We start from the raw sequence: 56570 nt of genomic DNA, 5'->3' as shown, positions 1-56570 counted from the left end.
ACCCGTCATAGGCCTTACCGCTGGCCCGTTCGTCGACATAGGCGGCAACTTTCCACTGCCCCTCACCCATGCGACCCGGAATATCGACCAGAAGGCCAACATTGAGGCCCGACAGATCTTCGCCCTCGTAATGGCCCTCATCGATGACAATCCCCATCCAGGCATGACAATGACCCTCGGTCGGAGGATGCGCGCCAAGCGATACGACACAGGGGCAGAACAGATCGCACGAGCAGTTAAGGATCAGCTCTCCCTTGATCGCCCAATTCGTCGGGCTCATCTCACGCCGCTTGGGGTTGGGCATGCGGCTGTCGATACGTTGGCTGATCGGCAGGCGATCTGCCTCTGGTTTTTTGTTCTTAGCCAATAGCTTATCCTCCATAGATAAAGGGGTATACGAGCAAGGCACCGCCGCCCGCGATAAGAGCAAATCCCAGCGGCCGTGTAATCACGTGACCGATCTGGGGTAGTTTTTCGAGAACCATAAAAAAGGTCGCCAGACCCATCCACAGCAGACTCATGACGCCGCCCACAAAGCCGAGCGCCATAAAGCCCCAGCAGCATCCGACGCAGAACGCACCAAGGCCAAGCCCCATGCGAAAACCGCCTGAAAAACCGGTTTTCCAATGGCCGAGAAAATAGGTCATTGGGGCATGGCAGACCCCATGGCACAGCTCTTTGGCGCGGGTGAATTGAAAGGCGCCGACGGCGATCATCAACCCGCCCGCAACAAGCCCGGATTTCGCAATGCCCAGCATGTCGACAACGCCGCCAAACAGCAGAACCAGTTGCACCCCGGTAATGAGCGCGGCAAACCCGACCCAGACCACGAAGTAGCCAATCAAGACACCAATCCAGCCGGAGCGTGTGCCATTTGCACTGCGGATTAGATCGTCGTAGCTGCGCAGAGTTGGAATAATGGTCGGCAACATCATTGCGGCCATCATGATGGCCCACATCCAAAACAGCGGGCCGAACTCTGCCATGGGCATATACATGTCCATCCTGGGGTCCATGGCGCGCATCGCCTGCCCCATTGCTCCGGGACGGCCGATCCAATCCAGATCCATGGCGCGGTTCATCACGAACATCATCCACCACGCCCACAGGATCAGAGCGTAGAATCCCAGCCAAAACCCATTACGTAGAACTGCGCGACTCACTTGTTCCTCCCGACTCAGTCCTTGCAATTCAAATGTCAGACTTTTAAATGTCAGACAAATGAAAATTTGCCTGCGGCCCTGCTCAAAATGAAAATCGACCCCAAGAAACCTGCTGATCTTTCGGTTCAGATCGCCCAATCAATCCGAGATGCGATCATATCGGGTCGGTTGATTGTAGATGAACGCCTGCCTTCTGAGGCGGAACTGTCCGACCAGTTTCAGGTGTCCCGACCAACCGTGCGTGAGGCCCTTAAACGCCTTGCGGCACAGTCCCTGATCCGCACCCAACGTGGCGCGACGGGCGGAGCATTTGTCAACCGGCTGAGCTATCAGGATGCGTATTCCCAACAGATCACCACATCCACGTTGCTGCTGTCCATGAACGCGGTCAGTTTTGAAACGGCTTGCGAGGCTCGGTATTCGCTGGAACGCGCCTGCGCAACTTTGTCAGCCGAACGCAGGACGGCGGATCATCTGGCGACGATGCGTGCCGAGATATTTCGGCAGGCTCAACCCGGGCTGACAGACGAAGCCTTTTGCGCCTCGGATGTGACCTTTCACCGGGCATTGGTCGATGGGGCCGGCAATCCGGTGTTGTCCTATCAACTGGCCGGCGCCGTCGAGGCGATGCAGCCTTTGATGAACATGATCACGTTTACGGCGCGGTCCCGAGAAGAGATCATCGTGTTGCACAACCAGATTGCCGATGCTTTGGATCGGCGGGACGCTGCTGCGGTAGATTCAGCACTGGTGGATCTCGAAGCTTATACCCGTAAGCTTGCCCTGGACGTCGCCAAACAGCGGCGCAAACCAACCGAATGAGGGTACGATGACGTCGATTTTGAATATTGCCGCGGCGGTTCTGACAATCGGTTTCGGCCTCTTTGGGTTTCTAGCACCCGCTTGGACCGCGGCCTCGCTGGACCTGGCGCCGACGAACAGCACCATGGGGTTAAGCGAATTGCGCGCCTCGGTCGGTGGGCTTTTTGTTGTCACCGGAATTGCGGTCATTTGGCTGAACACTCCCATGGCCTATGCTATGTTGGGCGTTGTTTATGCCGGCGCAGCCCTGGGCCGGTTTGTTTCCGTCATTCTGGATCACCCCCCTTTGATCAAAGCGATGACATTTGGGGGAATCGAGCTGATATTGGCGCTGTGGCTGATCTTGGCAAACATTAACCGACCAAGCTAAGGCGTTATTATATAATCCGTCTTTTCGTTGAAGTATGGGGTTTGCTTTCCCCTTGTGGCTCACCTATATAGGGGATGTCCTTCGGGACTATGGACATAAACGCGCTCGTAATAAGCGGATCGGACCCGGGGGCGGTACCCGGCGGCTCCACCAACATCCTTCATTTGAGGATCGCGGGGCCGAAATAGGATCGACGAACGTCTAAAGGGGTTAGCTTTGTCTCGGCGGGGTGCCACCGTACCGGCCCAAACAGTACAATTGCAAATGACAATCGTGCTCCGGTTGCAGTTGCTGCGTAAGCAGTAGCAAGACCGAAACTTAAGCCCTTGCGCCTAGCAGCGTAAGGCGGGGTTCGCAGGTACCTGGCAACAGAAACCTGCATTTTCCCTTAAATGTCTGCTGTTTAACCCTGTCTGTGTTCACGTTCAGAGTTTGTTCACTCATTCGCGTCATGCTCGGCCCGTGAGGAAAAGGAGAGCTGGGATGTCACACGCAGATATACTCAGAGAATGGTATTCAGAGGTTTGGGAAAACGGAAATACCGATGCGATTGATCGGTATTTCGCGCCGGAAACGACAGCCGAAGGACTGATTCCGGAAATGCAGGTGGGGGCCGATGATTTTCGGGATCTGGTCATGGCGTTTCGCCACATTCTGGGCGATATCCATGTTGAGCTGCCCAAAATCATCGAAAATGGCGATTGGGTATCGGCGATATTGCAGGTCAGCACAACACGCGCCGATAACGGCGCACCACTGCAGGCCTCTGGCAGTATGATTGGCCGCATTAAAGAAGGTCGTATTGTCGAGGCGTATAACCAGTTTGACTTCATTTCCTTATTTGAACAGCTTGGTCAGTTTCCCAAGGACACCCTGCCCGTATGCATGACTGGTCAACGGCTGGACTGGGCCTAGGAAATGGGCTCGCAATCTTGACCCCGACCGGCCTGTCGCGGTAGCAAAGCCTATGGGGTAAGATTGCGAACGCCCCGTGAGGCGACAGCCCAAGTTTCGCATGTATCCGTCGATCACAGGAGACATGCCATGCCTGCGCCTAATGCTATCACACCGAAACAACTGTTACGTCTGATCGGAACGCCTCGGGCGCCTGTTCTGGTGGATATCTGCACCGATGCCGATTTTGAAATGGATCCCTTTCTGATACCGGGCTCGGTTCGTCATCCGGCGAAGGATCTGGATGGGCTGAAGGGGCTCATCGCTAACCGCCCCAGCATCATCATTTGCCAAAAGGGCAAAAAGCTGAGTCAGGCCGTTGTTTCCTGGCTGAGGAGTGAAGGCGTGGCCGCTGAGTATCTGGAAGGCGGCATATACGCATGGCGCGAAACACCCGATGCTCCGCGCATCCCATTTGCAGATATACCAGCGTCTCCTTCACTCTGGGTAACGCGCCATCGGCCTAAGATTGATCGCATCGCCTGCCCCTGGTTGATCCGCCGTTTCATCGACCCCAACGCACGTTTTCTGTTTGTTGCCCCATCCGAAGTGGCAAAGGTATCCGAAGTCTTTAACGCCACCCCGTTCGATGTTGAGGGCGTCCGCTGGAGCCATCGTGGGGATAACTGCACATTTGATGCTTTGGTAAAAGATTTCCAGCTTGCTACGCCCGCAATGAACAGGCTTGCGACAGTTGTTCGGGCCGCGGATACGAACAGGCATGATTTGGCGCCCGAAGCAGCCGGGCTTCTTGCGGTCTCGGTGGGGCTATCGCGCCTATATAAAGACGACCATCAGGCCATCGAGGCCGGGATGCATCTGTACGATGCCTTGTATCTCTGGGCCCGCGACGGGTTTGACGAGAAACACGATTGGCCGGCAGTCGAAAAATGACCACACCAACATTCCCTGAACTCATCCAAGTGTTCGGCCGCATTGGATTGCTGTCCTTCGGCGGACCCGCAGCTCAGATTTCATTGATGCATCAGGAACTCGTCGAAAAGCGCCCCTGGCTGGATGAGGAAACCTATCTTCGGGCGCTGTCGCTGTGCATGTTGCTGCCCGGCCCCGAGGCGATGCAGCTTGCAACCTATTCCGGCTGGCGTCTGCGCGGCGTCTCGGGCGGTATGATCGCAGGCAGCCTGTTTGTTCTGCCCGGTGCGATCATTATCTCAGCATTGGTGGCACTATACGCGGCCTATGGCGCGCTTCCTCTGGTGCAGGCCGCGTTTCTGGGCGTGAAAGCTACGGTGATCATCATCGTGCTACAGGCCCTGCGAAACCTGTCCCGCAAAGCGCTGTCGGACGTCTCACATCGTGCGATCTCGGGCCTCGCGTTTCTGGCAATCTTTCTGTTCGACCTCCCCTTCCCCGCGATCATCGCGGCGGCAGCCCTTTGGGGGTATCTGAGCTTCAACGGCGTCGCCGCCCGACCGGTCGACACTCCCACCCCGCGCCTAAGCGAAGTGCTGCGGAACGCGTCGATCTGGTTGGTTCTGTGGCTTGGCCCGTTGTGGCTGTTAAGTCTTTCTGGTCAGAAACTTCTCAGCGATCTTGGCTGGTTCTTTGCCCGCCTCGCAGTTGTGACATTTGGCGGAGCCTACGCTGTTCTAGCTTACATGACGCAGACCGTTGTAGATCAATATAACTGGATATCCACAGATCAGATGATCGACGCGCTTGGTCTGGCGGAAACGACACCGGGGCCTTTGATTTTGGTAACACAATTTGTCGCTATGCTGACCGGTCAGATCTCGGGCGGATCGATGCTGGCCATCGCCGCAGGTATCGTTGCACTTTGGGCAACATTCGTTCCCTGCTTTCTGTGGATATTCCTCACAGCCCCCTATCTTGACCACATCGCTGCGCGGCCCCGGTTATCGGCGGCCCTGCAAGGTATTACCTCTGCTGTAGTTGGGGTGATTCTCAACCTATCCGTGTGGTTTGCCCTGAATGTGCTGTTTTCAGAACTGCCAAATAAAACCTTTGGACCAATCAGCCTGCCCTGGCCTGAATTGACCTCATTGGATGTGAAAGCCGCTGTGCTGACTGTCTTCGCCGGAGCGTTGATTTTTAAACTTAAATTCGGCATGGCGCTTACGCTAATGGTTATGTTAGCTGCTGGCACCGGCCTGTTTTTTCTCTGAACAGTCAGCGTGTAACCGGCCTTTCGTTTCCAAAGGAATCCCTTATGCTGAGGGAAGCCACTTTTGAGGATGACACATGTCGCAAGACATCGACTATGGGAACCTGATGCACACCGCCATGCGCGGGCTGATCAAGACGGTTCTGACCAGCGTTTCAGAAACTGGCCTGCCGGGTGCGCACCACTTTTTCATTACGTTTGACACCAGGTGTGACGGCGTGGAAATTGCCGACTGGCTGCATGATCGTTATCCGGAAGAGATGACTGTTGTGATGCAGCATTGGTTCGAAAATCTTGAGGTCGGCGAAAGCGGATTTGCCATCACGCTCAACTTTGGCGACGCGCCGGAACCATTGTACATCCCCTATGCCTCGATCAAAACATTCGTCGACCCCTCTGTGGAATTTGGCCTGCGTTTTGAAAGCCCGGATGAAGAGGATGACTTTGATCCGATGGACGATGAGATAATCGAGGTCGAAGAAGAACCGCAACAGCATGACGCTGATGTCGTGTCGCTGGACAGCTTCAGAAAATAGTATATGCGCTGGAAAGCCTCGCGGTTTGCGGGGCTTACTCTTTCGTCAGGAACGTCTCTACGGAACGTGATTTGGTACCGTTGCGGAAACGGGAAAATGACAGGTTCAGACCGCCTTCTGCCAGCGTTCTGTCATATTGCTGCAGCTCATAGCCGCCATTTTCTGCAATGAACAACGAAAACACGGTCAGAGTTTGACCCTCAATCCGGCCCCAGACGAACGGTTCCCCCTGCATCGGGTCAAGCGGAACTTCATGGCCGAATACATTGCGCTTCATGGCCGCGGAAAAGATGTCCGATCTGTCCGAGGTCTGAAAATCAATCGAGAACGCCTGTTCCTTGACGCGGCCATTCAGTTTGTAAGTTGTCGTCTTCCAACTAACATTGAACCCGTTCTTCAATTCCTGGATTGACACACTCATATCACGAGGTGTTTCGGTCCCGTTTGCATCGACAACATTGGCAGACCCAACGTAGCTGCCAACAAAGGGCTCAATATCTGCCGCATGAAGCGGATTTACCGCCAAGGAGGCCCACAGAACGGTGGCAAAAGAATAGATAATGAATTTCAGGCAAGTGGTCGGGTGATTCAGACGCATTGCGGCCTCCGGCGTGCTCTGACTCTATAGTAGCTCACCCACCGGCGCGTACAATGGCGGTGATGGCGATTGCGACGAGAAAAATGACGCAGCTCTGCGCCTATACCTTTGTCAGGCATAAGTTTATGGTGCGCGCAACTGGCCGATTGCACCGCGACGCTGCTGACTGTAATTGGCATGCAATGGTATACATGACGGAGTGACCGATGTCTCAAACCCGCACCGAATCCGACAGCTTTGGCCCGTTGGAAGTTCCCGCAGACAAATATTGGGGTGCACAGACCCAGCGTTCGATTATGAACTTCCCGATCGGATGGGAAAAACAGCCTGTGGCCATCGTGCGGGCATTGGGTGTGATCAAAAAAGCCTGCGCCATGCGGAACAAATCCACCGGAAAACTGGACGCGCGGATTGCGGATGCGGTCATTCAGGCCGCTGGTGAGGTTTTCGAAGGCAAGTTTGACGACAACTTTCCGCTGGTCGTTTGGCAAACCGGATCCGGCACCCAGTCGAACATGAACTCTAACGAGGTTATTGCGAACCGGGCTATCGAAATCCTGGGTGGTACAATCGGCACAAAAGACCCGGTTCATCCGAACGATCATTGCAACATGGGCCAGTCCTCGAACGACACGTTCCCGACAGCCATGCATATCGCCACAGGTATGAGCGTTCGGGACGTTCTGCTGCCGGGTCTGGAAAAGCTGGCCTCGGGGCTGGAGCAGAAGGCCGAAGAATTCAAAGACATCATCAAGATCGGCCGGACGCATACGCAGGATGCCACGCCGCTGACACTGGGTCAGGAATTTGGCGGCTACGCCCATCAAATTCGTCAGGGTATCGCACGGGTCAACGCCGCGATGCCTGGAATTTACGAGCTTGCCCAGGGCGGAACTGCTGTTGGTACTGGCCTAAACACTCAATCCGGGTGGAGCGAAGCGGTCGCTGCGAATATGGCAGATATCACCGGCCTGCCCTTTGTTACCGCTCCGAATAAGTTCGAGGCGCTCGCCGCCCATGATGCGATGGTTTTCCTATCGGGTGCTTTGGCGACCATTGCTGGCAGCTGTTATAAAATTGCAAATGATATCAGACTTTTGGGATCTGGACCGCGTTCCGGTCTGGGCGAATTGATCCTGCCTGAGAATGAGCCCGGATCGTCCATCATGCCAGGCAAGGTAAACCCAACACAAGCCGAAGCACTGACACAGGTCGCAGCACACGTCATGGGCAACGATGCCGCCATAAAATTCGCCGGCAGCCAGGGGCATTTCGAACTGAACGTCTATAACCCTATGATGTCCTACAATCTTTTGCAGTCGATCCAGTTGCTTGGTGATGCCACAGACAGCTTTACCGAGCGGATGTTGCTAGGCATTCAGGCCAACGAACCACGCATCGAAAAACTGATGAAGGAATCGCTGATGCTGGTCACCGCGCTGGCGCCAACCATTGGGTACGACAACGCAACGACTGTTGCCAAGACCGCGCATAAAAACGGCACCACCCTTAAGGAAGAGGCCATCGCGCTTGGCTTTGTCGACGCCGAAACCTTTGACGCGGTTGTGCGCCCCGAACAAATGATTGGACCCAAGGACTGATGGCAAAGCCGGTCAATCTGAACCGGTACAGAAAAGACAAGGCGCGGGCCGAGAAAAAGGCCCGCGCGGACCAAAACGCCGTGTCATTCGGGCGCAACAAAGCCGAGAAAGACGCCAGCAAAAAGCATCTGGATAAGTCGCGGCGCGATCTGGACGGACATAAGATCGACAAATGAGCGGACGTCCCATCAAACGCTCATTGACGCTTAAGGGCCATCGAACCTCGGTATCTCTTGAGGACGAGTTTTGGAAAGCCTTTCGTGCCATTGCAGCTGATAAGGATATGGCAATCAATGCCTTAGCTGCGGAAATTGATTTTAACCGTGACCCTGAGGTCGGATTGGCTTCGGCAATACGCGTTTATATTCTGAACTGGTATCGCGGCTGACTTTCCGTTCTTGATTTGGCCTCTGGAAAATGCCTATGCTCATACCAGAACAAAAAGGGAACTTAGTGATGAGCGAAACAGTTACCGGCCCAGACGGTCAACCGCGTTGTGCATGGTGTCAGTCTGCGCCAGAGTTTTTCGACTATCACGACAATGAATGGGGCTATCCGGTCAGCGACGATCAGCGTTTGTTTGAGAAGCTGTGCCTTGAAAGCTTTCAGTCCGGCCTCAGCTGGCGCACCATTCTTTCCAAACGCGAGAACTTTCGAAAAGCATTTAAACATTTTGATTACAACGCAATAGCGAAGTTTGATGAGGCCGATGTCACCCGTCTTTTGCTGGATGCAGGCATTGTCAGGCATCGCGGAAAGATCGAAGCAGTCATCAACAACGCCCGGCGCGCCCAGGAGCTGGTGGCAGCTGAGGGGTCGATTGCAGCTTATGTCTGGCGCTATGAGGCCAGTTCACCGCCAGCGCCACAAACAGCCTCAACTTCGGCTGAATCTATTGCCATGTCCAAAGACCTTAAAAAGCGGGGATGGAAGTTTGTGGGCCCGACCACGGTTTTTGCATTCATGCAGGCCATGGGTCTTGTAAACGATCATGCGACCGAGTGCTCTATGCGGGCAAAAGCGGCGCAGATGCGCCGCGATTTCACTAAACCGGAATAGCGCAGCTTAGGCAGAGGCGCGAGAAATCTTATCGATATTGCTGCCTAGGGCCGTGTTGAATTCGGCATCTGACTGCTTTTTCGACAGTCCTTCGGTCAGCGCACGAGAGAAAGACGCAATCATCTTGCTATTCTGCGCCAGCAGATCACAGGCTTGTTCGGTCGAATATCCGCCGGACAGGGCTACGACCCGCAAAACTCTGGGGTGGTCAGCCAGATCGTCATACAGATTAGCCTGGCTGGGGATGGTAAGCTTAAGCATGACATCCTGACCATCATCCAACTGATCTAGGTTCTGCAAGATTTCCGATTTTAGAATTGCTTCAGCTTCGGCTTTGGTGGTCGAGTTGATGTTCACCTCGGGCTCGACAATCGGAACCAACCCGGCGGCAACGACTTCACGCGCCACATCGAACTGCTGCGCGACAACGTTTGCGATGCCTTTGGCGTTGGCCTCATGGATCACGGAACGTTCCTTAGTGCCGAAAACGCCTTCGGCTTTAGCCAAAGTATCGGCCAGACCGGGGATCGGTTTCATGACCTGAACGCCATCGGCCTCATCCTCGAGGCCCTTGTCGATCTTCAGAAACGGAACAATGCCTTTTACGTTCCAAAGAAAATCTGCGACTTTACGGCCATCAATCTCTTCACTGAGCGTGCGTTCGAACAGGATCGCGCCGATGACTTTGTCGTTTGTGAAGCCATCCGCCAGAATGATACGCGCGCGCATCTTCTGGATTTCGCCGAACATCTCTGCGTCCGAGCCGTATTCTGACGCGTCTACCCCATAAAGCGCCAGCGCCTTGGGGGTCGAGCCGCCACTTTGGTCCAGTGCAGCAATAAAACCGGCACCGTTGGACATCTGCTCGCGCTGTTGTGTTTTGGACATATGACTTTCCCGTTCGAAATGATTCCGCGTTTTTCAACCGCATACAGCATGGAGCATGCCGATGGTAGTTTGTTAGCGCTCAACCAGGCGCAACCAAATTCCATCTTTGGATCTGACGGTCAGATGAGCCACCGGAACCGGCTCTGGCGTGTCCGAGATTTCGAACCTGAACTTCCGCAGTAGTGACGACAGCAATAACGGACCTTCGACCATTGCAAATCCGGCACCGATGCAAATGCGCGACCCGGCAGAGAATGGGATGAAAGCCTCTCTGGGACAGCTTTCCTCATTGCCCTTGGCCCAGCGAGACGGGTCGAACCCGTCGGGGTCTGCCCACAGACGTTCGTGCCGATGCAGGTGCCACGGGCTGATGACTATCTGCGAGCCCGGTTTAATCGCTCGGCCCCTGAAGTTTTCGCGGCATGTGGCCTCTCGCACCATCATCGGGACCGGAGGGTACAGGCGCAGCGTTTCGCGAAACACGTCGCGGCTGAGCTTCAACAGCGATACGGAGGTAAAATCGGATAGGTCCAGCCCTTGCGCCTCGGCCGCCAGCTTGTCCTGCCAATCCGGGTGGGTCGCCAAAAGGTACAATGCCCAAGCCAACGCAGAAGCGCTGGTCTCGTGGCCTGCCAGAAAGAAGATCGCCACCTGATCAACCATCTCCTGCGTGTCAAAACACTTGCCGGTCTTGGGATCAGCCGTTGTCATGATCTTTGTTGCCAGATCATGCGGCGCCTGCCCGGCCTCAATCATCCTCGCGCGTTGAGCGGTCATTTCGGTGATCAGCGTCCTGATTTCACGCGCGGTCTTGCGAGTTTTTCTGGAATGTAGCCGCGGCATCCATTTGGGCAGAGGCAGAAACGCCGCCAAATTCAACAGCGGTTGCTCTCTTTGATAGGTTCCGAATTTCTCAAAAACCTGAGTCGCAACGCGGTCTTCAATCGGTACAGAAAAAAGCGTTCGAAAGATCACATCCGCGGCGACGTGACTGGTAACCTCTTCGCACTCGATGACAGAACCGGCCTGCCCGCGCAGACGCGCGACGCAGGCCTCTGCCGCCTGAACCATGGCCGGATAGGTATCTTTCAGGCGCCCGCCCTCAAACGCCGGGTCGATAACCCGGCGCTGGCGTTTCCAGTTTTCACCATTGGTCAGAAAGACCGAATTCCCCAGCAACGGCCGCAGACCCTCGCCAATACGGTCTGATTTCGGAAAATCATCGGGGCGTTTTTTCAGAACGGTTTCAACAAGCTCTGGTTGGTTCGTCAAATATGATCGAAAGAACGGCGTCTTAAACTCGGCCATCCATGCGCGGTACAATCGCTGCGGCTGTGCCGAGAGGATGTCCTTGCGAAACAACCTGAAATAGCGCCACAGCGAAACCCTGTCTGGCCGCGATGTGGGCTTTGGCGGGGTCATGGCTGCACCGATACATATTTGGAAACGGATTGCGCAATCCGTGATCCCGAGGGTTTACGCCCTGCGAACCGATGCCCAAGCGACAGAGGCCCGGCAGTCACGCGGAAATAATCGTACCTGTCCGGGTGATCAAAGGCGCAGAGATATTGGAAGTGCAGTCTGAAAAACCGCCACCTCAGGGCGCGCCACCGTTCTGCTGACAGCGTTTGCGTAAACGCGGCAGATAACACCAAAGGCCAGCGCTGATCGGCATCGGCTACCCCGCTTACAGCGACAGGATCACACAGAGCAAATGCGCAGCCGTCCCCAGGTGCAGAAATGTCGACCCAAGCCAAGTCTTCGCGTTTCGAAAGAAACCCCAGGTCCGCGCGCAGATCATATGCGTTGGGCAGGAACGAGACCATGGGAACCACCTGCCCCAATGTCAGAAAGGACAGCTCAGGCCCGTCTGTGCCCACCCGTCCGGATCGGATCAGATCGGCCAGAACCGTGACACCCAGATGAGCGCCGGAACTGTGGCCGACGATCAGAACCTCATCCGTCTCATCGGTAAGAGCTGCGGCAATCGCATTTGTGAACTCCGATAGGCGTCCGGCCAATTCAGGAGGTGTTTTACCGCCTGAAGCCGCTGAATAGGCGTAATCGTGCATCAGGTAATAGACGAACAGCCTGTTGTCGATTTTCCGGAACCACAGCATCAGCACATAGGCAACACCAATAGACAGAACCAACGCCACCAAAGACAGGACCGGCGCAAGCAGAACCGTCAATCCGATGACCACAGCCATTGCGACCAAAAGCTGTGCGATCAGCATCACGATCGGGTAAAGCGCGGCTATCACCGGACCTTTGCGCAATCGCATCAGGCGCCATAACACGCCCGTCGAGATATAGATCCATGCCGTACGCAGCATCTGCAGATAGGTGGCCACAATCGAGTTCGACATGCTGGAGCGTACGATGTCGGACCAGACCAGCACCTCGACATCTGTGTGAACTTCAGCCCCGTCCTGAACCGATTGGACGTGCCATCCATACAAGCCCTCTCCGGTTTTGGGCGAGACCGAGATTTCATACCCTGAAATAGCCGCCTGTCTTGCGCTTTCACTGCGGTAAAGCTCGCGATAGCGCCGTGGCGGGATCGGGTCATATCCGGGAATATAGAATACCCTACGCCGTTTCACCCGAGGCTGATTTGTCTGACTGCTCATGGTCTTACCTTCTGCGACGCAGGTTAGCGCAGCATTACAGCCAAAGTAAGTCAGATAAGAGGGTTACCCAAAGTTTGCCAGCGCCGGGAAGGCTTCCAACAGCCACCAACTGAACTCAGTGAACAGGCCGGTGATCAGCATGATACCAACAAACAGCAACAGGCCACCCATGATCCTCTCGATCAGTGCCATATGGGGCTTTATTCGGTTCATTACCGACATGGATCGGTTCAGGAACATCGCGGCGAGCAGGAAAGGTATGCCTAGACCCGCTGCATAGACGCCCAGCAACAATGTCCCACGTGCGACGGATGCCTCGGAGGCAGCCAGCGACAGGATCGCACCCAGTTGCGGGCCGATACAGGGCGTCCAGCCAAAGGCGAAGGCCAGACCCAGAATATAGGCCCCAAAGACCGACCCGCCGCTGTCGCCGGCTTCGATCCGGGCCTCACGGTCAAGGAATGGGATGCGGAAAACGTTCAGGAAATGCAGGCCAAATACTATGACAACCGCGCCTGAAATCTTGGCGAACAGCACCTGGTTCTGCAGCACGAACGCCCCAAAAGCAGAGGCTGTGAAGCCAAGCAACAGAAACACCGTGGACAGCCCCATAACAAAGAACAGCGCCGAAAGTGTCGCCTTTCTGCGTGCACGGGCCTCATCCTGCATCTCGTTTATCGTGACGCCACTCATATAGGCGAGATAGGGCGGCACAATCGGTAGCACGCAGGGCGATAAAAAGCTGATCAACCCACCGAGCAATGCGATGAACATGGCGGGCAACAGCCCTGCGTCAATGATATCAATTCCGAACATGTTTCAGCACATATGTCATGAAGTCGCCCGCGTCACGGGGCCATTCGGTCACATCCTCGTGGTTGCACGCTGGACACCGTTTGAAAGTGGAAATATCTCAGGTACATGTCAAACCAAACCGAGACACTGGACGCGTTGGGGCTGCTGTGCCCTCTGCCCGTCCTGAAGGCCCGTAAACGGCTCAAGTCAATGCCCGCGGGAGCGGTCTTGAAAGTGCTGGCGGATGATCCCGCTGCAGTCATTGATGTTCCACATTTCTGCATGGAAAGTGGACATCGCTTGCTGTCACAGGAAGAATCTGACGGGCATCAGGTCTACACCATCCAGAAGTCCGTTTGAGACCCGTCAAATAAAAAGGCGGGCTCTGAGGCCCGCCTTTTCAAGTTACTGGCCCAACGACCACCAACCGCGCCGTTTTGGCTTGGCAGGCTCCGATGGCGTTTCCGGTTCATCCGCAACTACTTCCAGCACAGGCTCTGTGACTTCTACTGTTGGTTCCTCAGTGGCTTCAACCGCAACAACCTCTTGAACAGGCTCTGCCGCTTCCGGCGTTTCTCCTGTCGGCACGGCAGTTTCCGAAACCGTTTCCTGTTTCGGTGCTGCTTCGGCTTCGACAGTTTCGATTTCTGCCGGAGCTTCCGTTTCAGATTCGACCTTGGCCTCTGGTTCAGCTTTGACGACCTGTTCGGTTATCGTCTCGGCATCTTCGGCGTCCTTCTTCTTGCGACGCGGAGCCCGGCGGCGTTTAGGCTTGGCAGGCGCTTCTTCCTGCGTCTCTTCCACCGCTTCTACGGCATCTGTTGCAGGCTCTTCCACAGCTTCCTCGGACGCTTCAGCTGTATCTTCATCAGCCTCCTGCCCGTTAGAATCCTGCCCCTCGGCACCACCATTGCCCTTCTTGCGACGACGCCGACGGCGCTTGCGCTTGGGTTTGGTTTCATCTTCAGCCTGCGGCGTTTCTTCCTCGACGGTCTCTTCTTCAGAGGCGTCGACCATTTCCATCAGCGTGGCATCAACCGATACAACCGGCGCACTGGCTTCGGGAACAATCCGGCTGGCGGTCTTGAACTTCTCCATCGAGAAATCAGGGCTTACCAGATGCACATCCCCTTCGATGCGAACCGACAGACCATAGCGCGCCTCAATCTGTGCGATATGCTCGCGCTTTTGGTTCATCAGGAAGTTGGCGATGCTGACCGGGCAGCGCACCAGCACCTCGCGTGAGCGACGGCGCGTGCCTTCTTCCTCGATCTGGCGCAGAATGCTCAGCGCCATGTTGTCATCCGAACGGATCAGGCCGGTGCCATGGCAGGCCGGACAAGGCTGTGTCGTTGCCTCCAACATACCGGGACGCAGGCGCTGTCGGCTCATTTCCATCAGACCAAAACCAGATATGCGACCAACCTGGATGCGCGCACGGTCTGTTTTCAGTTTTTCTTTCAGGCGTTTTTCGACAGCGGCGTTGTTCTTCCGCTCGTCCATATCGATAAAGTCGATGACGATCAGACCGGCCAGATCACGCAGGCGCAACTGGCGAGCCACCTCTTCGGCGGCCTCAAGGTTGGTCTTCAGTGCCGTTTCCTCGATCGAACCCTCTTTGGTTGCCCGACCCGAGTTCACATCGACCGCGACAAGCGCTTCGGTTACGCCGATCACGATATAGCCACCCGATCTCAGCTGTACCGTCGGGTTGAACATCCCCGCCAGATAGCTTTCCACCTGATAGCGCGCGAACAATGGCAGCGCGTCTTCGTACCGCTGCACATTCTTGGCGTGCGACGGCATGATCATTTTCATGAAGTCCTTGGCGATGCGATATCCGCCCTCGCCTTCGACAAGTACCTCGTCGATGTCACGATTATAGAGATCACGGATCGACCGTTTGATCAGGTCGCCTTCTTCATAGATCTTCGCAGGCGCGATGGATTTCAACGTCAGCTCGCGGATCTGCTCCCACATACGTTGCAGATATTCGTAATCGCGCTTGATTTCGGATTTGGTGCGTTTCGCCCCGGCGGTCCGAATGATAAGACCCGCCCCTGTCGGGACGTCAATCTCAGCCGCAATTTCCTTAAGCTTTTTGCGATCAGGCGCGTTGGTAATCTTTCGGCTGATGCCGCCGCCCCGCGCGGTGTTCGGCATCAAAACACAATATCGGCCAGCAAGTGACAAATAAGTGGTCAGAGCTGCTCCTTTGTTGCCACGCTCTTCCTTGACGACCTGCACAAGCAGAACCTGGCGTACTTTGACGACTTCTTGAATCTTGTACCGGCGCGCGCGCGGTTTGCGCGGAGGACGGATGTCTTCGCTGTCATCTTCGTCGGCAACCGACTCAATAGTCTCGTCTTTTGCGGTGGCGTCCGTACGGGTGTTTTCTTCTTCGTCGTCGCCAACCTCGTCAGAGGCGTCCTCGGCGTTGGCTTCAGCGCTTGTCGCGTCATCCGCGTCCGTCTCAGTCGCGGCGCTTTCCTGCGCACCGGCCTCTTCGTCCGTGCCGACTTGATCAGCGCTAGCATCTGATTGGTCGACTTCTTCCGCAGGCGCGTCTTCAGTCTCTGCGGTTGCTTCTTCCGCCTCCGGTTCGTCCGTCGGCTCTTCTACCGGAGTTTCTGCCACATGGTCGGCCGGAGATGTTCCTTCTTCTACAGAAGGATCATTGGCCTCATCGCTCTCATCCAGGTCAATCGTTTCCATGCCTGTGGGTTCGGACGAGACCTCGACCGATTCCACTGCATCATCCGATTTGATATCGGCGGCCTTGGCCCGCGAGCGCGAACGGCGTCTTTTGGGCTTGGTTTCCTCAGCCTCATCACGCGCACGCATTGCCTCGGCATAGGCGCGCTCTTCTTCCATCAGAGCTTCGCGATCAGCGACGGGAATCTGATAATAGTCGGGATGAATTTCGGAGAACGCCAGGAATCCGTGGCGATTTCCGCCATAGTCAACAAAAGCTGCCTGCAGCGAGGGTTCGACCCGTGTAACTTTTGCTAGATATATGTTGCCAGCAAGCTGACGTTTGTTTTCGGATTCAAAATCAAATTCCTCGACCTTGTTTCCATCAACCACCACGACGCGGGTTTCTTCCGCGTGGGTGGCATCGATAAGCATTTTCTTAGCCATGTTTCCTTGGTGCACCGCGCCAAACGCGTTGTCCTAACCCGTCCAGGAGGACAGGTGCTTTTGGGGTGGTGTCTTGTCAGGGCGATTTCAGACGGCGCGCTGCAGGGTCTGGCACTGTGGCCCCCTGCCCGTACACTCAGTCGTTGCGCGCGCGTCATCGCGGTTCTTCTCCGACAGGCGCGAACGACCGCTGCCTGCCCATTATTCCTTTCGCCCGCTTTTCTGCGGGCTCAGGCGTTCAATCACCCCGTTAAGGGGCACAATCGGTCTGCTTGGCCAGTGTGGGACCTGGTCTCCACCAGTGGCGTTGCAGCGAATCTCAAAGATCGGGACTTTTCGGCGTCAAATCCGCCCGGCCCGTCTGGTTACAATAAAAGCAGTCCTGTGGAAAAGACAATGGGCAAACTGCATTGAAGACCCCGACCACCGGTCGGGATCTCGTTATCCAGCTAAAAACATTACTTGGTATCACCCAAAGGGCGACAAAGGCATCGCCTCAAGCCCGTCACAGGTAATCGGAACGTTGCAGGCCATATTTGGCCATCTTCTCATTCAATGTCCGACGCGGCAGGCACAGCTCGTCCATGACCGAGGCAATCGACCCCTTATGCCGCCGCATGGTATTGTCGATCAGCATCCGCTCGAATGCCTCGACATATTCCTTGAGCGGCTTGCCTTCGGTCGTCATCACGGGCTGCATTTCTTCGTGATCAGACATCAACAGAGACGCGATCGTCCCCGATCCGCGACGAGATTGCAGCACGGCACGTTCCGCGATGTTTATCAGCTGCCGTACGTTTCCGGGCCACGGCGCTTGCAAAAGCTGAGCCGCCTCTTGCGCACTGACCTGAGGTGCATCGCAGCCGTATTCTTCGGCGAATTGCTCGCTCAGCCGTGTGAACAGGGTCAGAATGTCTTCGCCGCGCTGACGCAGCGGCGGCATTGTGATCCGCAACGCTGCAAGCCGGTAGAAGAGATCGGGGCGCAGAACGTCCTCGCTGGTCTTTCCGGCTTCCTGAAGGTTGGAAATTGCCACGATGCGGGTTTCGGCAGGTGTGCCCTGATCGTTCATGACACTCAGAAGTTTTGCCTGAAGCGTATCGCTGAGCGCCTCGACATCCTCCAGAACCAGGGTTCCACCCCGGGCTTCCTCAATCGCGGGCAACTGGCTGTCTTCTGGCATCATCGGGCCGAACAGACGCTTTCCCAAGGCCTCTTCTTCGAGGGCAGCACACGAAACCAGAACAAATTTTTTGCCTGCGCGACTGCCAACAGCGTGCAACGCATGTGCAACCAGGGTTTTCCCGGTGCCGGTTTCTCCGTCGATCAGAACATGACCGTCAGCCTGCCCCAGATCCAGAATATCCTCGCGCAAGCGCTCCATCACGGGGCTGGCACCGATGAGCTTGTTCATGATCTGAGTGCCACCGGACAGCTCGCGGCGCAGGGCCCGATTGTCCAGCGTCAACCGGCGGGCATTGCTGGCACGTTTGGCCAGTTCGGACATCCGATCCGGGTTAAACGGCTTTTCGAGGAAATCAAACGCACCCACGCGCATGGCCTCAACCGCCATTGGCACGTCACCGTGGCCGGTAATCATGATGACCGGCAAGGTGCTGTCCGCGCCCATCAGCTTTTTCAACAGCTGGATCCCGTCCATACCAGGCATCTTGATGTCCGATATGACGATACCCGGATAATCCGGACCCAGAACTTTCAGTGCATCCTCGGCACTGGAAAAGGTTTCAGTGTCATATCCCGACAGTGCCAGCCATTGGCTGATCGACTGGCGCATGTCCTGTTCGTCATCAACAATGGCGATTTTCATGGCCTGTGCCATATTCATTCCTCGTTATTCAGCGGCCTCAAGGCCATCGCTTCCAAGTATCGGCAGTTGCATCTCAAACACCGCGCCACCGTGCTGGCTGTTGCGCGCGGTCAGCCGTCCCCCATGGTCGTTCACGATACCGGATGAGATGGCAAGCCCCAGACCGACTCCATCGCCGGGTTGTTTGGTCGTGTAGAACGGTTCAAACAGGTTTTCGATGTCTTCAATCCCATAGCCATTATCGCGTACAGTCAGCACCGCCTGGTCACCCGCGGCCAGTATGATTTCAACATCCGGTTCCGATACAGACTTGGTGGCGTCCAAGGCATTACGCAAGAGGTTCACCATAACCTGTTCGATCCGCATGCGGTCGCCCATGACTAGTACCGTTTCTTCCGGCAGTATCTGCGTAATCTTGACGTGCCTCTGACGCAGTTGCGGCTCCATCATTGACAGCGACGAAGCCAGCGCTTCGCCAAGGTTAACTGGTGAAAACGCATCCGCACCCTTGCGGGCGTAGGACTTGAGCTGGCGTGTTATTGCGCCCATCCGTTCAATCAGGCCGTCGATGCGGCCAAAGCTGGCCAGCGCCTCTTCGGGGCGGTTCCGCCGCAGCAGCAATCGCGCGCCGGCAAGATAGGTCTTCATTGCAGCCAAAGGTTGATTCAGCTCGTGGCTGACGGCCGCAGACATCTCGCCTAGGGCCGCGAGTTTCGAGCTTTGGGCCAGCGTCTGCTCGGCTACTTCCAGCGTCTTTTCAACCCGTTCCCTCTCAGCGATTTCCCGCTGTAGCCTTGCGTTCAATGCGCGAAGCTCTGCCGACTCGCGCTGGAACAAGGCCATTCTGAACGTCGCCCTACGGCTGAGCGCATAGAAGGCAAGCGCCAACAGAATCGCAAAACCCATGATTTCCAATGCAAGAACGCTGTTTACCTTCTCACGGATCGAGGCGTAGGTCGTGAACGAGGTCATGGTCCAGCCGCGGAATGGAATGCGTGTCTCCATGCGGATCACCGCCTCGCCCTGTAAATAGGCGTCGGGGGGCAGAGCCGTCCAATCGGTCGTGGCCCTGATAGCGCGCTGGATGGCACTTTGCGGCGGCTGCCGCAGCATGGCGGCCCCCTCCTCTACTCCGCGCCATTGCGGTTCGGTTGACAGAATAATGGTGCCCGTACTGTCAGCGACCAGAACAGCATCGGAGATACCTGCCCAGGCGCGCTCAAATTTTTGCAGATCAACCTCGACGACTATGACCCCAAGGATGTCCGACGAGGCCTCCATCCGGCGCGAATAGATAAAGCTGTAACCACCAGATTCCTTTTCAATCACGGTGAAGATGGTCGAGTTTGACCGAATGGAATCTACAAAATACGGCGCGTTCCGGTGCGTCTCGCCCAAACGATTGCGATCGGTTGCGGCCACAGACCGGCCATCCCGATCCAACAGCATCAATGACGCGGCGCCGATTTCCTCGACGAAGGAAATAAGCCGCTGCGTAGACAGGGTAAAATCACTGGATTGCAGCGCCGAGATCAGCGTCGGGTCGCGTGCCAATAGCTGCGGTACAATCGCATTTCTGCGCAGCTCGCTCAGCAGGTTCCCGGAATACAGAGCAAGGCGCAGCTCGGCCCGGTTTCGCGTGGATTCAGTAAACCGATCCGTCAGCAGACTGTTGGTTATCCATATCGTCGCAACCGTTGCCAGCAAAAGCACCAGAACAGCCGCGCGCAAAGGCCAGCCAAGAGGCGCAGCGCGGAGCGGTTTGAACAGTGCAGACCAGGTAGAGCGTGTGTCGGAACTCATCCCCGAAAGTTACGCGGGCTAAGATGCAAGCTCAAGTCACGCAGGTGCGACGATGCCCGACAATGCGCGAAACAATGCCGTTCCATCGGTGCCACCATGCCCTTCGTCTGCCGCTCGTTCGGGATGCGGCATCATACCAAGAACACGGCGGTTTTCAGACAGAATGCCCGCAATGTCGCCAACCGAGCCGTTCGGATTCTCGGTATAGGTGAATGCGATCCGGTCGTGATCCCTGAGCGTGGACAATGTAGCCTCATCCGCGAAATAGTTTCCATCATGATGCGCAATCGGAATGCCGATCACATCGCCAGCGTTATAGCCTTGGGTAAAGGCGCTGTCGCTGGTTGCGACCTTCAGGCCTACGGTACGACAGATATATTTCAGGTTCGCATTGCGCAGCAGAGCGCCGGGCAGAATGCCCGTTTCGGTCAGGATCTGAAAACCGTTACAGATACCAACCGCATACCCACCCCGTTCGGTGTGGTCCACCACGGCCTTGCAGATCGGGGATTGTGCGGCAATCGCTCCGCAGCGCAGGTAGTCTCCATAAGAAAACCCGCCGGGGACACCGACAATGTCCACGCCCTTAGGCAGAGCGGCATCTTTATGCCAGACCATGTCTACCTGGAACCCGGCCTGTTCAAAGGCAACGGCAAGATCCCGATCACAGTTGGAACCGGGGAAAACGATGACAGCTGCGCGCATGGCTAGCCCTCCTGCAAGCGGTTCAGACCAGTTCGATCTCGTAGCGTTCGATGACCGTGTTAGCCAACAGTTTTTCGCACATCTCGGTGACGTCCGATTCCGTCGCACCCTCGGCGAGTTCAAGATCAATCACCTTGCCCTGACGGACGCCTTCGACCTGATCAAAACCCATGGCACCCAATGCGTGGCGCACCGCTTCACCCTGCGGGTCAAGTACCCCGGTTTTCAGCATCACATGCACACGTGCTTTCATTTACTGCAACTCCAGCTGAGGGCCGGTAATTGAGGCCCGTTCCGTTGTGCGCGGGGATAGCGCGACTGTCGGCGTTCGACAACCCTTGTCAGCACCTACCCGGAACCCTTTAGCGCGGGATAATGCGTATCTATTGCGTTGAAGGTCCCTGTCAGAACCATTTCAACCGCTACGGCAACCAAAATGATGGCCATAACACGGGTGATCACATTGATCATTGTCGGCCCAAAGAACCTGGAAATAGGGTCAGCGAATAACAATCCCAGCCCGACAATAGCGCAGGCAATCAAAACGGCCGCCCCCAACGTTACTACCTCGGCGCCGTCGGGCAAACTATGCGCGAACACAATGGTTGTCGCGATAGTGCCGGGCCCAATCGTCAACGGGATAGCCAGGGGAACAACCGCAATGTTCTTCTTCTGCCCGCCATATTTAACGGCTTTCTGATCGCTTTCTGACCGGTCAGACGCGTTCAGCATCGACATGCCAACCCCAAGAATGATCAACCCACCAGCGATGCGAAAAGACGGAATGTCGATACCGAAAAGCGCCAGAATTTCTTCGCCGATCAGTACCGAAATCAGTGATACAATCACCACCGTGGCTGTCACAACCATTGCAACGCGTTTACGTTCTGGCGGGCTGTACCCCTCGGTCATGCTGAGGAAGATCGGGATGCCGTATAGCGGGTTGAAGATCGCCAGCAGCGCAGCGAGGAACTTTAAAAATACCGCCTGATCAAATAGCTCGGCCATTTTTTTTCACCCGATTACGCTTGTTCAACAGACAATGCCGGACAAGCTGCGGCCCTGTCAAATACCCGATCTCAATTAAAAAACGCCGCCCGGTATTGGCGGCGTTTTTGCATTGTTCTTCGGCTTTCGATCAGTTGATCAGGGTCGGTTTGGTCACATTGCTTTTCGGCAGAACACCTAGGCGACGCGCAACTTCCGAGTAGGCGTCGGTCAGGCTGCCCAGGTCGCGGCGGAACACGTCCTTGTCCAGCTTCTGGCCGGTTTCGATATCCCAAAGACGGCAGCTGTCTGGGCTGATTTCATCCGCTATGATCAGGCGCTGGAAGTCACCTTCATAGACGCGACCGATTTCAATTTTGAAATCGACCAGACGAATGCCAACCGCCAGCATCACACCGCTCATGAAATCATTCACCCGCAATGCTAGGCTAAGAATGTCTTCCATGTCCTGCTGGCTGGCCCAGCCAAAGGCGGCGATATGTTCTTCGGTGACAAGAGGATCACCCAACGCATCGTCCTTGTAGCAGTATTCTACTATCGGGCGCGGCAGCTGTGTCCCCTCGGCAATGCCAAGGCGTTTGGACATCGTGCCAGCCGCGAAATTGCGAACAATAACTTCAAGCGGTACGATTTCGCAGTTGCGGACCAACTGTTCGCGCATGTTCAGGCGACGGATGAAATGGGTCGGCACACCGATTTGATTCAACCCGTTCATGAAGTATTCGCTCAGGCGGTTGTTCAGCACACCTTTCCCGTCGATCACGTCCTTCTTTTCAGCGTTGAAGGCGGTGGCGTCATCCTTGAAATACTGCACGATTGTACCCGGTTCAGGGCCTTCATACAAAATCTTGGCCTTACCTTCGTAAATTTTCTTGCGACGCGCCATGAGCGACCTTTCCAGACTGTCGCGAGGGAAAAAGTTCCTTCGCCTTGGCGCTCTCTTAGTCCAACCCCCACCTTCCCGCAAGTTCCGAGGACCGAGAGGCTTTGACGCAGCGCAAATACCTTGCACCCGGATCGTCGTATCGTCATATCATTAAGGAAAGAACTACCAACCCAAGGGGTCCAACTGATGACTACGTTTGACGAGCGCGAAAATGCATTCGAAGCAAAATTCGCCCATGATGAAGAAATGCAGTTCAAAGCACAGGCGCGTTGCAACAAACTGCTTGGCCTTTGGGCGGCCGAAAAACTGGGCAAAACCGGTAATGAAGCCGATGAATACGCAAAATCCGTTGTGATTTCAGACCTGGAAGAAACCGGGCACGAGGATGTCGTGCGCAAAGTTTCCGGCGATCTCGGGGATCTGTCTTCGGATGACGATATCCGCGCAAAAATGGCCGAGTTTCTGGTCGAGGCCAAAGCACAGGTTCTCAACGAAACCAACTAAGGTCTCCCCGCAATATTCATGATCTTCATGAGATTTATGAATTTGATTTGACGCCCCGGTCATGAGACACGGGGCGTCTCGCATTTTTAGCGCGGCTCGACAGTTTCGGAATATTCTTATGACAAATGCGCTCAGCAAACTTCTGGACTCCAACACGACTCTTTTGGCGGATGGAGCAACAGGTACAAACCTATTCAACATGGGCCTGCAGTCGGGCGACGCGCCCGAGCTTTGGAACGTCGATGCACCGGATAAAATCCGCGCGCTGTATCAGGGTTCGGTGGACGCAGGCAGCGACCTTTTCCTGACCAACACATTCGGCGGGACATCTGCGCGTCTCAAACTGCACGAGGCTCAGAACCGGGTCGCTGAACTGAACCGCGCAGGCGCAGAACTTGGCCGTGAGGTTGCTGACAAAGCCAACCGTCCGGTTATCGTCGCGGGATCGGTCGGACCAACCGGCGAGATCATGCAGCCTGTTGGCGCCCTGTCCCATGCCGATGCAGTGGAAATGTTCCACGAACAGGCGCAGGCATTGAAGGACGGCGGTGTCGATGTTCTTTGGGTCGAAACCATCAGCGCCCCGGAAGAGTTCAGGGCCGCGGCAGAAGCCTTTGCGCTGGTCGATATGCCTTGGTGTGGCACGATGAGCTTTGACACGGCTGGCCGCACCATGATGGGTGTCACATCCGCCGACTTTGCTCAGTTGGTTGAAACGCTCCCTAACCCGCCGGTTGCCTTTGGCGCAAATTGCGGGACTGGCGCGTCTGATATTCTGCGCACTGTCCTTGGATTTGTCGCACAAGGTACGGAACGGCCGCTGATATCAAAAGGCAATGCCGGTATTCCGAAATATGTGGACGGACATATTCATTATGACGGCACGCCGGAACTGATGGGCCATTATGCGACCATGGCGCGAGAGGCCGGCGCAAGCATTATCGGCGGATGTTGCGGCACAATGCCCGAGCATCTGCGGCACATGAGAGCTGCGCTTGACGATGCCCCGTCCGGTATACGCCCAACCCTTGATCAGATCACAGACGCGCTGGGCCCGTTCTCATCCGCAACTGACGGGACTGGCGAGTCCGCCCTTCCGGAACGGCGCGTGCGTAAACGCCGCCGCGCCTGAAAACCTCAACGCCCTTCGAATTTCGGGGGGCGTTTTTGCATGAAGGCAACGACGCCTTCGGAAAAGTCTCGGCTGCGGCCACATTCACCTTGCAGATGCGCCTCTGCCTCGAGCTGTTGCGGCAGAGTGTTTTCATAGGTGCCGCGAATAGCCTTTTTGATGGCGCCAAACCCTGAGGTTGGACCTTTGGCCAGATACATGGCCCGCTTGCGCCAATGCGCTTCGAACTCCGCGTCGGGAACGGCTTCCCAGATCAGGCCCCAGTCGTCGGCCTGACGAGCACTGATCTTATCGGCAAAAAGAGCAGCGCCCATGGCTTTGGCGAACCCCATCTGGCGCGGCATAAACCAGGTGCCTCCAGCGTCGGGCAACAGGCCGATACGGGCAAAAGCCTGCAGGAAATAAGCACTCTCCGTCGCGATCACGATATCCGCGCATAGCGCTAGATTGGCCCCTGCCCCCGCAGCAGCGCCATTTACTGCGGCGATTGTTGGAACCGGGCAATTATAGATTGCTTCAAGCATGGGCTCGTATTCGTCGCGCAGCGTGCGCTCAAGATCAATCTTCCCGGTGCTTGAGGCATCACCTAAATCCTGACCCGAGCAAAAAGCGTTTCCCTTACCGGTCAAAACAATCGCGCGGGCATGGGTGGCAGCGTGTTTCATCGCGTGCGTGACTTCGGCCCGCAACTGAGCGGTCATTGCGTTCAACTTCTCTGGGCGGTTCAGAGTTACCACTGCTAGATCATCCGCAATGTCCAACAGGATCGCTTCGTATTCCATCCACCCCTCCAAGGTTCGCTGCGCCTGCGACCCTGCCTCAATTTCCAATGAAGGAAAAGGTGAACCGAAGGTCAATCTTTGAGGATTTCGCGTAATCGTTCTTTCTCGGCGTCGCTAAGGAGGCCGTCACCTTCCCTTCGGTCCTGTTCCGCCGATCTTTTGCGTAAAAAGCTGAAACCAGTCGCCACAGCGATCAAAAGCATGATCGGACCGGCCAGCCACAAAAGGATGTTCGATCCTGACGTTGTTGGCCTTAGCAAAACATATTCGCCGTAGCGATCAACGATAAAGTCAATCGCCTGTCGATCTGTATCGCCGGCCACCAGACGTTCGCGCAATAACAGACGCAAGTCACGGGCCAATCCTGCATTGCTTTCGTCTATGCTTTCGTTGCGGCAAACCAGACAGCGCAAGCCGGCACTCAGATCCCGCGCCCTCTGTTCCAGGATCGGATCATCAAGCACCTCGTCAGGTTGGACAGCCATGCTTGGCGTTGCCAATAAAAGCAGTATCAGTAGAAACCGTTTCATTCCGCCGGAACCCCCTGCGTCGGCGTCTTGCGCGCGCCTGCCGCAACTCGAAAACGTCTGTCGCACAGGCTAAGAACGCCTCCGAGCGCCATCAGTAGGCACCCACCCCAAATCCAATTCGCTAAAGGCTTGATATAAGTCCGCACGACCCAGCCACCATTTGCCTGCTGATCTCCAATGACGACGTAAAGATCCCTGAAAAACCGATAGTCAATCGCAGCTTCAGTCGTTGGCATCCTTGAAACTGGGTAGTCGCGTTTTTCCGGATGCAGTGTTGCGATTGTTCGACCGGCCTGTTCGACCTTAACATCGGCTGTTGTTGAGAAATAGTTGGGCCCCTCGACATTCCGAACCTGTTCAAGTGTCAGGGTGAACTGGCCAACCTCGAAAGGCTGCCCCGTCTGCGCAACGCGGATATCCTCGACCTCCCATGCGGTCAGCCCGGCGATGGCAAAGATCGTAACCCCCAGTCCGGTATGGGCTGCAGCCTTGCCCCAATCGGCACCGGGCAGTCTGAACAGACGCTGCAGGTTGTTTTTTCTTCCAGTACGGCTCCAAAGGTCCACAATAGCGCCAAATGTGATCCAGGCCCCCAGAAACAGCCCCACGGGTCCCAATGCGCTGCGACCGGTCTGCATGACCCAAACGAGCAAGCCAAGCGCAACCGCCAGAAGGAATGCGAACCGCAACGAATGCGCCGCCTTGCCAAGCTTTCCACGTTTCCACGGAAGCATTGCACCAAGCGGTAATACAATCCCCAGCGCAACCATGAACGGTGTGAACGCCGCATTAAAGAACGGCGCGCCGACCGAGAGTTTGCGATCAAATGCCATCTCGGCCACCATCGGCCACAAGGTTCCGAAGAACACCACGAAACAGCTGACCGCCAGTAGAATATTGTTCAACACCAGGGCGCTTTCGCGGCTGACCATACCAAACACGCCCTTGGCCTCCATCGCTTGCGCGCGTGCCGCATAGAGTGTCAACGCACCGCCAATGAAGACCACAAGAATGATCAGGATAAACACGCCGCGTTCAGGATCATTGGCAAAGGCATGTACCGAAGTCAAAAGCCCCGATCGCACAATGAACGTCCCGATCAGCGAAAAGCCAAAGGCGATGATCGCCAGAAGGATTGTCCAGCTCTTCAGCGCTTCACGCTTTTCGACCACGATAGCAGAATGCAACAGTGCTGCCGCCAATAGCCACGGCATGAAAGAAGCGTTTTCGACCGGATCCCAGAACCAGAACCCGCCCCAGCCCAGCTCGTAATAGGCCCACCAGGATCCAAGCGCGATCCCAATGGTCAGAAAAATCCATGCGGCCAGCGTCCAGGGACGCACCCACCTCCCCCAAGATGCATCCACGCGCCCTTCGATCAGCGCGGCCACTGCAAAGCTGAATGCCATGCTCAGGCCGACATAGCCCAGATACAGAAACGGCGGGTGGAATGCCAAACCTGGATCTTGCAATAATGGGTTGAGATCCCGCCCATCAAACGGGGCGATAATCAGACGGTCAAATGGGTTCGAGGTGAGCAGGATAAAAGCGTAAAACGCCACCCCTACGGCCGCCTGAACCGCCAGCACGCGCGCTTTGAGCGTCGGAGGTAACCCTGCGCCAAAAAAAGCGGCCATGGCCCCGAAAACTGCGACGATCAGGACCCACAGTAACATTGACCCTTCGTGGTTGCCCCACGTGCCGCTGATTTTATACAGCATCGGTTTGGCGGAATGGCTGTTTTCAACCACTATCCGCAATGAGAAATCAGAGGTGGTAAAGGCCCAGACCAACGCCGCGAAAGAGAAGGCGACTAACAGAAACTGTGCAATAGCGGCGGTTTCTGCAAAGGACATCCAGCCAGTCCACCGTTTCGCCGCCCCTATCAGCGGAATGACCGTCTGAACGATGGCGACGAGAAAGGCGAGTATCAGCGCGAAGTGACCAAGTTCTGTAATCATGGTCCCGCATATATTCCTGTTGAGGGACAATCACCAATCACTTTCGCCTCTGCAGGACGCACATAGTGTCGCGGGTCAGGCGGGCCGACCCCGCCGCCAATCCTCGAGCGCAGGGTTGAAATCGGGCTTTAGGACCTCATCGGCCAAGCCTGCATCTGTCCCAGTATCAGCGACCCCTATCAAACGCTCCCGCATCTCTGCCAGTGTTTCGATGTTTTCCATAACTTTCGGAGTACGTGTCATCGTTGCCGAAATTTCACGCTGCAGATCCTGCACCTTGGTCTGGTGTCTTGCGCCGAAATAGAACGAGACGACCACGCCCAACAACCACCACAAGGGCTCAGGCACCAGCGCAATCCCCTGCATCCGAGCGGCAAACCAAAGCGGATCGACCATAGCGGCGATAAACAGCCCCAATGTTCCCAAGGCCATGGCGGGGCGCGGCAGCCGGTTGAGCCCGTCCATAAAACGGTCAAATGCACCTTTTTGAGCCCGCTCGAACTCAGCCCTATACTGTTCCAGTACTCCCTGTTGTCGCGTCAGGTCGCGTTTAGCGCCATGCTCAGCATTTTCACGAAAGACTTCCGCTGTTTCACGCACGACATTTCGACCCTCGCCAAACAAGAACGCAAATATTCCCGAGATCAGCCCCATTCGGAAACCCTCCTTTGAAACTCTGCGTCGCTAAGATGATAAGTCGGTGACAGGAATTCCTCAGCGCGTCGTATCCAGCCACCTTTTGCCCCAGACCGGGACCGAGCATATTTGCGAGAGGCTGGACGCCGTTCCGCTATCCGGAAATAATAGTTTCTCCTGGCAACGCCATAGGCATCCCGCAGCGCGACAGGGTCCGGTTCAGACGCAGCACTACAAGCCTGCGCCGTCTGCGGGCCTACAACGCCATCTACGACGACATGATACCCCATTTCACGCAGCAAATGTTGCATAATTTTAACAGCTTGAGCGCCTGAATTCACGTACATGTCGAAAACAGATGGCTGCAGAATGTTAGGCAGTAGGTGTAATCGTGGTTTTGAGAAATAGTGGCGGATAAAGATTTCAACGGCCTGCGGCCGGCTCAGCCGCCTTACATCGGATACATCAACGTTCCCGTCCTGCGTCAGGTCCAGTTGCAATCTGCGCATGGTATGGATTGTTACGCCGAATTTTGTCGCTCCACCCGGATCGTCGGGGTCATCGACAAAACCACCTTCACGCGTAACTATCTGTTCCGCGATCTGCCGAACCGTCTGCATGTACTGTTCTCCAACTTGGGACAGACAGACGCTCGGACAATTCTGTTAATACAGCTAAAATAGAAAGGGCGCTGCATGTCGATCCACGCAACGCCCGAATTCCGATCTCAAAGCCTATGGCTCAGCTCTCGCCGGCCTCCTTGTAAATACCTTGTTCTTTCAACGCGTCCACAACCTCTTTTGGCATATAGGTCTCATCGTGTTTCGCAAGAATTTCTGAGGCTTCAAAGACTCCGTTTACGTAGCTTCCGGTGCCAATCATACCCTGGTTTTCCGAGAACAAATCAGGCAAAACTCCAGTGAACGTGACCGGCACACTTTCGCCTCCGTCCGTCACCACAAAACGCACGGTTTCCCCTTGCCCCCGCACGATCGAACCCTCTTCGACCAGACCACCGATCCGGAATATTTCAGTCGGTTTTGGCGGCTCTGCCATTACTTCACTGGGTGAGCGGAAGAAATTGATGCCGTCCTGCATAGCGTATCCGATCAACGCCGTAGACACTGCCAAAGCAACGATTGACAGAAGGATGATTTGAACGCGACGACGTTTCTTGAGCGTTTTCATTTGTTCCTCATGGGAAAAGTGGGGCCATCATCAGACCCGCAGTTTCAGCTTCACCTAACATCAGGTTAGCGTTCTGCAAGGCTTGGCCACTGCTACCTTTTGTCAGGTTATCCAGTGCTCCGATCACAATGGCGCGCCTCTCGATCCGGTCGCTGACCACGCCGATATGGCAGAAATTCGAGCCGCGCACATGGTGGGTCGAGGGTGTTTCGCCAAATGGCAGCATCTGGATAAATGGTTCGCTTTCATAGGTTTTCACAAGCGCTTCATAAACGCTCGTGGGGTCACCTTTGACATATGTAGTGGCTAGGATACCACGGTTTGCTGGAACCAGATGCGGAGTGAACTGAACATTGACCGGGCGCCCTGCAAGGGCAGAAAATTCTTGATCGAATTCCCCCAAATGCCGATGCGTACCGCCAACAGCATATGCGTTATACCCTTCGCTAAGTTCGGCATGCAGCAGGTTTTCTTTCAGCGACCGCCCGGCACCAGACACCGCGCATTTGAGGTCCAGAATGATGTCATCCAGATCAATGACACCGGCCGAAATCAAGGGGCGCAAAACATATTGTCCGGTGGCGGCGTTGCAGCCTGTTCCGGCAACCAAGCGGGCCGTGCGAATTTGATCGCGATAAAACTCGGTCAGGCCGTAAACGGCCTCCTCCTGCTGCTCCAAAGCCGCATGAGGGTTGCCATACCATTTTTCATATTCCTCAGGGTCGCGTAGCCTGAAATCGGCGGACAGGTCGATGATCTTCAGGTCCTTCGGCAGATCGCGGATAACTTCCTGGCTGGTTTTATGTGGCAGCGCGCAAAAGCACAGGTCGATCCCTGAAAAGTCGATTTCCGAAATCTTGCCAAGAACCGGAAGCTGCAGGTGCCGCAAATGAGGGAACACCTGCGCCATCGACTGTCCGGCTTTCCGCTCGGCAGAAAGTGCAGCGATTTCCATATTCGGATGCTCGGCAATCAACCGAACCAGTTCAGCGCCGGTATAACCCGAAGCGCCCAGAATTGCGATTTTGTGGGTCATCTTGGACCTCTTGAAACTGTATGCCACTGTTCATGCCCGCCACTGTGACGGTCATGGGATTACGGGTTCTTTCAGGCCGCGTCTTTGACCAAAGTCAGACAGCCTCGAAAGTAATTTGTCGTCGGAGGAACTGGGTGGCGCGATCACTGACAACGCCTGGCTTACCAGTGGTCAGATAACCGCCCTTCGCCGCACCCTGCATGTTCGGGTGCCGCTGCAAATAGTCTGCCAGACTTTCGGCAACCAGATCACCCTGGCTGAACACCTCAACGTCGGGTCCTAAGGCCTTCTGAAACGCCTCAGCCATTAAGGGATAGTGCGTACAGCCCAGTATTGCGGCCTGAGGCTCTGGCATCTTGCGTTTCAGGGCGTCCACATGGCTTCGCACCAGCGCTTCGGCCAGGATCATGTCGCCTTCCTCGATGGCATCAACGACCCCACCGCAAGCCTGCGCCTCAACATCTACGCCAATCGCACGAAAGGCCAACTCGCGTTGAAACGCACGACTGGATACGGTGGCCGGGGTCGCAAACAAAGCGACATGTTTGACCGCGACCTCACGCGGCGGGCTGTTGTCGCCCCATTGCCGCTCAGTCAGCGCTTCGATCAAAGGAACAAAAACGCCCAAGACGCGCTTGCCTTGAGGCACGCCCTCTTCCTGCATCCGCCGCAAAGCAGCAGCGCTGGCCGTATTGCAGGCCAGAATCACCAGATCACAACCCCGGTTCCAGAGGTCGTTCACCGCACCCCGGGTCAGCTCATAGATATTCTCTACATCACGCACCCCGTAAGGCGCATGTGCGCTGTCCGCGTAATACAGGAAATCAACGTCGGGAAGACGTTTCTGCGCGGCGTTCAGAACGGTCAGACCGCCCAAACCAGAATCAAAAATGCCTACTGCCATTTGCCCCTTTAGGCGCGATGCCGTTCCTCAAATTCATAGCCATAGTCATAAGACTTTAGTGGCTTTGGAGACAGCTCATACGTTGCTTTGCGCAAGAAATCCATCATCTTGCGCGTATCCTTGGCCAACGGGTCCAGAACGTCGCGGCCGATGGGCTCTCCGATCACCACTTGGACCGGGGTATCAACGCGTTTTTTGAATTCCTTGATCAGCAATCCCATGCGCAATGTATTGTGCAGATGGCTGGCAATCTGAAACAGGCGTGAGGTATGACCGTCAAAAAAGACCGGCACAACTGTCGCGTCTGATTTGGCAACCATCCGCGCCGTGAAGCCACGCCAGCCCGGGTCCATCGGGTACGAGAAAGGCTTTGCCCCTGTGCTGACGGTACCGCCGGGAAATATGCCAATCGCGCCGCCCTCGCCCAAATAGTTCAAAGCTTTCTTGCGGGTCTCCAGGTTCTGCTTCATCGCAGCTTTTGTATCGTCGAATGAAATCGGCAGAACGACCCGATTCAGATCCTCTGCCTTACGAAACACATGGTTGGCCAGAATGCGAAAATCCCCACGCGTACTGGACAACATGTGCCCCATCATCAACCCATCCAGAATTCCATATGGGTGATTGGCAATCAGAATCAGAGGGCCATCACGGGGAATATTAGACAATGACCCGCCAACCACATCCAGAGACAAACCGTATCTCTCAACCATGACCGACCAGAAATCTCGCCCGTTGGCCACGTCTTTTTCATACCCATCAGCACGCCTGATAAGGCGCAGGCGGCCTGTGGTGTTTTCCATAAGCTTGATGACCATCCGTCCGCTTTTGGTTTCGGCGGAATAGGCATAAGAAATGTCACGTGCAACATGGCGTCGCGAGGGCATGGAAATCTCCGGTTTTGTACCTGCATTTTAAATGCAAGTAACAATTTTGCCTAGCTGTCGTGACACGGTTGTGACGAATTACTCGGCGGCGGACTGTAATTCAGGTCCTCCGTTCCGTATCGTGGTCAACAATTCCTCTCTGCGTTTGGCGGCGCTCGCCTCATTCGCCTTAAGGACGGGTCCAAAACCTTTGATATCCAAGGGCAACTTAGCGAGCACAATTACGGCATCCTTTGTTTGGATGGAAATCAGCGGAGTGATCTCTCTGAGATCACGCTCATATTGCTTGATCAGCGCGCGCTCCATTCGACGTTCGACACTATAGCCAAAGATATCCAGCGGAGTACCTCGAAGAACTTTTAGCCGAGACATGAATTTCAGCGGCTTCAGCATCCATTCGCCGAAACTCCGTTTGCGGGGTCGGCCATCTGGCCCTTTGCCACCAAGCAGCGGTGGGGCAAGGTGGAATGTCATTTTGAATTCGCCATCAAATTCAGCGGCGGCTTTCTCCCGACTGGACAGTAACAACCGGGCTACTTCGTATTCGTCTTTGTAAGACAACAGCTTATGATACCCTTTTGCGACAGCATCACGAATTTCTGCATCCTCAAACGAGTCAACGATTTTGCGGTAGCGTTTCGCCAGACGAGCGCTTTGATACTGGGTTAGATGATCGGCGCGGAACGCGATGACCTGCTCTGGTGATTTCGGGAGGTTGGAAACACTTGGCCGTAGAATCTCATCGACTTTTTCCGGGTGTAAAACCGCCCAACGACCGATCTCAAAGGCTCTTTTATTGCGTTCAACCGCCGTTCCGTTCAGATCAATGGCTGCAATCACCGCATCGAGGCTGACGGGTATCAGCCCGCGCTGCCATGCGGCCCCAAAAACCATCATGTTCGAATAGATTGAATCTCCCATCACTGCGCGCGCAAGCTCAGTGGCATCAAACAGGGAAACGTCTTCTTTCAATCGTGCTTGCAGCGCCAATTCCAGCCTCTCACCAGGAATCCTAAACTTAGTGTCGCGCGTGAAGTCACCGGTAACGGTTTCGTGGCTGTTGACCACCGCTCCGGTCTGACCCAAGCGTGTCAGGCCAAGTGTTTTGGCCCCGGCGGACACAACCAAATCACCACCGATCAATGTGTCGGCTTCACCCGTTGCCACACGTATTGCACTGATATCATCTGGCCGGTTGGCTATACGGCAATGAATATGAACCGCACCGCCTTTCTGAGCCAAGCCTGCCATCTCCATCATTCCGGCGCCTTTGCCGTCAATCTGGGCCGCCTGTGCCAGAATCGCTCCGAGCGTGACAACTCCGGTCCCACCGATGCCGGTAATGACAACATTATGTGTGCCCATGATTTCAGGCAGCTCGGGCATCGGAAGATCGGGCAGATCAAGTTCGGTTGTCGCTTCTTTGCGAATCTTCGCGCCTTCCAGCGTTACAAAGGAGGGGCAGAACCCACTCAGACACGAAAAATCCTTGTTACAGCTCGATTGGTCAATCGCGCGCTTCCGGCCAAGTTCGGTTTCCTTGGGAACAATCGAAACACAGTTCGATTGGATGCCGCAGTCACCGCAGCCCTCACAGACATCTGTATTGATAAAGACCCTTTTGTCCGGGTCGGGAAAGGTTCCGCGTTTACGGCGACGGCGTTTCTCAGCGGCACAGGTCTGGACATAGACGATGACCGAGACGCCCTCATAGGTGCGGAATTTCTCTTGCACAGTCATCAGTTCGGCGCGCTCAAAGCTCTCTACCCCTGCGGGTAAGGCTTTGAAGTTTACATCTTCTTTTTCGTCATAGACCAGCGCGACATGTGTGACGCCCATAGCCTTGACCTCGGCCGCGATCCTTTCGGCGGTCAGATCACCCTCATTGCCCTGCCCGCCCGTCATTGCGACTGCATCGTTGAACAGAATCTTGAAGGTGATGTTCGTACCCGCCGACAAAGCTGCCCGGATCGCCTGAACACCGGAATGGTTATAGGTGCCGTCTCCGAGGTTCTGGAACACATGATTGGTGGTCGAGAACGGCTCTTCCCCGATCCAGTTTGCCCCTTCGCCACCCATCTGAGTAAAGCCAAATGTGCTTCGATCCATCCACTGAACCATGTAATGGCATCCGATGCCTGCATAGGCCCGGCTTCCGTCTGGTACCTTGGTCGAACTGTTATGCGGGCATCCAGAACAGAAATACGGAAGGCGCGAGGCTATTTCCTCGGCATTGTCCGCCCGGCGCGCTTCGGTCAGCTTGGTCAAACCTGCGCGGACCCCGTCGGTATCGCGGCCTTCTTCAATCAGAATACCGCCCAGTTTTTCAGCGATCATGTTCGGATCAAGGGCACCGCGGGTGGGAAACAGCTCTTCCCGGTGCAGCGTCCCAGCACCGCCCTTGTACCAGCCATAGACTCGTCGACCACGGCGGTCGTCAAAGATCGCTTCTTTGACCTGAACCTCGATTAGCTTGCGTTTTTCTTCAACGATTACGATCAGGTCCAGACCCTCTGCCCAGTCGTGAAATCCGGCCATGTCCAGTGGGAACGTCTGTCCGACCTTATAGGTCGTGATGCCAAGGCGCTCGGCCTCGGCCTCATCAATATTCAACAAGGAAAGCGCGTGGGTAAGGTCCAGCCAGTTCTTGCCAGCGGCCACCAGACCTATCTTTGCGCCGGGTTTGCCCCAGACACGTTTGTCCATCCGGTTGGTCCGTGAAAACGTTTCAGCCGCAAAACGCTTGTAATCAATAATGCGCTCTTCCTGCAGATGAGGCGTATCGCCAAGCCGGATGTTCAGCCCTCCTTCGGGCATATCAAACTCGGGCACCACGACTTTCATGCGATCAGGGTTGCCATCAACGACCGAGGTCACCTCGATCGTGTCCTTCATGGTCTTGAGGCCGACCCAGACACCGGCGAACCGACTGAGCGCGAATCCGTAAACGCCGTAGTCGAGTATCTCCTGTACTCCGGCCGGGCTGACCACTGGCATGTACATATCAACCAGCGACCACTCGGACTGATGCAGCACGGTCGAGCTTTCGCCCGTGTGATCATCCCCCATGGCCATCAGAACGCCACCATGTGCCGCCGTCCCTGCCATATTGGCATGGCGCATCACGTCGCCTGACCGATCTACACCAGGTCCTTTTCCGTACCACAGACCAAAGACGCCATCGAACTTGCCGTCACCCCTTAACCCGGCCTGCTGACTGCCCCAAAGCGCGGTTGCCGCAAGATCCTCGTTCAGACCGTATTGAAAAGTGACATCGCTTTCTGTCAGCTGTTTCTGCGCGCGCATCATCTGCTGGTCGACCGCTCCAAGAGGCGATCCGCGGTATCCCGTCACCAATCCTGCAGTGTTCAGACCCGATTTCGTGTCGCGCGCCTTTTGCATCAGCATAAGTCGCACAAGCGCCTGAGTGCCGTTCAATAAAACCGTGTTTTTACTTAGGTCGAAACGGTCGTTCAAAGAAATTTGTGGCTTACTCATCAAACGCCTCCCCTCGTCAGATCAGTGTGCTTCATCTGCTTCCATATTAGGTCATAATAACTGACCTGCCTAGAGCTTATCCTCTGAAACGCAAGGATTTCGCCGTTTGAATGTGGAAGTTGTCACCTATTTCATATAGGCGTTCGGCAGGATAACGAAAGTTGCGGCGATGGATTGGGACAAGCTTAGGATATTTCACGCGGTTGCAGATGCGGGCAGCCTGACACATGCAGGCGATAAGCTGAACCTATCTCAATCGGCAGTCAGCAGACAAATTCGGGCATTGGAAGAGTCACTTGATTCGACGTTGTTCCATCGTCACGCCCGCGGTCTGATTCTGACCGAACAGGGTGAGCTGCTGTTCGACGCCACCTCGGCTATGTCCAAGCGACTGGACGCGGCAGCAGCGCGCATACGAGACAGCGAAGAAGAAGTCTTTGGTGTGCTGCGGGTCACAACCACATTTGGCTTTGGGACTCTATGGCTCGCTCCGAGGTTGCCAAAGCTGTATGAACAATACCCGGACCTAAATATCGACCTCATGCTTGAGGAACGCGTTCTTGACCTGCCAATGCGCGAGGCCGATGTCGCCATCCGTATGAAAGAGCCTAGCCAGGCTGATCTGGTGCGCAAGCGCCTGATGACAGTACAGATGCTGCTTTATGCTACCCCGGAATATCTTAAGGAAAGCGGTCAACCTGCCTCCCTCGAAGAAATCTCGAGCCATCGACTTATCTGTCAGACCCCCTCAGCCCCCCAAGTAGGGGCCAGTGCGGCAATGGTACGGCATCTGATGACCTATAACCCGGCGTCGTTGCTGACAGTGAACAACTATTTCGGTGTCTTGCAGGGCGTACTGCACAATCTGGGAATTGGCTTGCTGCCCGATTATGTCACGCATGATTTCCCGCATCTGCTGCCGGTACTTTCAGACATCGAAACGGCTGACGTTCCTGTTTATCTCGCCTACCCCGAAGAGTTACGCCATTCCAAACGCGTAGCAGCCTTCCGCGATTTTGTGCAGGACGAGATCATCGCGCAGCGTAAACACCTGAAGAAAATGGGGAAACTATAGCTATGCGTCAACGTCATAGCGGACATGACGGACTATCACACTGAAACGCCTTGATCGTTATCAAGCTGATGCCTAAATGAGCACTCGAAGGCGGTGATGCTGTAACGCTCATCATCTTCATACCTCCCTGTTGGACTACGGCCGAGCTTAGTGCTCGGCCTTTTTTTTGGTCCTGGCTTAATCGGTGACACCGAACAGCCGAAAACTGCTGGGAAATTTCCACCTCCGCGCCTATGATCCCGTAAAAGATCAAAAATTCGTGTTCGAGGGAAAATTCATGCACCATCCACTCCGCCTATTACTGGCGTTGATTTCCGCCATTCTTCTTGCGGTACCAGTACACGCACAAGACAGTGGGACCGCGTCGTCTACGGTCACAATTCCAGAGGACCTGACGCCCGATCAGGTTGATGGCTTGGTGGCACGTATGTCCGACGATCAGGTTCGCGCCATTTTGCTGGAACGACTCGACGCGGTTGCAGAAAAGCAGGCGGCAGCAAACGAAAACCATGAAGATCCGCTTACCGAAATCAGTGAAATCTGGGCCGAGATGGTTACCTCTTGGACGCAGGTTTTGACCACATTGCCAAATATCGTCAGCGCCCAGGTTGAGGCGTTCAGCAATTTCTCAGCGAAATTCGGATCTACCGGGGTGTTTGGCCTGTTTGGGCTGATTCTAGCAGTTCTGGTGGCCGGATACGCTGCTGAAAAATTGTTTGGGTTTCTCACCCGCAAATGGCACGAAGAGCCCGATGGGAATTCTGATGCCGATCTTTGGAGCGCGGTACGTTACTTGTTCCGCCGTTTCTGCCGGGAAATCGCAGGACTTGTTGTGTTCTATGTTGTTATCCGGGCGATTGGACGGGGCTTGCTGACGACGGAACAGCTTACCTATGCCGCCCCATTCGTTTTCTACCTGATTTGGATTCCGCGTCTGGGCGCAGCCGCCTCACGCTTTGTGCTGGCGCCCAAAAAGCCACATTACCGGTTGGTTAACATAGACGATCATTGGGCCAAATATCTGCATCGCAACCTGATTGGCCTTCTTCTATTGATCGGCCTCACGCTCTTTATCGTACGGTTCAACTTGCTTAACGGTATCACCCCGGCCGATACGCGTATCGGTTTCTGGCTGAACGCTGGCATCCATATATACATTGGGATCATCGCCTGGACCGCGCGCGAAGGGTTGTCTCAGATGATGTTGGGCACGGACCCGGATCACACCAAATTCGATGAAAAGGTCGCTCATTACTATCCCTACTTCGCTATCGGCGTTTCGGTGGTGATATGGTTCCTGGTCGAATTCCTGATCGCACAGCGTGATCCCAGAACACTTGCCCTGCTTGGCAAAGGGCCACATTTCACGACGATGTTCTGGCTGCTGATCGCTCCAGCGCTTGATACGCTGATCCGTGGCCTCGTGCGCCATCTTCAACCCCCAATGTTGGGCGACGGACCATTGGCCGAACGCGCCTATAAATCAGCCAAGCGCAGCTATATCCGGATCGGTCGCGTGCTGGCGGGCCTGTTTGTGGTCTTTATGATCGCGCGGGTCTGGCAGCTTGATCTTCGACATGTCGCCTCTGCCGGGATCGGAACCGACGTTGGCGGTACGGTTATCGAATTCCTGATGATCATCGCTGTCGGATACATCTTGAACGAGGTCGTCTCACTATGGATCAACCGTCGTCTTGCCAAAGAACAGACAACGGCAGAAGAGCTGGATGAAGAGGCCGGTGGCGAGGGTGGCGGCGCAGGCGGCTCACGTCTGGCGACGGTTCTTCCCCTGCTGCGGATCACGGCGCAAGTCACGATTGCGGTCATCTTCGGCCTGCTCGCATTGGGCGCGCTGGGCATCAACATCACCCCACTTCTGGCAGGTGCCGGTGTCCTTGGTCTTGCGATCGGTTTCGGCGCTCAGAAGCTGGTGGCTGATATCGTCGGTGGTGTCTTCTTCCTTATCGACGATGCGTTTCGCGTAGGTGAATATGTCGATGTCGGCGGCACCATGGGCACCGTCGAGAAAATCTCGATCCGTTCGATGCAGCTCCGCCATCACCGTGGGCCCGTTCACACGATCCCCTATGGCGAGATTCAAAAGCTGACCAATTTCAGCCGTGACTGGGTGATCATGAAGCTAAAGTTCACCGTGCCGTTTGACACTGATCCCAACAAGGTGAAAAAGATCTTCAAGAAGATCGGCGCCGAGATGATGGCGGACGAAACCCACAAAGAAGGCTTCTTGCAACCCTTCAAATCGCAAGGTGTGTTCGACTTTGATGATGTTGGCATGATCATCCGCGGTAAGTTCATGGCCAAGCCGGGCAAGCAGTTCACGCTGCGCAAGGAAATCTTCAACCGGGTGAAGGCCGAGTTCAATGCCAATGGCATCGACTTTGCCCGCCGCGAAGTTCGCGTAGCAATTCCTGGTCTGGAAGAGGCCGAGAACCTTACCGAACAGCAAAAAGCTGCTGTTGGGGCCGCTGCGGCGGACTCGATCAACAAGGGAGAAACCCCAGCTTAAAGACCAGATACAGACGCCAAGCGGCTTTTGGGCCGCCTGGCAGGAAATACTATAGACGGAACCGGCCACTGGCGCGGTTCCGTTTCTTTTTCTGGGTACACAAAGCGCAGAAAAGCTCGAAATTGGCATATGCCGGTTACGTTATTCGACCCTGCGCTGACTTGGCCCTTCCCACAGACGCGCCCTTGCCCTACAAGGCCCGCAATCTCGGCCACCATGGATACAGGACAAACGATGCAAGAGCCCGCCATCACACCGGATCTGATTGCCGCGCACGGGTTGAAACCCGAAGAATACGAGATGATCCTGGAGATTATCGGGCGCGAGCCAACCTTTACCGAGTTGGGCATTTTCTCGGCCATGTGGAACGAGCATTGTTCCTACAAATCCTCCAAGAAATGGCTGCGCACCCTGCCCACCTCTGGACCCCAGGTGATCTGCGGACCGGGTGAAAATGCAGGTGTGGTCGATATCGGCGATGGTCAGGCCGTGGTCTTCAAGATGGAAAGCCACAACCATCCGTCTTACATCGAACCCTATCAAGGTGCAGCCACAGGTGTTGGAGGTATCCTGCGCGATGTTTTCACCATGGGTGCGCGCCCAATCGCCTCGATGAACGCGCTGTCTTTTGGTGAACCCGGCCACCACAAGACCCGTCAGCTGGTCAATGGCGTGGTCGAAGGTATCGGCGGCTATGGCAACTGTTTCGGCGTGCCTTGCGTTGGCGGCGAAGTCCGCTTTCACCCGGCCTATAACGGCAACTGCCTTGTGAATGCCTTTGCCGCTGGTCTGGCTGACAGTGATAAGATCTTTTACTCGGCGGCCTCTGGCGTCGGCATGCCCGTGGTCTATCTCGGTGCGAAAACCGGACGCGACGGCGTGGGCGGAGCCACCATGGCCAGCGCCGAATTTGACGACACGATCGAGGAAAAGCGCCCCACCGTTCAGGTTGGCGACCCGTTCACCGAAAAACGCCTGATGGAAGCGACGCTGGAGCTGATGCAGACCGGCGCGGTGATCTCGATCCAGGATATGGGCGCGGCGGGTCTGACCTGCTCGGCCGTGGAAATGGGCGACAAAGGCGGTCTGGGCGTGCGGCTTGATCTGGAAAACGTCCCCCAGCGCGAAGAGAACATGACAGCCTATGAGATGATGCTGTCGGAATCCCAAGAACGCATGTTGATGGTTCTCAAACCCGAGCTTGAGGCCGAAGCTCGCGCCGTTTTCGATAAATGGGACCTGGATTTCGCCATCGTCGGTGAAACCCTCGCCGAAGATCGCTTTCTGATCATGCATAATGGTGAGGTCAAAGCTGATCTGGTTCTGTCCAAGCTCTCGTCCACTGCGCCCGAATATGACCGCCCGTGGGAGGCTACTCCGCAGGCAGAAGACCTGGCCGACGTGCCTCAGATCGACCCGATCGACGGTCTGCGCGCCCTGCTCGCTTCGCCAAACTATGCGGGCAAGCAATGGGTTTACGAGCAGTATGACACCATGGTTATGGCTGATTCCGTGCGTACGCCTGGTCTGGGCGCCGGCATGGTTCGTGTACACGGCACCGACAAAGTTCTTGCTTTCACCAGTGACGTTACCCCGCGCTATGTGCGAGCCAACCCTGTAGAAGGCGGCAAGCAAGCTGTTGCCGAAGCTTATCGCAACCTGACCGCCGTCGGGGCATTGCCGCTGGCGACCACTGACAACCTGAATTTTGGCAACCCGGAAAAGCCCGAGATCATGGGCCAGTTCGTCGGTGCCATCCAAGGCATTGGTAAGGCCGTCGCAGCGTTGGATATGCCCATCGTGTCCGGCAACGTGTCACTTTACAACGAAACCGACGGTCAGGCGATCCTGCCGACCCCGACAATTGGAGCGGTCGGCCTTCTGGCGCACACGGACGAGATCATAGGTAATGAGGTCCGCGACGGCCACGTGGCTCTGGTCATCGGCGATACGCAGGGGCATCTGGGCCAATCCGCCCTTCTGGCCGAAGTGTTCAACCGCGAAGATGGCGACGCACCGCATGTCGATCTGGACGCCGAAAAGCGCAACGGAGAGTTCATCCGCGCAAACCGAGAGATGATCAAAGCCTGTACCGATCTTGGCGACGGTGGTCTGGCATTGGCAGCCTTCGAACTGGCCGAGGCAACCGGTGTCGGCATAACGCTTGACGACGCCTCGACCGAATTCCTGTTTGGCGAGGATCAGGCCCGTTATCTGGTCGCCTGCAACTTTGACCAGGCCGAAGCCCTGATGATTGCTGCAGGTCAGGCTGGCGTTCCACTGGTATCGGTCGGGCGGTTCACGGGCGACAGCGTCCGCATCGGCTCTTCTGAGGCCTTGCTTGATGAACTGACTGCCACTTTCCGCAACAGCTTCGCCGAAGCCGTCGCCTGATTTTGGCACCTGCGCTTCTGAAAACCTGCACTTTGACAAGTGCAGGTTTTTGTCATTTCGGGGCGTCTATCTGACCCTTGCGCGCCCCGCCCCGGCGCACTACATCTTGGGAAAGACTTTCAGGAGAAACCTACATGCCGATGAGCGCCCACGAGATTGAGAACCTGCTGCGCGACGCGTTTCCCGATGCGGACATTCAGGTCGGCGGCAGCGACGGCGTACATATGTCGGCCATGGTCGTGGATGAGAGCTTTCGTGGCAAAAACCGGGTGCAACAACAGCGAGCAGTCTATGCAGCCCTCAAAGGCAAGATGGACGGCCCGGATGGCGACTTGCACGCGCTGGCTCTGACGACGAAAGTGCCTGAGTGAGCACGACTTTCTGGATTTACGGGATTTGTGAATTGATCGCCCTCGTCGGTAGCGTCATCATTTTCAGATCTACGATAAAGAATGAGCGTGCTGACAAAATTCGGGGCACAGAACCCGGTCAAGGCGAGCAACTGATTGACCACGGAACCGTGTTGGGCGGCGGCGGCGGTCATGTAACAGTTTCCCGTATCACCAGAGACCCTCAAGAATATGCTAAAGCCATGGCTCCAAAAAAATGAGTACATGGCTGGCTTGGATATCAGCAATCGCAGCTTTGATAGTTGCCGCCGCGCTGATCGAGGCCTATGTGAAGCGAAACAGAAAGCGTAAACTGGTCGACATGCGTCCAAACCCGGACAAAATCAGCAAGGTTGACGGCATCGAGAGATACGGGCTGAATCCGCTGGCCCTGGCGCAGGCCGAACACCGACGGCTGGAAAAGGAAGGATGGGTCGCCGCCCCATCACAGGATGAAACGACCGCCCCGGATGCGGATGACAAGGAAAAGTAACATGACCGACGTGAAAACCCAGATCGACGAGACCGTCAAAGCCAATGATGTGGTGCTATATATGAAAGGCACCAAGGAAATGCCGCAATGCGGATTCTCCTCGCGCGTGGCAGGCGTGCTGAACTACATGGGCGTAGAATTTGCTGACGTGAATGTACTGGCCGACGAAGGCTTGCGTCAGGGGATCAAGGACTATTCTGACTGGCCGACTGTTCCGCAACTCTATGTCAAAGGCGAGTTCGTAGGCGGATGCGACATCATCACCGAGATGACCCTGTCGGGCGAATTGGACACGCTGTTTGACGAAAACGGTGTCGGCTACAACAAGGAAGCCGCTGATAAAATCAGGGAAGCAAACGCCTGATCAGCGGCTGACGCAATTTCCCAATAAGACCTGCTCGCTGGCGGCATCTGCACCTGTCGCCAGAAAGCTCACCGTGGCGTCCCAGCCTTTGGAGCGCAGGATGTAAGTGCCAGTTGTTCCGTCGGATTCATAGCGGATACCAGAGCCGCTCTGAGCTTGGTGCAAAGTCACCAGCTTATTGTCGACCATCATGGCTGCCGCGCTGGATCCATCCTCGGCATTGAAATAGGCAACCTCAAGAGGCACGCCGTTATCACAAGTAAATGTGACGGGCAGAATATCGATCCCAGCCCAGGAAACCTGCGCTGACACAGACATGAAAGTTGCAATAGCAATAGTACGCATATTTATCATTTCGTTGACTTTTCTTCTATGAATGCCGCCATTGCCTCGGCCCGAGCAGCCAACTCTGCCAAGGTGTCAGTGACCGAAGGTGGAACCACGGCAACTTCAATTCTTTCCGGCTCGGGCTGTGGCATGCTACGCAGGTTCCGAAGCTCGGCTTCGGCCTCCGCCAGCTTATTTTCCAGCGAGTTGATTTTGTCACCTGTGGCGGCGGCTTTGTCTGCCAACATCAATCCAGCCATCAAAAGCATCCGGGATTCAGGCATCCGACCGATCTGATCCGACAATACCTGCGCTTCATCATCCAGCAATTTTGCAGCAGCTTGCAGGAAAACCTCTTCGCCTTCTTGGCACGAAACCTCAAAGCCGCGCCCCCCGATTTGAATGGTCAATTCAGGCATTATTCCACCTCTCCTTCGGCCAGTTTCGCCTGAGACAGCAACGGTTCCAACCGGGCCAGCACGGCATGTGCTTCGGCCGCATCAGTGGCTTGCGCTGCGCGCGTTGCCTCAAGCTCGGCAGCTGTGGCACGGTTCAACAGATCCGCATCGGTCATTCCGTCTTCTGCAGCTGTGCGCAGCTCTTCGACCGACATTCGTAGTTGTTCGTTGGCTTTGCGCATGCGCTGCAGATCATCATCCAGACGCGACATCGCCGAGCCATGGCTACTGCGTTCGGCGCGCAGCATTTCTAACTCGGCGCTGAGTTCCGCCACGCGTTCACTATCCGCCAATTCCGAACGAAGACGGGCATTTTCGGCTTTCAGTTCTTCGACAACATCCTGATCTTCCAATGCAGCCTTTGCGCTTGCCAACTCGGCCCGTGCGGCTTCGACCGAGGCAAGCTGTGCCCTGGCATCGTCGAGTTGCTCGCGCAGCGCTGCACTTTCCTGATTATCGGACGGGGTATTACGCAAGCCTTCGATTTCTAGGCGCATGGCATCGACTTCGGAATCGTGTCTTTCTTTTAATGATCTGAGACGCTCTTCAAGTTGAGCATTCGCAACCCTCTCATCATCCAGAGCTACACGCAGAGTGTTATCTTCTCCACCGCTGCCTGCGCCAACTTCCGCCATTGTCGCAATGCCGGATCCAATCCGATCCATCGCGGCCACAATACGGCGTTGTAGTTCTTCGATCTGGCTCATGCCCCTGCCACCTTTTTATCAAGGTTCCTTGTTTCGCGAGGTTATCCGAATCAACCTTGTACGCGTCTTGGCCTAGTCTAACCCAATGGCATCGAAAATACCCACTGTTTGCTTTCAACGACTTGTGTCACATTCTTGATCCAGCAAAACCCTGCAGCACCCAGTTCTACTTGCACTTTGAGGGCTGAATGGTATTGAGCGGCCATCTGCCTGTAATCCAAAGGAACAACACCCGTGGACCTGACTGCGCTGCGCAATGCCAACCCCGAACACTGGGACAAAGCTGCGGCCATCCGCACATTGACCCTCGACGCCGTCGCCGCCGCCAATTCCGGCCATTCCGGTATGCCAATGGGCATGGCCGATGTCGCGACTGTACTGTTCGAAAAGCACCTTAAATTCGACGCCTCGGCTCCAAACTGGCCCGACCGCGACCGGTTCATCCTGTCCGCCGGTCACGGCTCGATGCTGATCTATTCGCTGTTGTATCTCACTGGGAACGCTGACGTTACGCTGGAACAGATCAAGAATTTCCGTCAGCTGGGCGCAAAAACTGCAGGTCACCCCGAGAACTTCCTTGTCAACGGGATCGAAACCACAACCGGCCCGCTGGGTCAGGGGATCTCGAACGCCGTTGGTTTTGCCATGGCCGAGGAAATTCAGCGCGCTCATTACGGCAAGAAGATCGTAGATCACTATACCTATGTCATCGCGGGCGACGGCTGCCTTATGGAAGGCGTTAGCCAAGAGGCCATCACGCTGGCCGGCCGTCACGAGCTGGGTAAGCTGATCGTGTTCTGGGACAACAACAACATCACCATCGACGGCACGGTCGACATCGCTGACCGGACCGATCAGGTGAAACGCTTTGCCGCCTCTGGCTGGCAGGTCATCGAGATTGACGGCCACGATCCGCAGGCCATCGACGAGGCCATCACCAAGGCGAAATCGTCCAACAAGCCGACCATGATCGCCTGCGAAAGCCATATCGCTTTGGGTCACGCGGCGCAGGATACCTCAAAAGGCCACGGCGCCCTGACCGATCAGAAACAGCTGAAAGCGGCCAAAGAGGCCTATGCCGCCCCCCATGGCGCCTTCGAAGTCCCGGCAAATGTCAAATCAGCCTGGGAAGCAATCGGTTCGCGCGGCGCAGCCGAGCGTTCTGCGTGGGAGGAGCGTTTCGCGCAGATCTCTGAACGCAAACAGGCCGAGTTCAACCGCTCTTATGCGTTCGAGGCACCCAAAAAGCTGGCCGGTGCCATCCGCTCGTTCAAAAAGCAGATGTCGGAAGATCAGCCCAAGTTGGCCACCCGTGCCTCGTCCGAGAAAGTTCTGAACGCGGTCAATCCGATCATGCCGGAAACTATTGGCGGCTCTGCTGACCTGACCGGTTCGAACAACACGAAATCGGCCGATATGGGCGTATTCCTGCCGGAAAACCGCAAGGGTCGGTACATCCATTATGGTATCCGCGAACACGGCATGGCCGCCGCGATGAACGGTATGGCGCTGCATGGCGGCATCCGCCCCTATGGCGGTACCTTCATGGCGTTCACCGACTATGCGCGGCCCTCGATGCGGCTTGCAGCGCTGATGAAGATACCCACGGTCTTTGTGATGACCCATGACTCGATCGGTCTGGGCGAAGACGGCCCGACCCACCAGCCGGTCGAGCATCTGGCGATCTCACGCGCGACACCGAATACCTATGTTTTCCGCCCGGCGGATGCCGTTGAAACAGCGGAATCCTGGGAACTGGCGCTGACCTTCAAGGACAGCCCTTCGGTCTTGTCTCTGACCCGCCAAGGCGTGCCGACCGTACGCAAGGATCACAAAACCAAAAACCTGACTGCACAAGGCGGCTATGTTCTTGCCGAAGCCGAAGGCAAGCGTCAGGCAATCCTGATCGCAACCGGTTCGGAAGTGTCGCTGGCAATGGAAGCCAAGGCGATGCTCGAGGCCGAGGGCATTGGCACGCGCGTCGTGTCGATGCCATGCATGGAACTGTTCGCCGAGCAGGATGAAGCGTATCGCAAGCGGGTTCTGCCCGGTGGAGCCGTCCGTGTCGGCATCGAGGCCGCCGTCCGCGCCGGAGGCTGGGACCGCTGGCTGCTGGGGGAACGCGGCCGTGACGCCAAGGCGGGCTTCATCGGCATGTCGGGCTTTGGCGCGTCTGCGCCCGCTGATGAACTGTATAAACATTTCGGCATCACTGCAGAGGCCACAGTTGCAAAGGTCAAGGAATTGCTGGAGCTGTAATTCCCAATTTCAAACATCAAGCGAAGGGCGGCCATGCGCCGCCCTTTTCGTTTTCTGATTAATGCGTTTCAGATTTCCGAGACAAAATCGGCGCGACCACTTTTGTTGCAATCGGGATAAGCACGAACCCCCAGGCCAGTCCGAATATGCCATCCATCGTGGCTTTGGAAATCCACTCCACGGCACCTTCCCATTGCGCCGAAACCGCATGCCCGGCTGCATAGGCCATGTCATGGATCTGATGCCCCAACCAGCCAAAACCCAGAACCTCAAGCCCGTGAATGATGATCGAGCCGCCAACCCACAGCATCGCAGCTGTGCCGACAATCGACAGCACTTTCATGACAACCGGCATCGCCTTGACCAATCCACGCCCCAATCCTCGCCCGATCGGCGTTGGTGCGTTCTGCGCCAGGAAAAGGCCCACATCGTCCATCTTCACGATCAAGGCGACCGAGCCATAAACGGCCAGAGTCACACCTAGTCCAACAACGGCCAGCGTTGCCGCCTGCATCCAGATATTCGGTGCTTCGATGGCGGCAAGGGCGATTGTCATGATCTCGGCGGACAGGATGAAATCGGTTTTGATCGCACCCTTGACCTTCTGCTCTTCCAGATGGCCCGGGTCTTTGACCTTCATATCTTCGTCTATAACGTGGCTGCCATGAGGGAAAAGCAGGTGAAATATCTTTTCTGCCCCTTCGAAGCACAAATAGGACCCGCCAAGCATCAACAAGGGCGTTATCAACCAGGGTGCAAAATTGGCCAGCAACAAAGCGACTGGCAACAGCAGGATAATCTTGTTGAAAATCGAGCCGCGCGCAATGCGCCAGATGATCGGCAATTCCCGCGCCGGGGCAAAGCCCTGCACATATTTCGGAGTAACTGCTGCATCGTCGATGATCACGCCCGCAGTCTTGGCCCCGGCCTTGCCGGCGGCAGCGACCACATCGTCCACTGACGCCGCAGCAACCTTTGCTATGCCAGCAACATCATCCAACAGTGCCAACAAACCACTCATGCGTGTTTCCTCTCATCTCACCTGTCGCCAGGGGACCCTACCCGATCCGACGGCTAGCGCAAGCGTTAGCGCAACCGGCGAAGGTTTGCGCTAACACACTAAGAATATGTCACTTTTGCCCTTTTGAGAAAGCGTCTGTGCCGCTATATGCCCCGCAGAGCAAGCGCATTTTTGGAGACGTCAGATGACCATCAAGGTCGGCATCAATGGATTTGGCCGTATCGGCCGCTGCACCCTGTCGCATATTGCGGCATCGGCCCGCAACGACATCGAAGTGATCAAGGTCAACGCGACCGGCCCATTGGAAACTACCGCCCACCTGCTGAAATACGACAGCATCCACGGCCGCTTTCCCCGCGATGTTTCGATCGAAGGCAACACCATGGATTTGGGCCGCGGCCCAATGGAGGTGTTCTCGACTTACGATATGAACGAGCTTGACTGGGAAGGTTGTGACGTCGTTTTGGAATGCACCGGAAAATTCAACGATGGCCTGAAAGCCAAAACGCATCTGGAACGCGGTGCTCAGAAGGTTCTTTTGTCTGCGCCAGGTAAGAATGTTGATAAAACCATTGTCTATGGCGTGAACCACAACAGCCTGGTTACTGAAGATAGAATGGTTTCGAATGGCTCTTGCACTACGAACTGCCTTGCTCCGCTTGCCAAGGTGCTGGACGAAGGTATCGGGATCGAACACGGTATCATGACTACGATCCATGCCTATACCGGCGACCAGCCGACACTGGATCGCCGTCATAGTGACCTGTATCGCGCGCGCGCTGCGGCAATGTCCATGATCCCAACTTCAACAGGTGCAGCCAAAGCTCTGGGCGAAGTTCTGCCGAACCTGAAGGGTCGTTTGGACGGCTCGGCTATCCGTGTACCAACACCAAACGTTTCTGCTGTCGACCTGACTTTCCATGCGGCGCGTGACGTCACTGTTGAAGATGTTAATGCCATCGTTCGTGAAGCATCACGGGGATCAATGCAGCGCGTCGTGGGCTATGAGCCCGCGCCGCTGGTCTCGACCGATTTCAATCATACCGAAGAAAGCTCGATTTTCGCACCAGACCAGACACGGGTTGTTAACAACCGCATGGTTCGTGTTCTGGCTTGGTATGACAACGAATGGGCCTTCTCGGTCCGTATGGCAGACGTCGCCGTTGCCATGGGACGGCTTAACTAAAACGCCGTAGAAATGTTGTACCTTTACACCCGCTCAGTTTATCTGGGCGGGTGTTTTCATTCGGGGCCAACATGACCAATCAAATTGCTATCTGGCTTGGCCTTCTAATACTTGGCTGTCTGCTAGTCGATTACGCAATGTTCGACTCTGAGAACCTGATCTTCCTGGGAAAGAAACTTTACACCTTCCTGGACTGGCTCGCCTTCTGGCGCTGACAGAGGTTTTTCTTGACTTTTTCCTTGATCTAGCTTTGTTAGCGCTAACTTTGCAATAACAGACACCCAGACGGAGCAGACCATGACACTCAAGTTGGCAATCAATGGATTTGGACGGATCGGGCGCGGTGTTTTGCGGGCCTTGATGGAATCTGGGCGGACCGACGTTCAGATCGTGGCCATAAACGATTTGGCCAAGCCCGAAATTAACGCGCATCTCTTTGAATTCGACAGTGTGCATGGACGTTATACAAAGCCCGTTTCCCTGACCGACGCCGGTTTGGATGTCGGTGCAGGCCCGATCCGCCTAACCAGCGAACGTGAGCCTGAGAAACTCGATTGGTCCGATATTGACGTTGTTCTCGAATGCACAGGCGTGTTCCGCACGCGCGAAGCCGCGGCGCGCCATTTTGACAACGGCGCCAAAAAAGTTTTGATTTCTGCTCCTGCCCGCGGGGATGGTGCGGTCAAAACCATCGTCTTCGGGGTAAATGACCATGAGCTGACCGTCGAGGATACGATCGTTTCGAACGCATCCTGCACGACCAACTGTTTGTCGCCCGTTGCTGCGGCGCTGGACGAGGGTTTGGGCATTGTCCACGGAAACATGACAACCGTTCATGCCTATACAGCCAGCCAACCAGTTCACGATACCGCCGGAAAAGACCCGTATCTGTCACGCGCGGCTGCGTTGTCGATGATTCCCACCACTACGGGGGCAGCCTCAGCCGTAGGTCTCGTATTGCCCCAGTTGGCAGGTAAATTGACTGGACAGGCAATCCGTGTTCCCACTCCGAACGTCTCGGTTGTGGATCTGGTGACCGAAGTGTCGCGCCCAACAACCGAAGAAGAGGTCAACCAGTTGTTCATTGATGCCGCGGCCAATATTCCTGGTGTCCTGGCTGCGGAAAACCGCCCACTAGTGTCGATCGACTTCAATCACGACGCACACAGTTCGACCGTCTCTTTGGCTGAAACCAAGGTGACAGACGGCACGTTGGTCCGGGTGCTGGCCTGGTACGACAATGAATGGGGCTTTTCGAACCGGATGCTGGACACGGCGGCCGCGATGGGCGCGCTATCCTAAGCGCGCACGCAGCGCGTCATTTACGCGGGGCGTGACGAAATTCGACACGTCCCCGTTCAATCGCGCGATCTCTTTCACCAGTTTCGAGGCAATCGCCTGATGGCGGGCCTCAGCCATAAGGAACACCGTCTCGATCGAGTCGTCCAATGCGCGGTTCATACCGACCATCTGGAACTCATACTCGAAATCCGCAACAGCACGCAGGCCTCTGACAATGACCTGAGCACCTACGTCGCGGGCACAGTTGATAAGCAGGTTTTCAAAAGGATGGGCAACAATTTCAGTTCCGGTCTGTTCGGAAAGAAAGGAACATTCGGCTTCGATCATCTCGACCCGTTCTTCCAACGAAAATAACGGCCCCTTTTCCCGATTGATCGCCACCCCAATCACGAGCTTGTCAACCAGAGCGGCCGCGCGACGGATGATATCAATATGACCCAGGGTGATCGGATCAAATGTTCCGGGATACAATCCAACCCTCATTGCCGCCTCCTGCGCAACGAAATTTCTGCGCAAGCAAACATAACTTGGCTATGGGTGCAAGTAGTTGCGTCGCGTTTCTATGGGCTTAATGGCCCATGATCATGCCTTCCAATGCGTCTTTTTCCATTGCCAGTTCGGAAAGTTGTGCTTTGACAACGTCGCCTAGGGTGACAATGCCAACGAGGTTACCGTCCTCAACAACCGGCATATGGCGAAAGCGCCCTTCGGTCATCCGCGACATTATATCCTGGACAGTATCCTGTTGCGTCGCTGTCACCAGCTCGCGGGTCATATACGCGCTTACGGGTTTTGATAGGCATCCGCTGCCGCTTGCGGCCAGTTCGCGAACAATGTCACGTTCTGATAAGATGCCTGATGCGGTCTTACCGCCATCTTCTGATACAACCACCGTTCCGATGCGCTTTTCTGCAAGGATTCCTGCAACCTCTGAAATTGTGCGCGAAGGAGCAACTGTCACCACGCCTCCGGTGGCTTTGGATTTCAGAATGGCCTGAACAAGCATTGACGTAACCTCCGAAATAACTTCGTGTTTTCCAAAGCGTTGCCGGAATGAAATAGCCTGTCAAGGTGAAGCTTCAGCCTCAAGCCGCTCAACTTCATCGCGAATCCCTTGGGACAGGGCCTGCGCGAACCGATTCAGCCGCTCGTTTCGTTGGTCACCTTGATGTCGGACCAGATGAAAACTGCGTGTCAAACTCACTTGATCAACCAATATTTTCTTCAACTTCGGGTGAAATGGCAGTGTGAAATCATGCGCAATGCAGATCCCTGATCCCTGCGAAACCTGCCGCAGTTGGACAGAGACCGAATTCGAGGCCAGCGCGACACGGTCAACACCCAGATCGACCAGATAGTCCAGTTCGCGGTCGAATATCATATCAGGTATGTATCCGATCATACGATGCCCCCCTAACGTGCTGATGGAATAAACCGCAGGGTGATCGGCAAGGTATTCCTGCGTTGCGACAAGATGAAGTTTGTAATCGGTAATTTTCTGTACAAGCAGTTTTCCAGCGGTCGGTGCGCTGACGGTCACGGCCATATCGGCTTCACGGCGGGAAAGGTTGATGACGCGCGGCAAGGCCAGAATTTGTATGTCCAGATTGGGATTGGTGTCACAAATCTTGCCACACACCTGCGGCAACAAGTAATTCGCACAACCGTCCGGTGCGCCGATCCGGATTTGCCCGCTCAGCCTCTCAGATGGTTCTGCCATGGCGCCTGCTGCAGCGCGCATCGCCTCTTCGGCTTTCAGACCGTGGTCCATCAAACGCTCACCAGCTGAGGTCAGCACATATCCCTGCTGCGATTTGGTGAACAGCGGCGCATCCAGAGACGCTTCCAACCGCGCTACACGGCGTCCGACCGTAGCCGGGTCAATCCGAAGTAATCGTCCCGCCGCCGAAAGGCTTTCTTCGCGGGCTACGGCCAGAAAGACCCTCATATCATCCCAATTAGGTGTCACGCTTCACCTTTGCAATTTTGCAAAACACCTTTGGGACATTGCCTCTGTTCAAGCCATTTATGCAAGCCTATTCTGCGCGCAGACCTTCGGAGGAATTCGCAATGAACGAACTGTCCCATTTCATCAACGGTGAGAATGTCGCCGGCACGTCCGGCCGATATGATGACGTGTTCAACCCCGCTACCGGCGAGGTACAGTACAAATGCCCGATGGCAAGTGCTGCCGAGACCACAGCAGCCATTGCTAGCGCCGCAGCCGCACAACCGGCCTGGGGTGCAACGAACCCGCAAAAACGCGGGCGCGTGATGATGGCGATGGTTCACCTGATGAACCGCGACATGGACAAGCTGGCCGAAGCGCTCAGCCGCGAGCACGGCAAGACGATCCCTGACGCGAAAGGCGATCTGCAGCGCGGTCTGGAAGTGATCGAATACTGCATCGGTGCTCCGCAGATGTTGAAAGGCGAATTCACCGACAGTGCGGGCCCAGGCATCGACATGTATTCTATGCGCCAGCCTTTAGGGGTTGTGGCCTCGATCATGCCGTTCAACTTCCCGGCCATGATGCCTCTGTGGCATGTGGGCCCTGCCCTGGCCTGTGGCAACGCTGTTGTTCTGAAACCGTCCGAGCGCGATCCTTCAGTACCTTTGATGCTGGCGGAACTTTTCGTTGAGGCAGGTTTGCCCAAAGGTGTGTTCCAGGTGGTCAATGGCGACAAAGAGGCCGTGGACACGCTGTTGGACAGCGAGATCATTCAGGGCGTTTCCTTTGTGGGCTCGACCCCAATCGCGCAGTACATCTATTCGCGCGCCACGGCCAACGGCAAACGCGCGCAGTGTTTCGGCGGTGCCAAGAACCACATGATCGTCATGCCCGACGCCGATCTTGACCAGGCAGCAGATGCCCTGGTTGGCGCCGGTTTCGGCGCGGCTGGCGAACGCTGCATGGCCGTATCGGTTGCGGTCCCGGTCGGAGAGGATACCGCCGACGCGCTGATCGAAAAGCTTATTCCGCGTATCGAGAAACTGAAGGTCGGCCCCTACACTGCCGGCGATGATGTTGACATGGGACCGGTCGTGACCGGTGCTGCCAAAGAGCGCATTTTGGGACTGATCAGCTCGGGCGTTGAACAAGGTGCCAAACTGGTTGTCGATAATCGCGACTTTAGCCTGCAGGGCTATGAGGACGGCTTCTTCGTCGGCCCTCACCTGTTTGACCACGTGACGCCCGACATGGACATCTATAAGCAAGAGATCTTTGGTCCGGTTTTGTCGACCGTCCGCGCAGGATCGTACGAAGAAGCGATTGGCTTGGCTATGGATCACGAATACGGCAATGGCACGGCGATTTTCACCCGCGATGGAGATACCGCGCGTGACTTTGCCAGCCGGATCAATATTGGCATGGTCGGTATCAACGTTCCGATCCCGGTTCCGTTGGCCTATCACACCTTTGGCGGCTGGAAGAAATCCATGTTCGGTGACCTGAACCAGCATGGTGCGGATAGCTTCAAATTCTATACACGCACAAAAACGGTCACCGCGCGTTGGCCGTCAGGCATCAAAGAAGGCGGCGAGTTCAACTTCAAAGCCATGGACTGATTCAAACGAAAGCGGCGGATCCACACAGCCCGGCCACCACTGGCCGGGCTTTTTTCAATACACGGCCAAGTTTCGCTTGTGATGTTCGCTTCACAATAAATTCACTCAACACTCCCTAGGAAATCTGATCAGCAAAACATAAGTTACACGCAGTTTCGCGCGAGCAGTTCCTGAACCGGAGGCCAATTTGTCAGATCCCCGCATGACCCGTCGCTCTGCATTGTTAGGTGCAGCGTCTCTGTTGATGACACCTGCACTGGTGCGCGCACAAAGCAGCGCCGATGCTTTCCCGCTTGACGAAGAGGCGATCAGCACACAGCTAGCTGTGCGGCGGAATGTCTCTTCATTCTCGCACCAGAATTGGCAGGATCACTTCGATGAGTTAGGTGTCGGCTGCCTGCTGGCAGATATCACAAGCCGCGCTGTACACTATTGGGGGGCTGACGGGACGTACAAACTGTACCCCAGCTCAGTCCCTATGAGCGAAGAACTCACAAGGCGTGGTTATACCGAAGTAGTACGCAAGCGCGAAAACCCAAGCTGGACCCCGACCGCCTCAATGCGCGAGCGCGACCCGAACCTGCCCATCCGAATAGAAGGTGGCGAGTCCGGAAATCCGCTGGGTACGCGGGCGATGTATCTGGGCTGGCCAGCATATCTGGTGCACGGCACGCACGATACACGCAAGATTGGTCGCCAAAGTTCTTCTGGATGTATTGGCCTTTATAATCAGCATGTTGAAGAATTGTACCCGCTGGTTCAGGTTGGCACCAAGGTCAGATTGGTCTGACAGAACCCCCCGGCCATAACGGCCGGGGTTTTTGCTTGATCACGGTAGTTGCCAATTATTCCGGCAGGATCACCGCATCGACGACGTGGATCACGCCATTGCTGGCCTCGATATCGGCCTGCACAACCTTGGCGCCATTCACTTTTACGCCGTTCTTGCCATTCACACTCAGGCGATCACCCTGCACGGTCAGCACTTTGGCGCGCTTGCCAGTGATGTCACCTGACATGACCTTTGCAGGAACCACGTGATAGGTCAGGATTGCGACCAGTTGGTCTTTGTTCTCGGGCAGTAGCAGCGTTTCCACCGTCCCTTCGGGCAGTGCGGCAAAGGCCTCATCCGTGGGGGCAAAAACGGTGAAGGGACCGTCCCCTTTCAGCGTATCGACCAGACCCGCCGCTTGAACCGCCGCGACCAGAGTGGTGAATGATCCGGCAGATACGGCGGTATCCACGATATCGGCGGCCTTCGCTTGAACCGGCAAGGTAAGTGCGATTGCGGCGGCGGCGCTCAGGAAAGTACGGCGAAACATATTTGAGATCTCCTATCCAGGTTGTTATGGAAAGGGGTACGGGCGTTTCGCTGCACCGGATCAATTTGGTGTCAGATTTATTTGACCTGAACCCAAATACTTTGAGCGCGCCCATCTTTCAAAAACGGTAGCGCTTCGGCCGCATCTTGGCGATCCTGTTGCAAGAAGTATCCAGGCCAAAGCATTGAATATGCACTAGATTGCAACAATGCATGCAACATATATTGCTCGCCCCATCCCGGGCAGTCATAGAAGAACCGCTTGGGGTATTCGTAGGGTAGAAAAACATCGTGCACATGGATCACAACGCCCGGTTTTAAGGCCGGTATGATGCGACAGAACAGATGCGCGACATCATTGCTCATCCGGACAACATGGCTGGAATCGATGAACAGGATGTCACCCGCTTCAAGCTGTTCGAAGAGGGCTGGATCGACCTCTTCCAACCGTTTCTGTTCGAATTGATCGACTACATGCGCGATGTCCGCGCGCGGATAGGGATCAATCGCGGTGATTTGCGTCTGCAGCCCGCCATCCAATACAGCCTGCCGTGTCACGCGCGTTGAATTACCGCAGCCAACCTCAATCACCCGCTTGGGTTTGAAACGACGGACCATAAGATACAACGCATCCGCATCTGGGCTGTCATAATACCCGTTGCCGATCCTATACCCGGTTTGATTGCGGGACGGATCTTTCAATGCAGCCAAAGCGGCGGCATGTTCACCATATTCGGCTACCAGCTGCGATATGTCGAAATCGGCCATTCCCGGTGACAACGAATAAGCCGGACGGGTCAGCCCGCCTGCCCTTTCGAACGCCTCCAGCCGGGCGCGCTCGTCCCGTTCCGTGACTTTGTCAATCAGCCTGACACCAAATCGGTCGAGAACGGCATTCAGCCGGGGGAATTTCCTGGGTTTCACACAATGGCTCCGGGGTTCTTCTGAACTTTGACCCGTTCCTTACCGTTGCTAGCCCGATGACCGCAAGGACTCTGCCGGTAAACACTTGGCAAAAAGCGTATTTCCGTATTCACTGTTTCGCATAAAGCTAGAAAGAGGGCCGCCATGCAGCAGGAATACACGCTGGGCATTGAGGAAGAGTATCTTCTGGTCGACCGCGACAGCCTTGAACTTGCCCAAGCACCCGCTGCACTGATGGAAGCCTGCCAGGCCGATTTTC

At 55.6% G+C, this 56570-nt stretch carries 60 protein-coding genes and 1 other RNA gene (2 of these 61 only partly in view); 28 read left to right on the top strand and 33 right to left on the bottom strand.

The window, feature by feature from the left end; all coding sequences use genetic code 11:
* Together AC2FLB_RS00590 and AC2FLB_RS00585 are read right to left on the bottom strand one after the other, a co-directional pair.
* Positions 1-367, bottom strand: partial view of a DUF1326 domain-containing protein gene (locus tag AC2FLB_RS00590; protein WP_496708428.1) — the 5' portion only. It extends 338 nt beyond the left edge of the window; 367 of the gene's 705 nt are visible here — the first part of the coding sequence; its start codon is at positions 365-367; its stop codon lies beyond the left edge, outside the window.
* 4 nt (positions 368-371) lie between these two features.
* Positions 372-1163 carry a DUF2182 domain-containing protein gene (locus AC2FLB_RS00585; protein WP_496695386.1) on the bottom strand — a complete coding sequence of 264 codons (792 nt, stop codon included), beginning with the start codon at positions 1161-1163 and terminating at the stop codon, positions 372-374.
* 87 nt (positions 1164-1250) lie between these two features.
* Between AC2FLB_RS00585 and AC2FLB_RS00580 the strand changes: the two genes are divergently transcribed.
* From AC2FLB_RS00580 to AC2FLB_RS00550, 7 genes are all read left to right on the top strand, one after another.
* Positions 1251-1985, top strand: coding sequence for a FadR/GntR family transcriptional regulator (locus AC2FLB_RS00580; protein ID WP_142633929.1), 735 nt, complete (start codon positions 1251-1253; stop codon positions 1983-1985).
* Positions 1986-1992: 7 nt separating this feature from the next.
* Entirely contained in the window at positions 1993-2355 is a 363-nt protein-coding gene (locus AC2FLB_RS00575) for a DUF4345 family protein (RefSeq protein ID WP_496695385.1), read from the top strand.
* Positions 2356-2392: 37 nt separating this feature from the next.
* Positions 2393-2738: a transfer-messenger RNA gene (gene ssrA, locus AC2FLB_RS00570) on the top strand.
* A 100-nt stretch (positions 2739-2838) separates the two neighbouring features.
* Positions 2839-3270 carry an ester cyclase gene (locus AC2FLB_RS00565; protein WP_142633933.1) on the top strand — a complete coding sequence of 144 codons (432 nt, stop codon included), beginning with the start codon at positions 2839-2841 and terminating at the stop codon, positions 3268-3270.
* A gap of 129 nt (positions 3271-3399) precedes the next feature.
* Entirely contained in the window at positions 3400-4203 is an 804-nt protein-coding gene (locus AC2FLB_RS00560; RefSeq protein ID WP_496708427.1) for a chromate resistance protein ChrB domain-containing protein, read from the top strand.
* Complete coding sequence (chrA, locus tag AC2FLB_RS00555) at positions 4200-5456, top strand: chromate efflux transporter (protein ID WP_496708426.1); 1257 nt, start codon at positions 4200-4202, stop codon at positions 5454-5456. The genes AC2FLB_RS00560 and chrA overlap by 4 nt, the downstream gene beginning before the upstream one ends.
* Before the next feature lie 76 nt (positions 5457-5532).
* Positions 5533-5991, top strand: a complete 459-nt coding sequence (locus AC2FLB_RS00550; protein ID WP_271947008.1) for an SspB family protein — start codon at positions 5533-5535, stop codon at positions 5989-5991.
* A 34-nt stretch (positions 5992-6025) separates the two neighbouring features.
* Here the strand turns inward: AC2FLB_RS00550 and AC2FLB_RS00545 are convergent, their stop codons facing one another.
* Complete coding sequence (locus AC2FLB_RS00545; RefSeq protein ID WP_281972138.1) at positions 6026-6589, bottom strand: hypothetical protein; 564 nt, start codon at positions 6587-6589, stop codon at positions 6026-6028.
* 206 nt (positions 6590-6795) lie between these two features.
* Here AC2FLB_RS00545 and fumC point away from each other — a divergent pair, with 206 nt between their 5' ends.
* The 4 genes from fumC (at position 6796) to AC2FLB_RS00525 (ending at position 9249) form a co-directional block, all read left to right on the top strand.
* Positions 6796-8190, top strand: coding sequence for a class II fumarate hydratase (gene fumC / locus AC2FLB_RS00540; protein WP_496708425.1), 1395 nt, complete (start codon positions 6796-6798; stop codon positions 8188-8190).
* A complete protein-coding gene (locus AC2FLB_RS00535) occupies positions 8190-8366 on the top strand; it encodes a DUF4169 family protein (protein WP_496708424.1) in 177 nt (58 codons plus the stop codon). Before fumC ends, AC2FLB_RS00535 begins: the two co-directional genes overlap by 1 nt.
* Positions 8363-8578, top strand: coding sequence for a ribbon-helix-helix domain-containing protein (locus AC2FLB_RS00530; protein WP_271947000.1), 216 nt, complete (start codon positions 8363-8365; stop codon positions 8576-8578). Before AC2FLB_RS00535 ends, AC2FLB_RS00530 begins: the two co-directional genes overlap by 4 nt.
* A 68-nt stretch (positions 8579-8646) precedes the next feature.
* The gene (locus AC2FLB_RS00525) at positions 8647-9249 is read left to right on the top strand and encodes a DNA-3-methyladenine glycosylase I (RefSeq protein WP_281972140.1); all 603 of its coding nucleotides are present in this window, start codon (positions 8647-8649) and stop codon (positions 9247-9249) included.
* A 6-nt stretch (positions 9250-9255) separates the two neighbouring features.
* Here the strand turns inward: AC2FLB_RS00525 and AC2FLB_RS00520 are convergent, their stop codons facing one another.
* From AC2FLB_RS00520 to AC2FLB_RS00505, 4 genes are all read right to left on the bottom strand, one after another.
* Positions 9256-10137, bottom strand: coding sequence for a fructose bisphosphate aldolase (locus AC2FLB_RS00520; RefSeq protein WP_496700969.1), 882 nt, complete (start codon positions 10135-10137; stop codon positions 9256-9258).
* Between the two features lie 72 nt (positions 10138-10209).
* Positions 10210-11559, bottom strand: coding sequence for a cytochrome P450 (locus AC2FLB_RS00515; protein WP_496708423.1), 1350 nt, complete (start codon positions 11557-11559; stop codon positions 10210-10212).
* Complete coding sequence (locus tag AC2FLB_RS00510; RefSeq protein WP_496708422.1) at positions 11556-12770, bottom strand: hypothetical protein; 1215 nt, start codon at positions 12768-12770, stop codon at positions 11556-11558. The genes AC2FLB_RS00515 and AC2FLB_RS00510 overlap by 4 nt, the downstream gene beginning before the upstream one ends.
* 63 nt (positions 12771-12833) lie before the next feature.
* On the bottom strand, positions 12834-13586 hold the full coding sequence (locus AC2FLB_RS00505; RefSeq protein WP_271946989.1) for a cytochrome c biogenesis CcdA family protein: 753 nt from the start codon (positions 13584-13586) through the stop codon (positions 12834-12836).
* Between the two features lie 105 nt (positions 13587-13691).
* Here AC2FLB_RS00505 and AC2FLB_RS00500 point away from each other — a divergent pair, with 105 nt between their 5' ends.
* Positions 13692-13925, top strand: coding sequence for a sulfurtransferase TusA family protein (locus AC2FLB_RS00500; protein WP_271946987.1), 234 nt, complete (start codon positions 13692-13694; stop codon positions 13923-13925).
* Between the two features lie 45 nt (positions 13926-13970).
* On the opposite strand, the gene AC2FLB_RS00495 is transcribed toward AC2FLB_RS00500, so the two are convergent.
* The 7 genes from AC2FLB_RS00495 to purC all read right to left on the bottom strand — a co-directional run bounded on the left by AC2FLB_RS00495 (position 13971) and on the right by purC (position 22936).
* Positions 13971-16706: an Rne/Rng family ribonuclease gene (locus tag AC2FLB_RS00495; RefSeq protein WP_496708421.1), complete on the bottom strand. Its 2736-nt coding sequence runs from the start codon at positions 16704-16706 to the stop codon at positions 13971-13973.
* Between the two features lie 505 nt (positions 16707-17211).
* Positions 17212-18546: a sigma-54-dependent transcriptional regulator gene (locus AC2FLB_RS00490; protein ID WP_142633961.1), complete on the bottom strand. Its 1335-nt coding sequence runs from the start codon at positions 18544-18546 to the stop codon at positions 17212-17214.
* A 12-nt stretch (positions 18547-18558) separates the two neighbouring features.
* Positions 18559-20337 (bottom strand): sensor histidine kinase, encoded by a 1779-nt coding sequence (locus AC2FLB_RS00485; RefSeq protein ID WP_496691283.1) that lies wholly within the window; start codon positions 20335-20337, stop codon positions 18559-18561.
* A gap of 36 nt (positions 20338-20373) precedes the next feature.
* Positions 20374-21042, bottom strand: a complete 669-nt coding sequence (purQ, locus tag AC2FLB_RS00480; protein ID WP_271946978.1) for a phosphoribosylformylglycinamidine synthase subunit PurQ — start codon at positions 21040-21042, stop codon at positions 20374-20376.
* Positions 21043-21064: 22 nt separating this feature from the next.
* Positions 21065-21295 (bottom strand): phosphoribosylformylglycinamidine synthase subunit PurS, encoded by a 231-nt coding sequence (gene purS, locus AC2FLB_RS00475; protein ID WP_142633967.1) that lies wholly within the window; start codon positions 21293-21295, stop codon positions 21065-21067.
* A gap of 95 nt (positions 21296-21390) precedes the next feature.
* Complete coding sequence (locus AC2FLB_RS00470; protein WP_496708420.1) at positions 21391-22050, bottom strand: MarC family protein; 660 nt, start codon at positions 22048-22050, stop codon at positions 21391-21393.
* A gap of 130 nt (positions 22051-22180) precedes the next feature.
* Complete coding sequence (purC, locus tag AC2FLB_RS00465; protein WP_496708419.1) at positions 22181-22936, bottom strand: phosphoribosylaminoimidazolesuccinocarboxamide synthase; 756 nt, start codon at positions 22934-22936, stop codon at positions 22181-22183.
* A 186-nt stretch (positions 22937-23122) separates the two neighbouring features.
* On the opposite strand from purC, the gene AC2FLB_RS00460 reads away from it, so the two are divergent.
* Both AC2FLB_RS00460 and bmt read left to right on the top strand, forming a co-directional pair.
* A complete protein-coding gene (locus AC2FLB_RS00460; protein ID WP_142633973.1) occupies positions 23123-23440 on the top strand; it encodes a DUF1476 domain-containing protein in 318 nt (105 codons plus the stop codon).
* A 118-nt stretch (positions 23441-23558) separates the two neighbouring features.
* Positions 23559-24572 carry a betaine--homocysteine S-methyltransferase gene (bmt, locus tag AC2FLB_RS00455; protein WP_496708418.1) on the top strand — a complete coding sequence of 338 codons (1014 nt, stop codon included), beginning with the start codon at positions 23559-23561 and terminating at the stop codon, positions 24570-24572.
* Between the two features lie 5 nt (positions 24573-24577).
* On the opposite strand, the gene AC2FLB_RS00450 is transcribed toward bmt, so the two are convergent.
* The 10 genes from AC2FLB_RS00450 to AC2FLB_RS00405 all read right to left on the bottom strand — a co-directional run bounded on the left by AC2FLB_RS00450 (position 24578) and on the right by AC2FLB_RS00405 (position 35994).
* Positions 24578-25354 (bottom strand): enoyl-CoA hydratase-related protein, encoded by a 777-nt coding sequence (locus AC2FLB_RS00450; protein ID WP_142633977.1) that lies wholly within the window; start codon positions 25352-25354, stop codon positions 24578-24580.
* Between the two features lie 71 nt (positions 25355-25425).
* On the bottom strand, positions 25426-25884 hold the full coding sequence (locus AC2FLB_RS00445) for a cytochrome c-type biogenesis protein (RefSeq protein ID WP_496708417.1): 459 nt from the start codon (positions 25882-25884) through the stop codon (positions 25426-25428).
* Positions 25881-27845 carry a heme lyase CcmF/NrfE family subunit gene (locus tag AC2FLB_RS00440; protein WP_496700960.1) on the bottom strand — a complete coding sequence of 655 codons (1965 nt, stop codon included), beginning with the start codon at positions 27843-27845 and terminating at the stop codon, positions 25881-25883. Before AC2FLB_RS00440 ends, AC2FLB_RS00445 begins: the two co-directional genes overlap by 4 nt.
* A gap of 75 nt (positions 27846-27920) precedes the next feature.
* On the bottom strand, positions 27921-28499 hold the full coding sequence (locus tag AC2FLB_RS00435; RefSeq protein ID WP_496708416.1) for a holin family protein: 579 nt from the start codon (positions 28497-28499) through the stop codon (positions 27921-27923).
* Positions 28490-29101, bottom strand: a complete 612-nt coding sequence (locus AC2FLB_RS00430) for a holin-associated N-acetylmuramidase (protein ID WP_496708415.1) — start codon at positions 29099-29101, stop codon at positions 28490-28492. Before AC2FLB_RS00430 ends, AC2FLB_RS00435 begins: the two co-directional genes overlap by 10 nt.
* A 121-nt stretch (positions 29102-29222) precedes the next feature.
* Entirely contained in the window at positions 29223-29669 is a 447-nt protein-coding gene (ccmE, locus tag AC2FLB_RS00425; RefSeq protein WP_281972148.1) for a cytochrome c maturation protein CcmE, read from the bottom strand.
* A gap of 7 nt (positions 29670-29676) precedes the next feature.
* On the bottom strand, positions 29677-30705 hold the full coding sequence (argC, locus tag AC2FLB_RS00420; RefSeq protein ID WP_496708414.1) for an N-acetyl-gamma-glutamyl-phosphate reductase: 1029 nt from the start codon (positions 30703-30705) through the stop codon (positions 29677-29679).
* Between the two features lie 94 nt (positions 30706-30799).
* Positions 30800-31609, bottom strand: coding sequence for a glutamate racemase (gene murI / locus AC2FLB_RS00415; protein WP_271946944.1), 810 nt, complete (start codon positions 31607-31609; stop codon positions 30800-30802).
* An 8-nt stretch (positions 31610-31617) separates the two neighbouring features.
* Positions 31618-32496, bottom strand: coding sequence for a lysophospholipid acyltransferase family protein (locus AC2FLB_RS00410; protein ID WP_271946941.1), 879 nt, complete (start codon positions 32494-32496; stop codon positions 31618-31620).
* 78 nt (positions 32497-32574) lie between these two features.
* Positions 32575-35994: an indolepyruvate ferredoxin oxidoreductase family protein gene (locus tag AC2FLB_RS00405; RefSeq protein WP_496708413.1), complete on the bottom strand. Its 3420-nt coding sequence runs from the start codon at positions 35992-35994 to the stop codon at positions 32575-32577.
* 169 nt (positions 35995-36163) lie between these two features.
* Here AC2FLB_RS00405 and AC2FLB_RS00400 point away from each other — a divergent pair, with 169 nt between their 5' ends.
* The 7 genes from AC2FLB_RS00400 to grxD all read left to right on the top strand — a co-directional run bounded on the left by AC2FLB_RS00400 (position 36164) and on the right by grxD (position 43236).
* Entirely contained in the window at positions 36164-37069 is a 906-nt protein-coding gene (locus AC2FLB_RS00400) for a LysR family transcriptional regulator (protein WP_142633997.1), read from the top strand.
* Positions 37070-37346: 277 nt separating this feature from the next.
* A complete protein-coding gene (locus tag AC2FLB_RS00395; RefSeq protein ID WP_271946936.1) occupies positions 37347-39596 on the top strand; it encodes a mechanosensitive ion channel family protein in 2250 nt (749 codons plus the stop codon).
* 234 nt (positions 39597-39830) lie between these two features.
* Entirely contained in the window at positions 39831-41990 is a 2160-nt protein-coding gene (gene purL, locus AC2FLB_RS00390) for a phosphoribosylformylglycinamidine synthase subunit PurL (RefSeq protein WP_496691347.1), read from the top strand.
* A 134-nt stretch (positions 41991-42124) separates the two neighbouring features.
* Positions 42125-42361 (top strand): BolA/IbaG family iron-sulfur metabolism protein, encoded by a 237-nt coding sequence (locus AC2FLB_RS00385; RefSeq protein WP_142634001.1) that lies wholly within the window; start codon positions 42125-42127, stop codon positions 42359-42361.
* Entirely contained in the window at positions 42358-42600 is a 243-nt protein-coding gene (locus AC2FLB_RS00380; RefSeq protein WP_496691293.1) for a hypothetical protein, read from the top strand. The genes AC2FLB_RS00385 and AC2FLB_RS00380 overlap by 4 nt, the downstream gene beginning before the upstream one ends.
* A complete protein-coding gene (locus tag AC2FLB_RS00375) occupies positions 42597-42872 on the top strand; it encodes a hypothetical protein (protein WP_282021284.1) in 276 nt (91 codons plus the stop codon). Before AC2FLB_RS00380 ends, AC2FLB_RS00375 begins: the two co-directional genes overlap by 4 nt.
* Position 42873: 1 nt before the next feature.
* Positions 42874-43236 (top strand): Grx4 family monothiol glutaredoxin, encoded by a 363-nt coding sequence (gene grxD / locus AC2FLB_RS00370; RefSeq protein ID WP_142634005.1) that lies wholly within the window; start codon positions 42874-42876, stop codon positions 43234-43236.
* On the opposite strand, the gene AC2FLB_RS00365 is transcribed toward grxD, so the two are convergent.
* From AC2FLB_RS00365 to AC2FLB_RS00355, 3 genes are read right to left on the bottom strand one after another with little or no spacing between them, the layout of a single operon-like run.
* Positions 43237-43554 (bottom strand): MliC family protein, encoded by a 318-nt coding sequence (locus tag AC2FLB_RS00365; protein ID WP_496700237.1) that lies wholly within the window; start codon positions 43552-43554, stop codon positions 43237-43239.
* Between the two features lie 32 nt (positions 43555-43586).
* On the bottom strand, positions 43587-43982 hold the full coding sequence (locus AC2FLB_RS00360; RefSeq protein ID WP_281994664.1) for a cell division protein ZapA: 396 nt from the start codon (positions 43980-43982) through the stop codon (positions 43587-43589).
* Entirely contained in the window at positions 43982-44728 is a 747-nt protein-coding gene (locus AC2FLB_RS00355; protein ID WP_496691295.1) for a hypothetical protein, read from the bottom strand. The genes AC2FLB_RS00360 and AC2FLB_RS00355 overlap by 1 nt, the downstream gene beginning before the upstream one ends.
* Positions 44729-44962: 234 nt before the next feature.
* On the opposite strand from AC2FLB_RS00355, the gene tkt reads away from it, so the two are divergent.
* On the top strand, positions 44963-46987 hold the full coding sequence (tkt, locus tag AC2FLB_RS00350) for a transketolase (protein ID WP_496708412.1): 2025 nt from the start codon (positions 44963-44965) through the stop codon (positions 46985-46987).
* 58 nt (positions 46988-47045) lie between these two features.
* Here tkt and AC2FLB_RS00345 read toward each other — a convergent pair whose 3' ends face one another.
* A complete protein-coding gene (locus AC2FLB_RS00345) occupies positions 47046-48008 on the bottom strand; it encodes a DUF808 domain-containing protein (protein ID WP_496691297.1) in 963 nt (320 codons plus the stop codon).
* Between the two features lie 184 nt (positions 48009-48192).
* Here AC2FLB_RS00345 and gap (AC2FLB_RS00340) point away from each other — a divergent pair, with 184 nt between their 5' ends.
* The 3 genes from gap (AC2FLB_RS00340) (at position 48193) to gap (AC2FLB_RS00330) (ending at position 50496) form a co-directional block, all read left to right on the top strand.
* A complete protein-coding gene (gene gap, locus AC2FLB_RS00340; protein ID WP_142634017.1) occupies positions 48193-49194 on the top strand; it encodes a type I glyceraldehyde-3-phosphate dehydrogenase in 1002 nt (333 codons plus the stop codon).
* A 71-nt stretch (positions 49195-49265) separates the two neighbouring features.
* Positions 49266-49409 carry a hypothetical protein gene (locus AC2FLB_RS00335; RefSeq protein ID WP_496679620.1) on the top strand — a complete coding sequence of 48 codons (144 nt, stop codon included), beginning with the start codon at positions 49266-49268 and terminating at the stop codon, positions 49407-49409.
* A gap of 82 nt (positions 49410-49491) precedes the next feature.
* Positions 49492-50496 carry a type I glyceraldehyde-3-phosphate dehydrogenase gene (gene gap / locus AC2FLB_RS00330; RefSeq protein ID WP_496704677.1) on the top strand — a complete coding sequence of 335 codons (1005 nt, stop codon included), beginning with the start codon at positions 49492-49494 and terminating at the stop codon, positions 50494-50496.
* Here the strand turns inward: gap (AC2FLB_RS00330) and coaD are convergent.
* The 3 genes from coaD to AC2FLB_RS00315 all read right to left on the bottom strand — a co-directional run bounded on the left by coaD (position 50488) and on the right by AC2FLB_RS00315 (position 52465).
* Positions 50488-50979 carry a pantetheine-phosphate adenylyltransferase gene (gene coaD / locus AC2FLB_RS00325; protein WP_142634021.1) on the bottom strand — a complete coding sequence of 164 codons (492 nt, stop codon included), beginning with the start codon at positions 50977-50979 and terminating at the stop codon, positions 50488-50490. The genes gap (AC2FLB_RS00330) and coaD overlap by 9 nt on opposite strands.
* A gap of 85 nt (positions 50980-51064) precedes the next feature.
* A complete protein-coding gene (locus AC2FLB_RS00320; protein ID WP_496708411.1) occupies positions 51065-51502 on the bottom strand; it encodes a CBS domain-containing protein in 438 nt (145 codons plus the stop codon).
* A 60-nt stretch (positions 51503-51562) separates the two neighbouring features.
* Positions 51563-52465: a LysR family transcriptional regulator gene (locus AC2FLB_RS00315; protein WP_496708410.1), complete on the bottom strand. Its 903-nt coding sequence runs from the start codon at positions 52463-52465 to the stop codon at positions 51563-51565.
* 101 nt (positions 52466-52566) lie between these two features.
* On the opposite strand from AC2FLB_RS00315, the gene AC2FLB_RS00310 reads away from it, so the two are divergent.
* Together AC2FLB_RS00310 and AC2FLB_RS00305 are read left to right on the top strand one after the other, a co-directional pair.
* Positions 52567-54066: a CoA-acylating methylmalonate-semialdehyde dehydrogenase gene (locus AC2FLB_RS00310; protein ID WP_281972157.1), complete on the top strand. Its 1500-nt coding sequence runs from the start codon at positions 52567-52569 to the stop codon at positions 54064-54066.
* 202 nt (positions 54067-54268) lie between these two features.
* The gene (locus AC2FLB_RS00305; protein WP_185956612.1) at positions 54269-54856 is read left to right on the top strand and encodes a L,D-transpeptidase; all 588 of its coding nucleotides are present in this window, start codon (positions 54269-54271) and stop codon (positions 54854-54856) included.
* Between the two features lie 55 nt (positions 54857-54911).
* On the opposite strand, the gene AC2FLB_RS00300 is transcribed toward AC2FLB_RS00305, so the two are convergent.
* Entirely contained in the window at positions 54912-55388 is a 477-nt protein-coding gene (locus AC2FLB_RS00300) for a fasciclin domain-containing protein (protein WP_496691300.1), read from the bottom strand.
* A 77-nt stretch (positions 55389-55465) separates the two neighbouring features.
* The gene (locus tag AC2FLB_RS00295; RefSeq protein WP_496691301.1) at positions 55466-56311 is read right to left on the bottom strand and encodes a class I SAM-dependent methyltransferase; all 846 of its coding nucleotides are present in this window, start codon (positions 56309-56311) and stop codon (positions 55466-55468) included.
* A gap of 144 nt (positions 56312-56455) precedes the next feature.
* Between AC2FLB_RS00295 and AC2FLB_RS00290 the strand changes: the two genes are divergently transcribed.
* A protein-coding gene (locus tag AC2FLB_RS00290; protein WP_142634035.1) for a carboxylate-amine ligase crosses the window boundary here: on the top strand, positions 56456-56570 show its 5' end (the start). Its footprint extends 1001 nt past the window's final position; the window shows 115 of its 1116 coding nt (coding positions 1-115); the start codon lies at positions 56456-56458; its stop codon lies off the right edge, out of view.

This window comes from Ruegeria sp. CDSA236 (assembly GCF_059611285.1).
The sequence above is the reverse complement of the archived record's forward strand: the minus strand, read 5'-3'. Positions and strand labels throughout refer to the sequence as shown.

Coding starts and splice junctions, on each gene's coding strand:
- murI (WP_271946944.1), bottom strand. CDS start 31,609: ATGGCAGTAGGCATTTTTGATTCTGGTTTGGGCGGTCTGACCGTTCTG.
- AC2FLB_RS00300 (WP_496691300.1), bottom strand. CDS start 55,388: ATGTTTCGCCGTACTTTCCTGAGCGCCGCCGCCGCAATCGCACTTACC.
- AC2FLB_RS00450 (WP_142633977.1), bottom strand. CDS start 25,354: ATGGAATACGAAGCGATCCTGTTGGACATTGCGGATGATCTAGCAGTG.
- AC2FLB_RS00565 (WP_142633933.1), top strand. CDS start 2,839: ATGTCACACGCAGATATACTCAGAGAATGGTATTCAGAGGTTTGGGAA.
- fumC (WP_496708425.1), top strand. CDS start 6,796: ATGTCTCAAACCCGCACCGAATCCGACAGCTTTGGCCCGTTGGAAGTT.
- AC2FLB_RS00495 (WP_496708421.1), bottom strand. CDS start 16,706: ATGGCTAAGAAAATGCTTATCGATGCCACCCACGCGGAAGAAACCCGC.
- AC2FLB_RS00515 (WP_496708423.1), bottom strand. CDS start 11,559: ATGACCCCGCCAAAGCCCACATCGCGGCCAGACAGGGTTTCGCTGTGG.
- AC2FLB_RS00365 (WP_496700237.1), bottom strand. CDS start 43,554: ATGTCTGTGTCAGCGCAGGTTTCCTGGGCTGGGATCGATATTCTGCCC.
- AC2FLB_RS00405 (WP_496708413.1), bottom strand. CDS start 35,994: ATGAGTAAGCCACAAATTTCTTTGAACGACCGTTTCGACCTAAGTAAA.
- argC (WP_496708414.1), bottom strand. CDS start 30,705: ATGACCCACAAAATCGCAATTCTGGGCGCTTCGGGTTATACCGGCGCT.
- AC2FLB_RS00535 (WP_496708424.1), top strand. CDS start 8,190: ATGGCAAAGCCGGTCAATCTGAACCGGTACAGAAAAGACAAGGCGCGG.
- AC2FLB_RS00445 (WP_496708417.1), bottom strand. CDS start 25,884: ATGAAACGGTTTCTACTGATACTGCTTTTATTGGCAACGCCAAGCATG.
- ccmE (WP_281972148.1), bottom strand. CDS start 29,669: ATGAAAACGCTCAAGAAACGTCGTCGCGTTCAAATCATCCTTCTGTCA.
- AC2FLB_RS00400 (WP_142633997.1), top strand. CDS start 36,164: ATGGATTGGGACAAGCTTAGGATATTTCACGCGGTTGCAGATGCGGGC.
- purC (WP_496708419.1), bottom strand. CDS start 22,936: ATGGCGCGTCGCAAGAAAATTTACGAAGGTAAGGCCAAGATTTTGTAT.
- purL (WP_496691347.1), top strand. CDS start 39,831: ATGCAAGAGCCCGCCATCACACCGGATCTGATTGCCGCGCACGGGTTG.
- AC2FLB_RS00410 (WP_271946941.1), bottom strand. CDS start 32,496: ATGCCCTCGCGACGCCATGTTGCACGTGACATTTCTTATGCCTATTCC.
- AC2FLB_RS00490 (WP_142633961.1), bottom strand. CDS start 18,546: ATGGCACAGGCCATGAAAATCGCCATTGTTGATGACGAACAGGACATG.
- AC2FLB_RS00505 (WP_271946989.1), bottom strand. CDS start 13,586: ATGTTCGGAATTGATATCATTGACGCAGGGCTGTTGCCCGCCATGTTC.
- AC2FLB_RS00470 (WP_496708420.1), bottom strand. CDS start 22,050: ATGGCCGAGCTATTTGATCAGGCGGTATTTTTAAAGTTCCTCGCTGCG.
- AC2FLB_RS00510 (WP_496708422.1), bottom strand. CDS start 12,770: ATGAGCAGTCAGACAAATCAGCCTCGGGTGAAACGGCGTAGGGTATTC.
- AC2FLB_RS00545 (WP_281972138.1), bottom strand. CDS start 6,589: ATGCGTCTGAATCACCCGACCACTTGCCTGAAATTCATTATCTATTCT.
- gap (WP_142634017.1), top strand. CDS start 48,193: ATGACCATCAAGGTCGGCATCAATGGATTTGGCCGTATCGGCCGCTGC.
- AC2FLB_RS00305 (WP_185956612.1), top strand. CDS start 54,269: ATGACCCGTCGCTCTGCATTGTTAGGTGCAGCGTCTCTGTTGATGACA.
- AC2FLB_RS00345 (WP_496691297.1), bottom strand. CDS start 48,008: ATGAGTGGTTTGTTGGCACTGTTGGATGATGTTGCTGGCATAGCAAAG.
- AC2FLB_RS00520 (WP_496700969.1), bottom strand. CDS start 10,137: ATGTCCAAAACACAACAGCGCGAGCAGATGTCCAACGGTGCCGGTTTT.
- AC2FLB_RS00355 (WP_496691295.1), bottom strand. CDS start 44,728: ATGAGCCAGATCGAAGAACTACAACGCCGTATTGTGGCCGCGATGGAT.
- grxD (WP_142634005.1), top strand. CDS start 42,874: ATGACCGACGTGAAAACCCAGATCGACGAGACCGTCAAAGCCAATGAT.
- AC2FLB_RS00575 (WP_496695385.1), top strand. CDS start 1,993: ATGACGTCGATTTTGAATATTGCCGCGGCGGTTCTGACAATCGGTTTC.
- AC2FLB_RS00460 (WP_142633973.1), top strand. CDS start 23,123: ATGACTACGTTTGACGAGCGCGAAAATGCATTCGAAGCAAAATTCGCC.
- AC2FLB_RS00560 (WP_496708427.1), top strand. CDS start 3,400: ATGCCTGCGCCTAATGCTATCACACCGAAACAACTGTTACGTCTGATC.
- AC2FLB_RS00395 (WP_271946936.1), top strand. CDS start 37,347: ATGCACCATCCACTCCGCCTATTACTGGCGTTGATTTCCGCCATTCTT.
- gap (WP_496704677.1), top strand. CDS start 49,492: ATGACACTCAAGTTGGCAATCAATGGATTTGGACGGATCGGGCGCGGT.
- AC2FLB_RS00525 (WP_281972140.1), top strand. CDS start 8,647: ATGAGCGAAACAGTTACCGGCCCAGACGGTCAACCGCGTTGTGCATGG.
- AC2FLB_RS00320 (WP_496708411.1), bottom strand. CDS start 51,502: ATGCTTGTTCAGGCCATTCTGAAATCCAAAGCCACCGGAGGCGTGGTG.
- AC2FLB_RS00435 (WP_496708416.1), bottom strand. CDS start 28,499: ATGGGGCTGATCTCGGGAATATTTGCGTTCTTGTTTGGCGAGGGTCGA.
- purQ (WP_271946978.1), bottom strand. CDS start 21,042: ATGCGCGCAGCTGTCATCGTTTTCCCCGGTTCCAACTGTGATCGGGAT.
- AC2FLB_RS00440 (WP_496700960.1), bottom strand. CDS start 27,845: ATGATTACAGAACTTGGTCACTTCGCGCTGATACTCGCCTTTCTCGTC.
- AC2FLB_RS00385 (WP_142634001.1), top strand. CDS start 42,125: ATGCCGATGAGCGCCCACGAGATTGAGAACCTGCTGCGCGACGCGTTT.
- AC2FLB_RS00580 (WP_142633929.1), top strand. CDS start 1,251: ATGAAAATCGACCCCAAGAAACCTGCTGATCTTTCGGTTCAGATCGCC.
- AC2FLB_RS00430 (WP_496708415.1), bottom strand. CDS start 29,101: ATGCAGACGGTTCGGCAGATCGCGGAACAGATAGTTACGCGTGAAGGT.
- coaD (WP_142634021.1), bottom strand. CDS start 50,979: ATGAGGGTTGGATTGTATCCCGGAACATTTGATCCGATCACCCTGGGT.
- AC2FLB_RS00375 (WP_282021284.1), top strand. CDS start 42,597: ATGAGTACATGGCTGGCTTGGATATCAGCAATCGCAGCTTTGATAGTT.
- purS (WP_142633967.1), bottom strand. CDS start 21,295: ATGAAAGCACGTGTGCATGTGATGCTGAAAACCGGGGTACTTGACCCG.
- AC2FLB_RS00550 (WP_271947008.1), top strand. CDS start 5,533: ATGTCGCAAGACATCGACTATGGGAACCTGATGCACACCGCCATGCGC.
- AC2FLB_RS00500 (WP_271946987.1), top strand. CDS start 13,692: ATGTCAAACCAAACCGAGACACTGGACGCGTTGGGGCTGCTGTGCCCT.
- AC2FLB_RS00360 (WP_281994664.1), bottom strand. CDS start 43,982: ATGCCTGAATTGACCATTCAAATCGGGGGGCGCGGCTTTGAGGTTTCG.
- AC2FLB_RS00530 (WP_271947000.1), top strand. CDS start 8,363: ATGAGCGGACGTCCCATCAAACGCTCATTGACGCTTAAGGGCCATCGA.
- chrA (WP_496708426.1), top strand. CDS start 4,200: ATGACCACACCAACATTCCCTGAACTCATCCAAGTGTTCGGCCGCATT.
- AC2FLB_RS00310 (WP_281972157.1), top strand. CDS start 52,567: ATGAACGAACTGTCCCATTTCATCAACGGTGAGAATGTCGCCGGCACG.
- AC2FLB_RS00485 (WP_496691283.1), bottom strand. CDS start 20,337: ATGAGTTCCGACACACGCTCTACCTGGTCTGCACTGTTCAAACCGCTC.
- bmt (WP_496708418.1), top strand. CDS start 23,559: ATGACAAATGCGCTCAGCAAACTTCTGGACTCCAACACGACTCTTTTG.
- AC2FLB_RS00335 (WP_496679620.1), top strand. CDS start 49,266: ATGACCAATCAAATTGCTATCTGGCTTGGCCTTCTAATACTTGGCTGT.